The 52,932-nt window shown below is 68.3% G+C and carries 44 protein-coding genes, 8 tRNA genes and 3 pseudogenes (1 of these 55 running past the window's edge); 21 read left to right on the top strand and 34 right to left on the bottom strand.

Annotated elements, in window-relative coordinates; genetic code table 11:
* Positions 1 to 127 precede the first annotated feature (127 nt).
* The 3 genes and pseudogenes from HUA78_RS17340 to HUA78_RS17330 all read right to left on the bottom strand — a co-directional run.
* Positions 128 to 628 (bottom strand): annotated as a pseudogene (locus HUA78_RS17340) (AT hook motif domain protein); the annotation flags it as partial.
* 400 nt (positions 629 to 1,028) lie between these two features.
* Positions 1,029 to 2,279: a hypothetical protein gene (locus HUA78_RS17335; RefSeq protein WP_174466139.1), complete on the bottom strand. Its 1,251-nt coding sequence runs from the start codon at positions 2,277 to 2,279 to the stop codon at positions 1,029 to 1,031.
* 1,135 nt (positions 2,280 to 3,414) lie between these two features.
* Positions 3,415 to 3,500, bottom strand: a tRNA-Phe gene (locus HUA78_RS17330).
* Positions 3,501 to 3,764: 264 nt separating this feature from the next.
* Between HUA78_RS17330 and HUA78_RS17325 the strand changes: the two genes are divergently transcribed.
* The 6 genes and pseudogenes from HUA78_RS17325 to HUA78_RS17300 all read left to right on the top strand — a co-directional run bounded on the left by HUA78_RS17325 (position 3,765) and on the right by HUA78_RS17300 (position 8,901).
* Positions 3,765 to 5,003: a hypothetical protein gene (locus HUA78_RS17325; protein WP_174476744.1), complete on the top strand. Its 1,239-nt coding sequence runs from the start codon at positions 3,765 to 3,767 to the stop codon at positions 5,001 to 5,003.
* Between the two features lie 445 nt (positions 5,004 to 5,448).
* On the top strand, positions 5,449 to 6,024 hold the full coding sequence (locus tag HUA78_RS17320; RefSeq protein ID WP_254623750.1) for a transposase: 576 nt from the start codon (positions 5,449 to 5,451) through the stop codon (positions 6,022 to 6,024).
* Positions 6,025 to 6,194: 170 nt separating this feature from the next.
* Positions 6,195 to 6,584 carry a hypothetical protein gene (locus HUA78_RS17315; protein WP_174462871.1) on the top strand — a complete coding sequence of 130 codons (390 nt, stop codon included), beginning with the start codon at positions 6,195 to 6,197 and terminating at the stop codon, positions 6,582 to 6,584.
* Positions 6,585 to 6,708: 124 nt separating this feature from the next.
* Positions 6,709 to 7,032, top strand: coding sequence for a hypothetical protein (locus HUA78_RS17310; RefSeq protein WP_174466141.1), 324 nt, complete (start codon positions 6,709 to 6,711; stop codon positions 7,030 to 7,032).
* Positions 7,032 to 7,346: pseudogene (tnpB, locus tag HUA78_RS46455) on the top strand (IS66 family insertion sequence element accessory protein TnpB); the annotation flags it as partial. The gene HUA78_RS17310 and the pseudogene tnpB, both read left to right, overlap by 1 nt.
* An 83-nt stretch (positions 7,347 to 7,429) precedes the next feature.
* Positions 7,430 to 8,901, top strand: a pseudogene (locus HUA78_RS17300) (IS66 family transposase).
* A 393-nt stretch (positions 8,902 to 9,294) separates the two neighbouring features.
* On the opposite strand, the gene HUA78_RS17295 reads toward HUA78_RS17300, so the two are convergent.
* The 17 genes from HUA78_RS17295 to HUA78_RS17215 form a co-directional block, all read right to left on the bottom strand.
* The gene (locus HUA78_RS17295) at positions 9,295 to 10,152 is read right to left on the bottom strand and encodes an SMI1/KNR4 family protein (RefSeq protein ID WP_174468728.1); all 858 of its coding nucleotides are present in this window, start codon (positions 10,150 to 10,152) and stop codon (positions 9,295 to 9,297) included.
* A gap of 109 nt (positions 10,153 to 10,261) precedes the next feature.
* Positions 10,262 to 10,459, bottom strand: coding sequence for a two pore domain potassium channel family protein (locus HUA78_RS17290; protein WP_174462848.1), 198 nt, complete (start codon positions 10,457 to 10,459; stop codon positions 10,262 to 10,264).
* A 466-nt stretch (positions 10,460 to 10,925) separates the two neighbouring features.
* Positions 10,926 to 10,997, bottom strand: a tRNA-Asn gene (locus HUA78_RS17285).
* 19 nt (positions 10,998 to 11,016) lie between these two features.
* A tRNA-Gln gene (locus tag HUA78_RS17280) sits at positions 11,017 to 11,089 on the bottom strand.
* A gap of 19 nt (positions 11,090 to 11,108) precedes the next feature.
* Positions 11,109 to 11,179 (bottom strand) — tRNA-Gly (locus tag HUA78_RS17275).
* Positions 11,180 to 11,199: 20 nt separating this feature from the next.
* Positions 11,200 to 11,270 (bottom strand) — tRNA-Lys (locus HUA78_RS17270).
* Positions 11,271 to 11,349: 79 nt separating this feature from the next.
* Positions 11,350 to 11,420 (bottom strand) — tRNA-His (locus HUA78_RS17265).
* A 7-nt stretch (positions 11,421 to 11,427) separates the two neighbouring features.
* A tRNA-Ile gene (locus HUA78_RS17260) sits at positions 11,428 to 11,498 on the bottom strand.
* A 47-nt stretch (positions 11,499 to 11,545) separates the two neighbouring features.
* A tRNA-Tyr gene (locus HUA78_RS17255) sits at positions 11,546 to 11,631 on the bottom strand.
* A gap of 95 nt (positions 11,632 to 11,726) precedes the next feature.
* Positions 11,727 to 11,885, bottom strand: coding sequence for a hypothetical protein (locus HUA78_RS17250; protein ID WP_174468872.1), 159 nt, complete (start codon positions 11,883 to 11,885; stop codon positions 11,727 to 11,729).
* Between the two features lie 41 nt (positions 11,886 to 11,926).
* Positions 11,927 to 12,820 (bottom strand): nucleoside hydrolase, encoded by an 894-nt coding sequence (locus tag HUA78_RS17245; protein ID WP_254623749.1) that lies wholly within the window; start codon positions 12,818 to 12,820, stop codon positions 11,927 to 11,929.
* A 71-nt stretch (positions 12,821 to 12,891) separates the two neighbouring features.
* Positions 12,892 to 13,473: a ThiF family adenylyltransferase gene (locus HUA78_RS17240; protein WP_141642247.1), complete on the bottom strand. Its 582-nt coding sequence runs from the start codon at positions 13,471 to 13,473 to the stop codon at positions 12,892 to 12,894.
* A gap of 9 nt (positions 13,474 to 13,482) precedes the next feature.
* Positions 13,483 to 13,731 carry a hypothetical protein gene (locus tag HUA78_RS17235; protein WP_141642248.1) on the bottom strand — a complete coding sequence of 83 codons (249 nt, stop codon included), beginning with the start codon at positions 13,729 to 13,731 and terminating at the stop codon, positions 13,483 to 13,485.
* A gap of 196 nt (positions 13,732 to 13,927) precedes the next feature.
* A complete protein-coding gene (locus HUA78_RS17230) occupies positions 13,928 to 15,229 on the bottom strand; it encodes a S8 family peptidase (protein WP_174476741.1) in 1,302 nt (433 codons plus the stop codon).
* A gap of 140 nt (positions 15,230 to 15,369) precedes the next feature.
* On the bottom strand, positions 15,370 to 16,497 hold the full coding sequence (locus tag HUA78_RS17225; RefSeq protein ID WP_174476740.1) for a hypothetical protein: 1,128 nt from the start codon (positions 16,495 to 16,497) through the stop codon (positions 15,370 to 15,372).
* 105 nt (positions 16,498 to 16,602) lie between these two features.
* Positions 16,603 to 17,910 (bottom strand): hypothetical protein, encoded by a 1,308-nt coding sequence (locus HUA78_RS17220; protein WP_254614577.1) that lies wholly within the window; start codon positions 17,908 to 17,910, stop codon positions 16,603 to 16,605.
* A gap of 80 nt (positions 17,911 to 17,990) precedes the next feature.
* Entirely contained in the window at positions 17,991 to 19,022 is a 1,032-nt protein-coding gene (locus tag HUA78_RS17215) for a hypothetical protein (protein ID WP_141642251.1), read from the bottom strand.
* A 299-nt stretch (positions 19,023 to 19,321) separates the two neighbouring features.
* Between HUA78_RS17215 and nfi the strand changes: the two genes are divergently transcribed.
* From nfi to HUA78_RS17200, 3 genes are all read left to right on the top strand, one after another.
* Positions 19,322 to 20,023 (top strand): deoxyribonuclease V, encoded by a 702-nt coding sequence (gene nfi / locus HUA78_RS17210; RefSeq protein ID WP_174462842.1) that lies wholly within the window; start codon positions 19,322 to 19,324, stop codon positions 20,021 to 20,023.
* 194 nt (positions 20,024 to 20,217) lie between these two features.
* Positions 20,218 to 22,560 carry a GMC family oxidoreductase N-terminal domain-containing protein gene (locus HUA78_RS17205; protein ID WP_174462841.1) on the top strand — a complete coding sequence of 781 codons (2,343 nt, stop codon included), beginning with the start codon at positions 20,218 to 20,220 and terminating at the stop codon, positions 22,558 to 22,560.
* Positions 22,561 to 22,664: 104 nt separating this feature from the next.
* Positions 22,665 to 23,162 (top strand): DUF2267 domain-containing protein, encoded by a 498-nt coding sequence (locus HUA78_RS17200; protein ID WP_174456550.1) that lies wholly within the window; start codon positions 22,665 to 22,667, stop codon positions 23,160 to 23,162.
* A 7-nt stretch (positions 23,163 to 23,169) separates the two neighbouring features.
* On the opposite strand, the gene HUA78_RS17195 is transcribed toward HUA78_RS17200, so the two are convergent.
* The 4 genes from HUA78_RS17195 to HUA78_RS17180 all read right to left on the bottom strand — a co-directional run bounded on the left by HUA78_RS17195 (position 23,170) and on the right by HUA78_RS17180 (position 27,424).
* Positions 23,170 to 23,541, bottom strand: a complete 372-nt coding sequence (locus HUA78_RS17195; protein ID WP_141642255.1) for a hypothetical protein — start codon at positions 23,539 to 23,541, stop codon at positions 23,170 to 23,172.
* A gap of 21 nt (positions 23,542 to 23,562) precedes the next feature.
* Positions 23,563 to 24,582, bottom strand: coding sequence for a hypothetical protein (locus HUA78_RS17190; protein ID WP_174476739.1), 1,020 nt, complete (start codon positions 24,580 to 24,582; stop codon positions 23,563 to 23,565).
* 29 nt (positions 24,583 to 24,611) lie between these two features.
* Positions 24,612 to 26,378: a VWA domain-containing protein gene (locus HUA78_RS17185; protein ID WP_174476738.1), complete on the bottom strand. Its 1,767-nt coding sequence runs from the start codon at positions 26,376 to 26,378 to the stop codon at positions 24,612 to 24,614.
* Between the two features lie 338 nt (positions 26,379 to 26,716).
* Positions 26,717 to 27,424 (bottom strand): metallophosphoesterase, encoded by a 708-nt coding sequence (locus HUA78_RS17180; RefSeq protein ID WP_174456546.1) that lies wholly within the window; start codon positions 27,422 to 27,424, stop codon positions 26,717 to 26,719.
* Positions 27,425 to 27,852: 428 nt separating this feature from the next.
* Here HUA78_RS17180 and HUA78_RS17175 point away from each other — a divergent pair, with 428 nt between their 5' ends.
* Complete coding sequence (locus HUA78_RS17175) at positions 27,853 to 28,524, top strand: RNA polymerase sigma factor (RefSeq protein WP_141642259.1); 672 nt, start codon at positions 27,853 to 27,855, stop codon at positions 28,522 to 28,524.
* Between the two features lie 46 nt (positions 28,525 to 28,570).
* Entirely contained in the window at positions 28,571 to 29,758 is a 1,188-nt protein-coding gene (locus HUA78_RS17170) for a hypothetical protein (protein ID WP_174456545.1), read from the top strand.
* Between the two features lie 54 nt (positions 29,759 to 29,812).
* Here HUA78_RS17170 and HUA78_RS17165 read toward each other — a convergent pair whose 3' ends face one another.
* The 4 genes from HUA78_RS17165 to HUA78_RS17150 form a co-directional block, all read right to left on the bottom strand.
* Positions 29,813 to 30,979 (bottom strand): AraC family transcriptional regulator, encoded by a 1,167-nt coding sequence (locus HUA78_RS17165; RefSeq protein ID WP_174456544.1) that lies wholly within the window; start codon positions 30,977 to 30,979, stop codon positions 29,813 to 29,815.
* Between the two features lie 11 nt (positions 30,980 to 30,990).
* On the bottom strand, positions 30,991 to 31,548 hold the full coding sequence (locus HUA78_RS17160; RefSeq protein ID WP_174476737.1) for a zf-HC2 domain-containing protein: 558 nt from the start codon (positions 31,546 to 31,548) through the stop codon (positions 30,991 to 30,993).
* Positions 31,541 to 32,185 (bottom strand): RNA polymerase sigma factor, encoded by a 645-nt coding sequence (locus tag HUA78_RS17155; RefSeq protein WP_246137134.1) that lies wholly within the window; start codon positions 32,183 to 32,185, stop codon positions 31,541 to 31,543. Before HUA78_RS17155 ends, HUA78_RS17160 begins: the two co-directional genes overlap by 8 nt.
* Positions 32,186 to 32,308: 123 nt before the next feature.
* On the bottom strand, positions 32,309 to 32,794 hold the full coding sequence (locus tag HUA78_RS17150; RefSeq protein WP_174456542.1) for a PaaI family thioesterase: 486 nt from the start codon (positions 32,792 to 32,794) through the stop codon (positions 32,309 to 32,311).
* 114 nt (positions 32,795 to 32,908) lie between these two features.
* On the opposite strand from HUA78_RS17150, the gene HUA78_RS17145 reads away from it, so the two are divergent.
* Positions 32,909 to 35,230, top strand: a complete 2,322-nt coding sequence (locus tag HUA78_RS17145) for an ATP-dependent helicase (protein ID WP_141642265.1) — start codon at positions 32,909 to 32,911, stop codon at positions 35,228 to 35,230.
* A 221-nt stretch (positions 35,231 to 35,451) separates the two neighbouring features.
* Here HUA78_RS17145 and HUA78_RS17140 read toward each other — a convergent pair whose 3' ends face one another.
* Positions 35,452 to 36,561: a PQQ-binding-like beta-propeller repeat protein gene (locus HUA78_RS17140; RefSeq protein ID WP_174476736.1), complete on the bottom strand. Its 1,110-nt coding sequence runs from the start codon at positions 36,559 to 36,561 to the stop codon at positions 35,452 to 35,454.
* Positions 36,562 to 36,596: 35 nt separating this feature from the next.
* On the opposite strand from HUA78_RS17140, the gene add reads away from it, so the two are divergent.
* The 4 genes from add (at position 36,597) to HUA78_RS17120 (ending at position 40,939) form a co-directional block, all read left to right on the top strand.
* Positions 36,597 to 37,760 (top strand): adenosine deaminase, encoded by a 1,164-nt coding sequence (add, locus tag HUA78_RS17135; protein ID WP_141642267.1) that lies wholly within the window; start codon positions 36,597 to 36,599, stop codon positions 37,758 to 37,760.
* A 104-nt stretch (positions 37,761 to 37,864) separates the two neighbouring features.
* A complete protein-coding gene (locus HUA78_RS17130; protein WP_141642268.1) occupies positions 37,865 to 38,644 on the top strand; it encodes an SDR family NAD(P)-dependent oxidoreductase in 780 nt (259 codons plus the stop codon).
* Positions 38,645 to 38,922: 278 nt separating this feature from the next.
* Positions 38,923 to 40,347 carry an RtcB family protein gene (locus tag HUA78_RS17125; RefSeq protein ID WP_174456540.1) on the top strand — a complete coding sequence of 475 codons (1,425 nt, stop codon included), beginning with the start codon at positions 38,923 to 38,925 and terminating at the stop codon, positions 40,345 to 40,347.
* A gap of 124 nt (positions 40,348 to 40,471) precedes the next feature.
* Complete coding sequence (locus HUA78_RS17120) at positions 40,472 to 40,939, top strand: hypothetical protein (RefSeq protein WP_141642270.1); 468 nt, start codon at positions 40,472 to 40,474, stop codon at positions 40,937 to 40,939.
* Here HUA78_RS17120 and HUA78_RS17115 read toward each other — a convergent pair.
* Positions 40,932 to 41,465 carry a GNAT family N-acetyltransferase gene (locus HUA78_RS17115; RefSeq protein WP_141642271.1) on the bottom strand — a complete coding sequence of 178 codons (534 nt, stop codon included), beginning with the start codon at positions 41,463 to 41,465 and terminating at the stop codon, positions 40,932 to 40,934. The genes HUA78_RS17120 and HUA78_RS17115 overlap by 8 nt on opposite strands.
* 7 nt (positions 41,466 to 41,472) lie before the next feature.
* A complete protein-coding gene (gene glgC / locus HUA78_RS17110) occupies positions 41,473 to 42,702 on the bottom strand; it encodes a glucose-1-phosphate adenylyltransferase (protein WP_141642272.1) in 1,230 nt (409 codons plus the stop codon).
* A 227-nt stretch (positions 42,703 to 42,929) separates the two neighbouring features.
* Here glgC and HUA78_RS17105 point away from each other — a divergent pair, with 227 nt between their 5' ends.
* The 5 genes from HUA78_RS17105 (at position 42,930) to HUA78_RS17085 (ending at position 47,017) form a co-directional block, all read left to right on the top strand.
* Complete coding sequence (locus HUA78_RS17105; protein ID WP_141642273.1) at positions 42,930 to 43,808, top strand: GGDEF domain-containing protein; 879 nt, start codon at positions 42,930 to 42,932, stop codon at positions 43,806 to 43,808.
* Between the two features lie 2 nt (positions 43,809 to 43,810).
* Entirely contained in the window at positions 43,811 to 43,969 is a 159-nt protein-coding gene (locus HUA78_RS17100) for a hypothetical protein (RefSeq protein ID WP_174462834.1), read from the top strand.
* A gap of 36 nt (positions 43,970 to 44,005) precedes the next feature.
* Positions 44,006 to 44,578 carry an IS630 family transposase gene (locus HUA78_RS17095; RefSeq protein ID WP_306663490.1) on the top strand — a complete coding sequence of 191 codons (573 nt, stop codon included), beginning with the start codon at positions 44,006 to 44,008 and terminating at the stop codon, positions 44,576 to 44,578.
* Positions 44,476 to 45,072, top strand: a complete 597-nt coding sequence (locus tag HUA78_RS17090) for a transposase (RefSeq protein WP_254623748.1) — start codon at positions 44,476 to 44,478, stop codon at positions 45,070 to 45,072. Before HUA78_RS17095 ends, HUA78_RS17090 begins: the two co-directional genes overlap by 103 nt.
* Positions 45,073 to 45,430: 358 nt before the next feature.
* Positions 45,431 to 47,017, top strand: a complete 1,587-nt coding sequence (locus HUA78_RS17085; RefSeq protein WP_217440421.1) for an MFS transporter — start codon at positions 45,431 to 45,433, stop codon at positions 47,015 to 47,017.
* A 48-nt stretch (positions 47,018 to 47,065) separates the two neighbouring features.
* Here the strand turns inward: HUA78_RS17085 and HUA78_RS17080 are convergent, their stop codons facing one another.
* The 3 genes in view from HUA78_RS17080 to HUA78_RS17070 are tightly spaced (at most 8 nt apart) and all read right to left on the bottom strand, a layout consistent with a single transcriptional unit that may run on beyond the window.
* Complete coding sequence (locus HUA78_RS17080; RefSeq protein ID WP_174456537.1) at positions 47,066 to 48,094, bottom strand: NAD-dependent epimerase/dehydratase family protein; 1,029 nt, start codon at positions 48,092 to 48,094, stop codon at positions 47,066 to 47,068.
* On the bottom strand, positions 48,091 to 52,503 hold the full coding sequence (locus tag HUA78_RS17075; RefSeq protein WP_174456536.1) for an AMP-binding protein: 4,413 nt from the start codon (positions 52,501 to 52,503) through the stop codon (positions 48,091 to 48,093). Before HUA78_RS17075 ends, HUA78_RS17080 begins: the two co-directional genes overlap by 4 nt.
* Positions 52,504 to 52,511: 8 nt before the next feature.
* Positions 52,512 to 52,932: the 3' portion of a lactate racemase domain-containing protein gene (locus HUA78_RS17070; RefSeq protein ID WP_174456535.1), read on the bottom strand. 1,190 nt of this gene lie beyond the right edge of the window; 421 of the gene's 1,611 nt are visible here — the last part of the coding sequence; its start codon lies beyond the right edge, outside the window; it ends in the stop codon at positions 52,512 to 52,514.

The following is a 52,932-nucleotide window of genomic DNA, read 5'->3' as shown; positions in this document are numbered from 1 at the left end:
ACACTCGCAACTGGACGCCAGCAGGCCCCGTCCGTCTCGGCCCCTCTCCGAACCTCACCCCGGCCGTGCAGGAGTTGAAGCGCATCGGCTGAACCCTCTCACGCGACATCTACCTTGACGCTCACCGGTTGTGCTCCTTCGCGTAGTTGGCGACGAGTGAGGTCGCGACACCGAAGCGCTCGGCCAGCTCGCGGTACGAGGCGTAGCTCGTCATGGTGGAGCCGTCGGGGAGCGTCTTCACGTCGCCGAAGACGAGGGCGCGGTCCAGCTCCTGGCGCGGGAGAGCGGGCTCCTCGGACTTCCGGGGGCGGCCCGTCTTGCGCTTCGGAGGTGGGGGCGGTGGTGCTTCGGTCGGCGCGGGCGTCTCGGCTGGCTGCTGGCCCGCGAGGAGGCGCTTGCGGCGGCCGAGGCAGTCGTGCTGCTGGGCGTACTTGGCGACGGCGCTGTGGGCGACACCGAAGCGCTCAGCCAGCTCGCGCAGGGAGGGGAAACGTCTCTTCACACGGCCCCGCGTGGTGGGCACCTCCTCGCCTTCCACGAGGAGTCTGTCCACCTCGTCATGGGGAAGCCGAGGGCCTTCGGCCTTGGTGGGGCGCCCCAGCTTCTTCGGGGGCTTCTTCTGGGCCATGCCTTCCCTCATGGACTGGTACAACACCGAGCACCGACATTCGGCCATCCGCTTCGCCACTCCCGACGACAGGCACTTTGGTCGTGATACGGCACTGCTGGCTCGACGCCACGGAGTGTACCAGCGTGCCCGAGCCCGTCACCCCGAGCGCTGGAGTCGCGGCACGCGCGATGGGACGCCGGCGGGCCCCGTGCGCCTCAACCCGGCTCCCAGCCTCTCTCTCTGCTTCTGCAGGAAGTGCGGGGCGCAGGCTGAGCCCTTTCACGCGACAACTCCCTTGCCGCTCACCGAGACCCTCAAGCCTGTCTCCATGCCTACTTGAGGGAGCAGCCACGCCCGCCGGGGCCCGTTCAGCCGGCCCTGGCGGTGGGCTTCGACTCTTCAGAGACGGGAGGCGGACTTACGGGGCGTGGTCCGGATCCCCGGGGAGGCAGGGTTCCATCTTCTCGGGGGGAACGAGGAAGCGCTCCTCGCGGTCCAGATGCCGGGACATGCCCGGCGTGCCGAAGCCAATCTGGCCGCCGTCATAGATCAGAACCGCCCAGTCGTTCTGCGACACGGGGTACACATCCGTCGCGACGCCGTTGCGGTTGAAGTCCAACGCAATGGTGTTGAAGTCGTATTGGCGGTTGTTGTTGAAGTCGACGAAGTCGGCTGCGGAGAACATCGCCACCTGGGCGTTGTTGAAGCGCAGCCCGTAGTACCTAGCCAGTTCCGACCCGGTGGACGGGGCGACGGCCGCGAACGCGGTGAGCTCATTGACGGCCGCCTCGTTGATGGAATCCACGTGCACACGCGAGTAGTCGAGCGCGCCGAACGTGCCGCCCAGTTCGAATCCATAGAACTGGTATTCGTAGTTCATGATGCTCAGGTAGTTGGGCTTGTAGTTGGCCTCGTCATTGCCACCGTGGCGCAGGCCCAGGTTGTGCCCCAGTTCGTGCATGAAGGTGCCGGCCTGCTGTTGCTCGGTGCCGTTGAAAGAGCCCAACGTCATCAGGAAGTCCTGCGCGGGGAGGCCGCGCGAGATACCGCTGGAGAAGTTCCCGTCGTACTGGTGCGCGAACACCGCGTAGTGAAAGTAGGGCGCGCGGGCGGCGGCGAAGTACTTATTCTTGATGACGTCGAATTCCGTCCACACGGGGCTCAGGTTCATGTCCGCGTCCGCGGCGGCGATCTGCTGATCCAGCAACAGGTGGAGCGTGATGCCTGTAGACCCATCCGGATTGCTCACCGGCGCGCTGGCGAAAGCCGTGATGACCTTGTCCAGCGTGGCCTGGCTGGGTCTGAGGTTGGGGTAATAGTCCACCTCCACGAAGATGTCCTTCTTGCGCGCGTTGGCGCCGAGGGCACTCAAATCCAAGCCGCCGAAGCCGAACGTCTCTACGTAGTCGCTGAGGCCATCCCCATCCGTGTCAGCCTTGTTGGGATCGGTTCTCAACACAGCCTCCACGATGTCACAGATGCCGTCACCGTCTGCATCCAGTGAGGTCAGGAGGCAGCCGACAGGGAGCGGGAGAGGCACTGCCGCTGCCACCACCTCAGCCTGGCGGGTGCTGCTCTGTTCCAGGGCCGGAGGGGCCGCTTCGCCACAGGCACTCAAACCAAGGAAAGCCAGAGCGGCTGTCAGCAGACGCTTATGAAGGTGCGGCATTGTCGTCCTTTGTGTCAAGGATTGGCGTTGCGCCAGTCGCCGACATTGTCGCTGGATGCGCATGGAATTGGAACTGGCGTTGTTAGTATTGAGCGGCTTCCGCGGGGCTGCTCGTGTCTGGCCAGAAGTACTGGAAAAAGACATGTGGGCCGTCACGCTTTGTGTAGCGCTTTCGTTCCAGACTCCGACATCAGTCGAGGGACGTCCGCGCTCCAGGCACGAGCCACGTCATGCTCGTGTCCTGGCCCGCACGAAGTGGTGGTAGGCGCTGGCCACGCTGGCGCCGCTCGCCTTGCGGATGCCCTTGATGGTCGTCGCCGCCCACCTCACCCTTCACGGATTGCGAATCGCGGGCCTTGGGCATGGGAGGCCAGAGTCGCAGAGGACCCCGCTGGCAGTGGTTGTTCCCGGGGCTGAGCGAGGATCGGTGGCGCTGCGAGAGTTGGGGCCGCCGGGGAGGCAGGGCAGGAGCGCGCTGGTCGGCCCTCCGTAGGGGCCGTTCACGCTTCGCGCCTTCCCTGCGGAAGCCTGCAAAGCATGTAAGAGACGAAACCGGAAAGCAGAGAGAGCGGCCGTCCTGGAAGCCCTAGAGCGGAGAAGTGAGACTCTCAGGGAATTGTGTTAACCGGTGCCCCAACGGTTAACAGCACCTGTTAACCGCTCTCGGTTGTTCTCTCCCCAGATCGGGCGAAAGAGAGCCCCAGAAAGCCCAATCCGCGGCCGAATGGATGGGCAATCGCGTTCTGCGTCGCAGCGCGTAGAGAGTGTCCTCTGAATCGTCGTGGGGTGAAAACTCTTGTAATTCAGGGGCTTAAGCGCGAGTGTCTGGCGCAATCCATCGCGCGACTCGTGTTAACCGAAAAGGCCCTGCCAGTTTGCAGGGCCTTTCAATCAGCTCCCCAAGAGAAACTCTGCGCGAACTTGTTCTCGGCGTCTCTCTAAAGAGTGCGACGGGAAACATGAGAGACATCCTGGGGTTGGATGAAGTCAGGAAAATTCGGGGTCCGATGGGTGGGCCGCGAACTTCTGTAGACAGGCTTTGCTCCTGCTCCTTCTGAGCCAGGTCTTGCTGGTCTCATTGTGCGATGGCTCGTGATGCGATGTGGCAGCGAGCACCAAGCTACGTGCTTGAGTATGGGGACGCAGGGAGTTGAACCCAGAAGGCCCTGTCGGGCCCGGGCTCTTCAGACCCGCGCGTCTTCCCTGGCGCTCTGCGTCCCCTGAGGGGCAGGCGCCCTGAAAGCCGAGGGGCCAGGTCCCCCGGATGGGAGCCCGGCCGATGCATGGCTTGGCGCGCTTGGTGGCGGCATCCTTTCGAGCTTCAGGTGGTCCGAAAATCCCAGAGCATGTCAGCTGGGCGAGCATGGTGTCCCACCCTCCGCCACCGACCCCTCGCACGCAAATTCCTTTAGTTTCAGTGACGCATGACGCGTTCGCCTTGGGACTTGACCCCACCACAGCCAGCACGCACACAATCTCGCTTCGATGTCACTGAACGATCTACTTACCGCGCTTCGTGGTCCCTCGGGCCTCGGCCCGCCGCCGGGAGTCGCGCTCGCGGCGGTGGCCGGCTGTGAGTACCTCCCGCCGAAGAAGGTCGCGCGTGCCGATCTGCAGGCGCTGCGCGACCTTCTGCCCGCGCTGCCCGACGACCTGCGCGACGGCCTCGTCGCCGTCAATCGCATGCGACTGCGCTGGCCCGGCGGTCAGATTCAGCTCCAGGCGATCAAGGCGCTGGTGGACGCGCTGGTCCGGCACGTCGCGCACCCGACGCAGGACCCGCTGCTTCGCGAAGGACTGCTCCCGCTCGCGTGCACCTCGCATCGTGGGCACTATGTGCACACGTGCGCGCGATTCGTGGAGGGCAGCTATGAGCTCGTGCTCGCGCTGGACACGAAGCGCTGGACGCTGCCGTTTCGGCTGGAGGAGTACCTCGCGCTGGCGATTCGTTGCGCCGGGGCGCCGTTATGGCCGCTACTCGTCGCCGAGGACGCTCGCCGCGAGCTCGGACTGACCGGATCATTCGAAGCGCTCGAGCGAGAGGTCGCCGGGCTCCTGGTGGCGACCTCGCCGGGGGTCGACTGGCACGCCGAACTCGCACAGGCCGTGGCCGGCCGAGCATGGATGCGACCGGAAAGGCCCGGGAAGGGGCGGCTGCTCGTGGATGGCGGCGCGCCGATGTCGAGCGAGATGATCGCTGCGCACCTGATTCTCGGTCATCCCGTACCGGCGGGTGTGCTGAACTTCTATCGGCAGCTCGACGGGACCGTCCTCTCGTGGCGCAGAGACGGCCTGTTCGCGGACTCACGCATCTCCGGCTATATGGACCTGTTCTGGCGCAAGGAGTCTCTCGTCGCCAAATACCTCGGAGACAGTCGGCTGAACGGGCGCCCCGAGGGAAAGTACCGGGTGCTCGTCTACGGCGAATACCCAATCTTCATCGATATGGCGGCCCTGGACCTCTATCCGCTGTATCACTGGAACTACTCCGAACGGTCGCTTCATCGCATACGCCTGACCTTCGATGAATACATGCTCAGGTTCATGCGCTGTGGCGCCGTCCAGCGCTGGGAGCGGCTGTTTGCGGACGGCTTCGCGGCGGACACCCCTGTGCAACAGGACATACTGCGTGCCGTTCGAACGGTCTGCCTCGACCAGGAGCTCGAGAGCTTCCTGGCCCCCACGGCGCGAGCGGACCGCCGGGCCGTCGCTGCGGCGCTGTGACAGAGGCTCCGGCGGATGCCGGGCCCAGCACCATCGCCCGCGCCGCACCACCGGGACAGGCGAATCCGAGAGCACGCCTCCGAGCGTGCGATGGGTGTGCCTACCCCAAATTCGGTCGCTGCGTCATGAGTGCGTCAAAATGTGCGTCATGACGTGAGCGATGCGCATGACGAGCCGCTGGGTCCTCTTTTCCCTTTGATAGAGGTCGGAATTGCGCCCGGCTCAGACGCCTCAATACCTCTCTGGGTCGTGTCCCTATAAGTGTGTAGATGTCGAGCAGGGGCGAGCGGAAAAGAGGGAAGCTCCTCGGTGAAACCAACCGAGACGGTCCTCCTTTGGCGAGGAGGCCGAGAAGTTCCCCGCCGTGGACGATACAGACTTTGCCGCGCCCTCGCACGAGGAGGTGCGCACCGACGTGCGAGCCCTCTTCCTGGGAGCCATCCGCATGACGCTGGAGATGCTGCTGGAGGAGGAGATTCGAGGCCTGGTGGGCGCGGGGCGCTGGCAACAGGTGGCGGGGCGCAAGGACCAACGCAACGGCAGCTACCTGCGAGGCCTGCTGACGTCCATGGGGCACCTTGAAGTGGCTGTGCTGGAGGCGACCTTCAAGAAGCGCGGGTCTTCGATCCACCCGAGCGCGGAGAAGCGCGGGATTGGAGGGCCGCGCATCAACGCTCGAGGTGCCGAAAACTGGCGGCAGGGGAGCCTTGAGCCACGCTGGGCGGCAGAAGTGGACGAGATGAGCGACCTGGAGGAAGGCCAGGCCGCCGGACAAATGGAGTCGCCACCTCTCCGCGACAGACAGCAACAAGAGGCGCCCGTGTCACGAAAGCGTCCACCCGGAGGCCCGGGTGCACGAGCTTCGAGAGCGAGAGTGCTGTCATTGCGGGGAATTGTTCTGGCTCTGTCGAAGGTGCGACAGGGGCCAAGCCTACTGTCACGACAGGTGCCGCACGCTGGCCCGCAGAGCGCAGTGGCGCAATGCGAGCCGTGCCTATCGGGCGAGCCTCAACCCTTCTGAGGTGCGCCGTGATGCGGCGGCCCGCAAAGCAGCACAACGCGCACGGCAGCGAGTGCGGAAAGTCACACATCCAGGTTCAAGCCAAACGGAGGCGGGCGTAACAAAAGCCGCACGTGTGCCCCGCGAGCCGGATGCGCCGGCCGCCAGGCGCCGTCTGGAGGTGGCTCTCTATGTCTTCACCGCCGCTGTGGCTGACGCTCGAGGCGCATACCCCATACACCCAAATCCTTCTCTCCGTGCCCAAGCGGGGCACCGTCCTCAAGGCCCGCCTGCCACCCGTACCAGCGATGACTCCAGCCGTGTCCCTGCTGGTGGAGTCTCTCAGTGCCTGGTACGGCATGCCCCTCTACGCTGTCGTCGATGCCGACGCGCAGGAGGCCCGCCTCCAGCCTGGGTTGTGGGCGAAGCTGTTGGGAGACCTGGCCTTCAACCCCAACATCGCCGTCGAGTGGACGTCTCTGCAGTGCCCACCCCCGCCCCGTGACAGGTTTCTCGAGTGGGAAGGCTTTGCGTCGGCCCGGCGGTTGCTCACCCGCGCGGCGACGGGGCAGCAGCGATGATTTCGCCTGAGATTGGCGCTGAAATGAGACGCCTTGTAACCGACCGACGGCGGGCGTCCTGAGTTGAGCGCGCCTTGCGGGTTCTTGGGGCATGCGACGACCCAATCCGGATGAGTGGCCGAAGTTGGTGGAGGAATTCGAGACGAGTGGGCTGCAGCAGAAGGAATTCGTGGCCAAGCACGACCTGCCCTTGGGCACGCTGCAGTACTGGCTCTACAAGAAGCGCAAGAAGCGGGGCCTCCGGGCGTCAGAATTGGCTGCCGAATCGGTCGCCGCCTTTCTCCCTCTGGAGGTTGTAGCGTCGCCCGCGCCGCAGGCGCAGGAGAGCTTCTTTGAAGTCGCCACCGTGGGCGGCCTCGTGCTGCGCTTCCTGGTGGGCGCGGACACGGCCTACGTCGCGCGGCTCCTCGCAACCCTCGCGAGTGCGGGCACGGCGGCGAGCACCTGATGTTGCTACGGCTTCCTCGGACGGTGCGCATCCTGCTGGCGCGAGAGCCCGTCGACATGCGCAAGAGCATCGATGGCTTGGCGGCCGTCGTGCGCATGGCGTGGCAGGAGGACCTCTATGCGGGCCACCTCTTCGTCTTCGTGTCGCGCCGAGGAGACAGGGTGAAAGTCCTCAGCTGGGACGCGGGCGGCTTCGTGCTGACGTACACGCGACTGGAGAAGGGCCGCTTCAAGGTGCCAACCATCGGCGAGGAGTTGCTCGGCGCCCAGCTCGATGCCACCCAGCTGTCGATGCTGCTGGACGGCCTGGACGTCACGCACGTCCGCAGGCCAGCCAGGTGGGCGCCTCCAGAGAGCGTCGAGAAGGTCTCCACCGGGCAGCTTGTTTCCCCGGAGCGATGGCAGAAGAGCCCCAGGAGGCGCACCGGTGCGACTGGCGAGAGAGCGCCGAGCGGCTCGAGGCTCAGAACGCCCACCTCCGGGAGCGTGTCGCCCGACTCGAAGCCCAGCTTGCTCAGCTCCAGCGTGCCCTTTTCGGCAAGCGGAGCGAGAAGATGGCGAGCATCCAGGACGAGCTCCGGCTCGCGTCAGGTGACTGCGCCGGGGCGCGGGCCGCGACGCTGAAGCTGCGCGAGCAGCGGCGCCAGGCGCGCGCCTCCCTTCCCGCGCGCATCGTCCACCATCGAGTCCCTGCCGCCGAGCGTCGCTGCCCGGCGTGTGGCGGCACGGACTTCAGGCGCCTGGGCCCCGGCAAGCGGACGGGCGTCCTCGAGTACGTCCCGGCGCGCCTCGAGCGACAGGTGCACGTGCAGGAGACGCTCGTATGCCGGTGTGGGCAGGGCATTGTCACGGCCATGGCGCCCAAGGCCCTCGAGCAGGGCCACTACGGCCCCGGGCTGCTGGCCCACCTGGTGACTGCGAAGGTGTGCGACGCGATTCCCCTCTACCGCCAGGCGAAGGCGCTCGCACGCGCGGGTGCCCCTATTGCGCGCACGACGCTGTGTGACCTCTTTCATGCCGTTGCAGCTGCCACCGCGCCGCTGTCGGCGCGACTGCTCGCCCTGGTGCGCCAGGCCCCCTTGGTGCGCGCGGACGAGACGCCGCAGCGCGTGCTCGATGAGGGCAAGACGCGCCGGGCTTACGTCTGGACCTTCCGGACCGAGCGCCTCATCGCCTACGTGCACAGTCCCAGTCGCAGCGGTGCGACGCCCCAGGCCGTCCTGGGCGGCACGCGCGGCTACCTGCTCGTCGACGGCTACACGGGTTACAACCGCGTCACCCTGCCCGAGGGCCGCACGCGCGTGGCGTGCTGGGCGCACGTGCGCCGCAAATTCTTCGACGCGCAAGCCACCGCGCCCGAGGCCAGGCACGCGCTCGACTTCATCCTGGCCCTCTACCGCGTCGAGCACGAGGCCATGCAGCGCGGCGTGCTGGGAGGGCCCGAGCACCTGGCGCTGCGTCGTGAGCGCAGTGCGCTGGTACTCGAAGCCTTCGCCGCGTGGCTCGCGGAGCAACTGCCCCGGCACCCGCCGCGGGGGCCAATGGGGCTCGCACTGCGCTACACCCAAGGCCAGTGGGCGGCCCTCTCACGCTTCCTCGAGGACGCCTCGCTGCCGCTCGACAACAACGCCTCCGCGCGGGCCCTGCGGGCGATGGCCTTGGGCCGCAAGAACTACCTCTTCGTCGGCAGCGACGAGGCTGGCCAGCACCTCGCGGGGCTCGCGTCTCTCGTCGCCACGTGCGAGGCCAACGGCGTCAACCCCGAGGCGTACCTGGCTGATGTGCTGCTGCGGCTCGGCTCGCATCCAGCTTCCTCCTGGACGAACTGCTTCCGCACCGCTGGTCACCGGCGCCAGCCGACTCATCCTGAATGGCCGCCTGCGTCTGGTGCTCGCAGACATCGCTCAAGTCGGCGCGGCGACCAGGGCCATGGGCCACCGCGAGGGGCGGTGGTGTGCCCCCAGAACGCCCGCCGTCGGTCGGTTACCGCCGTTCTCAGCACTGCTGGGCAAAATCCCTTGGAGTTCAGGGGCTTAAGCACGAAGGCCCCGGGATGTCATCGCGAGGCCCGTGCTAAACAAAAAAGGCCCTACCGGTTGGTAGGGCCTTTCAAGTAGCTCCCGCGACCGGCTCGCACGCGAGGCCGCAGAACGGGCACGCGGTGGACGCGCATCGGATGTGACGTTGGCAACCAGCACAGGTGCGAAGGCCCATGGACCGAGGCTACCGGTGAACCGTGGTGGTTGTCATCGAGCCGCCGACGTCAGGCGCGAACGACGCGGCCTCGGTACACGCCCAGCATGCTCAAGTCGTCGGGGGCGCGCGGCGGGCGGTCCTCGAGCGTCCATGCGTTGTCGAGCAAGAGGCCGTCCACGCTGGATGCGACGGTGCTCGTGTCTTTCAGCGGGCCGCCGATGGCCCGCGAGGCCACCGCGAGCGCCTCCGGCTCCCAATCTTCTGCTCCTGAGAATCCCCACACCCACCGATTGGCGTCGACCTGAACATAGAGGTTCCAGAATGGGCGCATCGCCGCGCCGAGGGTGCACACGACGATGGCGTCGCCGACCCCCAGCGCCCCCACGTGGACCGCGCACTCTCGGCTCCACCCGCCGATCCGCATCAGCGCCCCCTGCTGTCGAACCGGCTTGCTCTCCCAGGTGCGCAGTGCGCGGGCCACGAGTGCCGCGAGCGAGGGCGCCCAAATGGGGCGCGAGGCGTCGTCGTGTCGGTACTCGACCAGCGGGCCGGCCTCGGTTCCCGACAGCACATACGCGACGTGGTCGCCGTTGCCCTTCGTGAGCACGGGAACCCAATGTTCGGAGAACCGCGCACCGTCACTGTCGGGCCCGAGGAGAAACCGACGGGTCGAGATCGCCTCGACGCAGCCCATCATCGAGTAAACGCTCGAGCCATCGAACGACACCCGCGCGGTCCCATCGTGCCAGCTGAACAGGGCGCGAAGGTCGCCTGGCAGCGCCGTCCCGATCTCGGCCTCGAGCCCGGCCAGCTGCTCGGGCGCAGCCGGCGGTAGGAACGAGGCGTGCCCCCCGGGGTCGGCGCGGCGGATGGCCACATCGAGGCGTTCGAGAGCGCGGGCGAGATCCTCGGGAGGCTGCGGCATCGAACGACGTCACCACCGGAGGGACGCCGCGTCAACGATCTCCGCGAACCAGACGCGAAAGCCCGCGGCGACCTCTCGATCACCGCGGGCCTTCGGGTGTGCAGGCGGCTCAGCGCTCGGGGTCGTCGAGCGCTCTGGCCGCCATCGCGGGGCCGAGCGCCATGAGCGCGGCGGCGATCCGCTTGCCCGTGGGCGTCACCGGGAACGTCCGGTCGTAGCCGACCGAGAGACACGTCGAGCAGAAGACGAGGGCGTCGTCGAGGGTCTCGACCTTCTCGTTGTGGCCCTTCTCCGCCGCGTAGAACAACGCGGCGGAGGCGGCTGGATCAGAAGCCTCCTTAAGACGCCCTCACTTCGAGTATGGGTCTGGAGGGTCCCTGCTGGCCTTGCGTCACCCTCTCGGGGACCAGCAAAACAGGTAAGAGATGAAACCTGAAAGCAGAGAGACGCCTTCCCAGAAACCTGAAAGCGGAAGGAGAGGATCTCCAGGAGAATGTTGTTAACCGCATCCCCAATGGTTAACAGCACCTGTTAACCACTCTCGGCCTCTCTCTCCCCAAAACGGGTGAAAGAGCGCTCCAGAGAGCCCAATCGGCGGCTGAGGAGCGCGGGTATCTCGCTCTGCGGGGTAGAGGGCCGAGAGCGCCCGCTTCAGACCCGCGAGGAAAAATCCCTTGGGATTCAGGGGCTTAAACACGAAGACCCCACGATGTCATCGCGAGGCCCGTGTTAAACAAAAAAGGCCCTGCCGGTTTGCAGGGCCTTTCAATCAGCTCCCCAGGAGGGACTCGAACCCTCAACTTCGCGGTTAACAGCCGCGCGCTCTGCCATTGAGCTACCGGGGAATGTGCTGCGTGAAGAGAGAACCGGAGGCAGGAATTGCACCTGCACCTGCGGAGTCAGAATCCGCCATCCTCGCTCATTAGACGACTCCGGTATGAAAGTGACACATGTGAAGCGGGCGACGGGATTCGAACCCGTGTCGACGGTATGGGAAACCGCCATCCTGCCGCTGGACGACACCCGCGTTGCTACCGCTGCTTCGAGTACCTCCGGAGGGATTCGAACCCTCGCCGTCCGCTTAAGAGGCGGATGCTCTTCCAATGAGCTACGGAGGCATATTGCCGCCACCCCCATGCGAGCAGGCGGCGTGCACTCACCACGACGATTCAGTTGTCAGGGAGCTGGAACTGTCAGGTTGACCGGAGGGATTCGAACCCTCTTCCCCGGGGTCACATCCCGGTGGCTCACCATTCGCCTTCGGCCAACATGGAGTCGGGGTACCCGGAGTCGAACCGGGATCACCCGCTTATCAAGCGAGTGCTCTGCCTTTGAGCTATACCCCTGAAAGATGTCTGGGTTTGGGTGAGGCGGACCCTGCTCGTGTGGAGCATGGGGACGCTGGGAGTTGAACCCAGCAGGCCCTGTCGGGCTCGGGCTCTACAGGCCCGCGCGTCTGCCGTAACGCTCTACGTCCCCTGGAGGAGCGGAGGCCCGAAAGCCGAAAGGCCGGGTCCCCTGGATGGGAGCCCGGCCTCTGCGTGGCTTGGCGCGTCGATGACGAAGCGCGAGCGTCAGCAGGGTACGGGCGGATGGCCGTGAAGGTGGCCGAATCCCACGTTGCGAATCGAGCCGGTGCTCGAGAAGGAGCAGGAGGCGGCGTCGAACTGGGGCCAGAGGTTGTTTCGATAGCTGTGCTTCGCCTTGCTCGACTGCATCGTCACCGTCTTCATGGTCACCGCTCCTTTCTGGCGGAATCTACGGCGGTTGATTTTCAGCCCTGACAAGCGCCGCGATTGTTTTTTGTCGCGGCGCCGATTCCCACGAGCGTCTGGAAGAAGCGCTCGGAGTCCAGGGCCACCGAGATGAACGTATGGGTACCCTGCGCAAGCTCGGCTCCCCACTCTCCGCGCTGGCGCACCATCTCCACTTCCGCCCAGGTGATGATTTCGGGGTCGATGGCCGCGCATGCGGCGATGGGGTCGTGCAGGAGTTTGCCTTCGGGGCGCTGCGCCAGGTAGCGCTCCATGGCCTCGAAGATGAGCCCGAGCCCCGGCGTCGTCGAGGCATAAGGCCGCATGCGCTCGTGAAAGGGGCCGTCGTAGGCCAGGCCGTGGGTGACGTTCTTGGACACCAGCTCGCGTCGGCCCACGCGGTCCGAGGACAGGGCCAGCAGTGCGCCCTTGGGGTCTCCGTTGAAGTTGAAGGTCGGACAGGTTCGCCGGCCCTCGAACTTGGGCAACCGGTGCTCGGGTGGCACCACGTTGTCGCCAGCGAAGCCGCCCTGCGCCACCCACCGGTGCAGCTTGATGTCCGGGTGAAGCTCCAGCAGCAGTCGCAGATTCTGGAGTGGCGCACCGGTGACCAGTGTCGCCTCGGGGAACCGCCCGAGCACGAGCGCCAGCACCTCGTGCGCCAGGGCATCCGGAGCGGAGGGAGGTAGTTGCCCCAGCCATTGGGTGTGGAAGGCCGAAAGGCTCTCTTTCTCTGCCGCCGGATTGCGCGCGCCCACGGGCACATCACTCCTGCCGGCACGTGCGAGCAGGTGCCGCACCATTCCCACCTGTGCCAGCGTGCCGGGTGTCACGGTCACCGCGCGCAGCGCGACGGCGGGATGGGTGGCCAACAGGCAGAGTGTGAGAGCGTCGTCCGGATCGCTCGTTTCCATGTCGAAGAGAATGTCCTGGGCCATTGGCGTCCCTGAGTAGAGAGAGGCGGGGTGTCCCCGTCAAATTGGGGTCAGTGGTGGGTGGTGGGGACGACGGAGGAGAGATTCACCAACGCGTCCCGCTTCACCCCCTGCTTGATGAAGTCCTGCACGGAGCGGGCGAGCGTGGCGGCCAGCAATCCCAGGAGGGGCAGGTGCGCGCCCCCCTCGCAGGTGGCCTGGCCCGCGGTGTCCTCCGCGTCCGGGACGAAGCGCTCGTCCCAGCGGACCAGACCGAACGTCCCGTCAGCGCTCACCGCGCCGTGCACCAGGGGCTTGCCTGCTCCTCGGGCGAAGTCGCTGAGGAGCCGACGACTGTCCTGGTTGTCGAAGCAGTCCACCAGCAGGTCCGCGCCACCACACAACGCCGCCACGTTGTCGCGGGTGACGCGCACGCCGAAGGACTCCGTCTTCACGCCGTGCAGGTTGAGGAGCTGGAGCTTGAGGGCCTCGGCCTTGTTCTTTCCCACGGAGGGCTTCACGTGGGCCTGGGCGAGCAGGTTCTTGGACTCCACGCGGTCGAAGTCGACGAAGACCAGGGTGGCCTCCAGGTTGCGGCACAGGAGGGCCGCCTGGGAGCCGATGGCGCCCACGCCGCAGAAGAGGATGCGCATGGCGGCTCCTCAGCGGGCCCCGAAGGGCACCTTGGGGCGCAGGTAGATGCGCTCGTCGCCGCGCGCACCCCGGAACCTGTCCACAACGAAGTGCTGGAACGCGTCGTCGCGCAGGTGGGCCAGATGGAGGCCCGGCACTCCGCCCGCGCGAATCAGCTCCGCGGCGATGCGGCGCACGTCGGAGTCCGACACCGGCCGGTCCAGCTCCACCGGCACATCCGCGGACATGCCGTCATAGGTGATGTTCAGGGTCGCCATGGTCGTCTCGCGCCTCCTCGCGCGTGCCAGGGGCCGCGAAAAGGGCGGCCGGCCAGGCACCTCGCGGGACGGAGGCGCGCCAGGCGTCCTGACTCGGGACAGGCGCTGCGTGAAAAGACGAGGGCCGGGCTCCGTCGTGATGACGGAGTCCGGCCCTCGGGGGCCGCGAGGGGGAGGGGTCCTCGCGGCCGGACGCTTACTTCGAGGTTTCGCCGCTCACGGGTGCCGGCGTCGTCGCGGGCTCCGTGCTCACGGTGGGCAGCACCGGCACGGCGCCGATGAAGCCCGAGTAGGCCATGCGGTTGGGCGTGCACTCGCCGGGGCTGTGCACCTTGTCGAGCGTGGCGTTGTCGAACAGCGCGCTGGCGACGGTATCGGGCGTGGCATTGGGGTTCAGCTCCAGCCAGAGCGCGGCCACCCCCGTCACGTGGGGTGCGGACATGGAGGTGCCGCTCATCTCTCGCGACTCCCTGTCGCCGTAGTGCCAGGCGGAGGTGATTTTGTTGCCGGGGGCGAAGACGTCCACGCAGTCGCCGTAGTTGGAGAAGGACGTGCGCTTGTCGCTGGTGTCGGTGGCGGCGACGGTGATGGCCTCCGCCGTCCGCGCCGGGGAGTGCTTGCAGGCATCGCCGGACTCATTGCCCGCGGCGAGCACGTAGGTGACGCCCGAGGCGATGGAGCGGCGGACCGCTTCGTCGATGGCCGGGTCCGAGTCTCCGCCCAGGCTCATGTTCGCCACGGCCGGGGCCTGGTGGTTCTTCGTCACCCAGTCAATGCCCGCGATGACCTGGGCCGTGGAGCCCGAGCCGTTGCACGCGAGCACCCGGACGGAGTGCACGGTGGCGTTCTTGGCGAGCCCATACGTGCTGCCCGCCGCCGTGCCCGCTACGTGGGTTCCGTGGCCATGACAATCATTGCCCTTCATGCTGTCGCCAATGGCATCGAACCCGACAGACGCCCTGCCACCGAACTCGCGGTGCGAGAACCGCACGCCCGTGTCGAGGATGTACACGTGCACCCCCAGCCCCGTGGCGTTGTACATGTAGAGCTTGTCCAGCGGCAGCGTGCGCTGGTCCACGCGGTCGATGCCCCAGGTGGGGCTCGGCTGGCTCTCCCGGATGGACAGCACCCCGTTCTCCTGGACGTAGGCGACCGAGGGGTCCTCGGCGAGGGCGCGCGCCTGGTCCTCGCTCATCCGGCTGGCGAAGCCGCGCAGCGCGTGCTCGTACACCGCGAAAGCGGTGCCGCCGTACTTCTGCGTGAGGTTCAGAGTGGCCTGGGTGACGGCGAGCGCCTGCAGTCCCGGCTCGGGCGCCTTGAGCACCACCACGTACTCACCCGGCACGTTCTTGCGAACCGTGAGGAACTTCTCTGTCGGTGGCGCGAGGAGCGCGGCGGTGGCCGACGGGTCCTTGCATGCCGGCCGGCTGCTCGAGCAGGCGCCCAGCAGCGCCAGTCCACCCATGGCCAGGGTCAGCTTCGTCATCCGTCGATTCATGTCTCATCCCCCTGCAATGGGTTACGCGGAATGATACGGATGGACTTTAAATTCGGCTTAATCCTGATTTAGCCCTCTGGGATGAGACAGCGGTTCGTCATTGAACGTCCTGGGTGTTCGCCGACATGCGGGCGCATTGCCTACCAGGGACGAGCGTTGGCTCCCCACCAATACAGCGCCGTCTCCAGCGGGTGTTTGTGTGGCTTTTCGAGCATGGGTCGGATGCCCATTTCTCGCGCGGTATTGATCAGGTCCTGGTGCCAGGCGCGGTGTTCCGGGGAGAGGCGGGTGGCGGCGATGGCCAGGGCGCTGGCGCCCACGGAGTAGCCGCCGTGCAGGAGCGGGCCGCTCGCGGCGTCCTCGCGGCCCTTCACGCCCCGGGGCCATTCCCGGCAGGCGGCGAAGGGGAGCAGGTCTCCTCCGGGACGGTCGCAGTAGCCCTTCACCAGGGTGGTGGTGAATGTGGACGCGGCGGGGTGTGAGCCCATGGCAAGGAAGGCGCCCGTCCATGCCAGCGTGGTGCCGCGCGGCGTGGACTCGACGAGCTTCCCCTTGGCGTTCACCCGGGGGGGAAACCCCGAGGGCAGGGCGGCGAGCTCCACCAGTCGGGCCGTGAGCCGCTCGCCCATGGCGAGAGACGCGGCGTTGCCGCGCAGTCGCCCATGCAGCAACAGGCCCGCGGCGGCGGGGGCGCTGTCACAAGGCCAGATGGACTTGCCGAACGAGGGCAGCAGGAGCTGCCGCGAGAGTGCCTCCACGAGCTTTTCGGCCAGGGTGTCGAAGAGTGCCGTCGACGCCGGGTCGGCCAGCCCCGCGCGCTCCATTCCCGCGAGCATCAATAGCACATAACCTCGGTAGAGCACGCTGTGGGGCAGGAGGTGTTCCTCCACGCGTGCGCTGCCGTCGGAAAGGAAGGGCCCACGTCCTTTCGTCAGGGCATCGTCGAGCAGGGCCTTCACGCGTCGAGGTGTCTCTGGCAGGGGGGCGCCATCCAGCGACAGCTGGACGAGGATGAAGGACAGGTGCGCGGCACACAGGAGCTGGGCCTCGGAGAAGCGGCGGTTCGCATCGCCCAACAGCTTGGGCTCGCAGCCGAGCCCGAGGATTCGCTGCTCGAGGACTTCGAGTGCCTGGACCGAGGGGACGTCCAGGTCAGTCGAGGAAGGCGTCGTCGTGGCCGGTGGCGCGGCGGCGGAGTTGAGGGTGCCGGTGCTCCACATCAGCAGGACCAGCAGCGGAGACAGGGTGCGGAGGAGGGCGCGAGGCATGGGCCTGGAAGGACATCACGCCCTCCAGGCCCGGGCCCCCGCGTGGCGCTCAGTGGTCGCCAGCCAGGCGGAAGTGGTCGCTCCCGCCCGGTGGATGGAGCGTGCTCACGGTGTGTCGCGTTGGACCTTGAGGTCCTTGAAGCGTCCCTCTCGCTCCAGTCGCCAGAGGTCCTCGTCGGTGACGAAGGGCTGGCCGAGCAGCTCCCGTGCCCGCTTCACCTTCGCCAGCAGCAGCGGGTCCGTCACCGGGGTGCTGTTCTCCCGGGTGGGGCGGGGAGGGGGACGCATCACGGAGAAGGTTCCGCGCGCGGGGTGCCCGTCCGCGGTGGTGCCCTCCAGCAGGTAGGTGACTTGCGTCACGCCCGACTCGGACCGCGTGTCCAGGGAGACGGGGATGTCCACGCCCCGCCCTTCAGGGAGGGTGTCCACATCCAGATTCACCTCCTCGGTGTCCTCGGGCAGGGGCGGGGCATCGGGCTCCGGTGTGCGCGCGCGCAGCGCGGTGACGCGCTCCAGTCGCACGGGTCCCTTCCAGCGGTGGGACAGGCGGAAGCTCTGTCGGACCACGCCGTCCGCATCCTCCACGGGGAATCGTGGGGTCCCCACCGCCAGGATTGTGACGACGCCCTTCTTGTCGAAGTTCTCGAAGGTGCTGTCGAGGAGCTGAAGCGACGAGCGGCCCGTCACCTTCTTGCCCGTGGCATCGAACACGTCCACCCGGACGAGGTGCTGGATGTACATGGCGCGGGGACGCGTGACGTCGGGGCTCAACGTCTGGGTCACCATGGGCGTGCTCGTCGTCACCGTGTGTTGGTCGTCGAAGGTCCAGACGAACCGCACGGGCGTGAAAGAAGCCCGTGCGGCCTTGTCCCTTCGCGGTGGTTCGAGGATGCGCGCGAGGAACTCGAAGTCCTCCTCGGTGTTGGGGGCGCGCCGGGAGAAGACCTCGACCAGTCGCTCGGGCTCGCAGTCCTTCACGGTGTATCGGGGCACCTGCACGGTGGTGGCGACGTTGTCCTTGCCGAACACCGTCACGGTGGGCAGCTCGTACGTCCCATCCGGCTCGCGCCAGACACGCAGGGGAACGCGCATGCCAATGCCCGCGCCAATGGTGGTGTGGAGATAGGCGTCATTGCCGTCCGGCGAGTGCGCCCGGACGTTGATGAGGTTGTCCTCGCCGGAGCAGACCTCCTGCTTCTCCACCGTCACGCTGTCGATGATGGGGGCGGGCGCGGGTTTCGGTGCGGGGCGGACCACGGGTTCCACTTTCGTGGGCAGCACCGGAGCGGCGCTGGTGGGCGTGGGTGGAGGACGGTGGTCCGCCGCGGCGACAGGCGTGGCATCTGGCGGAGCGGGTGGCTCCAGGGAGAGCAACCCGCCGGCCACCAGCGCCGCGATTCCGAGACCGAGCATGAAAGTGAGTCTTCGGCGCCACCAGGGCGGTTCCGAGGGATTCATCCGGGGGCTCCTGTCGATTCAGTGGGGAAGAGCGCTTACTGCCAGCAGCCGTAGACGTTGCCGCCGGAGTTCCACTGGAGCTGGTGGGAGTAGTCGGAGGCCCACAGCGTGGTGGAGACGGGATGCACGCTCCAGCCGCCGATGCGGTCCGGGCTGATGGAGGTGGCGGTGGCGTTGGGGTCGTCGCGCACGCCCTTCCAGATGACGCTGCTGCTCGTGTCGCAGCGATTGGCGGACATGCAGTTGGCCACCTGGTTGCCGGCGTTGGTGCACACGTTCCAGAAGACGGGGCAGATGACGGTCAGCGCGGCGTTCTCGAACCAGCCGAGCGACTCCTTGCACTGGCCATGCACGCCCCAGTGGATGGTATTGGACGCGTTGGCGATGACCTCGTGCGGATAGGTGTGCGTGGTGACGAGGCCCCTGCCCGCGTAGTTGTGGGCGTAGGCGAGAAAACTCGAGCACATCATTCCGTTGTTGGCCGCGCCGCCGGGAATCTGGTGCGCCGACTCCACGTCCCTGTACTGGAACAACGAATACGGCACGCGCGCCCCGTTCCACAGGGGCCGGTCGATGAGCTGGCTGCCGTCGACGCGGGACACATCGCTGGCATACGGGTGGTTGAACCAGAGACTGTCCGCGATGCGCGCCGCGCCCGTTGCGTCTCCAAGTTGCCACGCGGTCCAGTCGGGGCCATGGCCATTCGCGTCGTACAGGTAATGGTAGATGCCGCCCTGGTTGATCTGCTCCAGCCCGGGGTAGCCGTCCCGGAGTTGGTTGATGTTGAGCGGTGTTCCGCAGACGGTGGGCCATGAGTTCTGGTCGGGGTCCCTCATGGTGGCGTGAGTCACGCCTCCCGTGGCGCCATGCGAGAGCATGGAGTGCGTGCGGAACTCGCCAATGGCATCAATCACATTGCGGATGGGACCTTCATCACTGCGACTGAACACCACCGCTCCGTTGGGGGCATTCCAGCCCGCCGCGGTGTAGCCGCACTCAGACGCGGCGGCGGGGAAGGTGGTTCCCAGCGCGGATACGGCCAGACAGCCTGCGAGGACTCGACGCATCAGATACTCCCGGACATGCGACGCTCCCGTGGGCCGGCCCCTCTGGCGACCCAGGCGTGACTCGGGGAGAGGTCCATGGGAGCGGGCTTCACCGATGCCTGGGAGCGAGCAGGGTACGCACGGTGTCTCGGCATTCCAGGCCGGACCCGGAGGGCAGTGTGACAGGGGACACGTGGTCAGCCCGCCGGGGCCGTGTGGACGTTGGATGGTTCACGCCGGAGGTGCTCGCGAGTGCCGTGGCGGGTTGCCGGAGCGGTGCGGGTTCGCAGACTTGGGGCACACGAGGAGGCGGACCCCGCATGGAGCTTCAGCCGGAGATGCATCGTTGGGATGTCACGCCGACGGAGGCGGTGGCGCTTCAGCGTCAGCTCAAGGAGCGCGTGGTGCTCCATCCGCCCGCGGGACTTCGGGTGGAGCGCATCGCGGGCGCCGATGTGTCCACGGAGAAGGGGAATGACACGGGGTTCGGCGGCATCGTGGTGCTGGACGCGGCCACGCTCTCTCCGGTGGCGCAGGCTGGCTCCGCGGTGACCCTCGGGTTTCCGTACGTGCCGGGCCTGTTGTCCTTCCGCGAGCTGCCCGTGGTGGCGGTCGCCTGGGAGCGGCTTACGGTGAAGCCCGACGTGCTCATCTTCGACGGGCACGGCATCGCGCATCCGCGCAGGCTGGGCATCGCGAGCCATGGCGGGTTGCTGTTCGGGATTCCCTCCATCGGCTGTGGCAAGTCCCTGCTGGTGGGGACGCACGGCAAGCTGGGGGAGGCGCGAGGTGCCACGTCACCCATCACCCACAAGGGCGAGGTCGTGGGGATGGCGGTCCGCACGCGCAAGGCGGTGCAGCCCGTCTATGTGTCACCGGGTCACCTGATGGACCTGCCCACGGCAGTGGAGCTGGTGCTGCGGGCCAGCCCGAAGTACCGCGAGCCGGAGACCACGCGCCAGGCACATCGGCTGGTGAATGCGCTGAGGCGCGCGGACGGTGAGGCCGCGGAGCTGGAGTGAGGCGACTCCCATTGATTTGACCGCCGGCCCATCCCCCTCTATGTCCGGAGTCCTCATGACGGGGTCGTGGTCCTGGCGCTGGGCTGCCCGGGCGGACGTCACCCCGGCCGCCTTCGCGGGAAGGAGTGCCAGGGCATTGGCACCGTACCCCGGAGGTGGTGAAGCGAGGGCGGGGGTCGCCATTGGGAGTGTCGATGCGGAGGCTGTCGTCACGGTGGAGTGAGCTGGAGTCCCATTACTCCGTGGTGGTCGTGGGGTCGGGCTATGGGGGTGCCATCACCGCCAGCCGGCTCGCACGCGCAGGTCGCCAGGTGTGTGTGCTGGAGCGCGGGCGCGAACTGCAGCCGGGCGACTACCCGCGCACGGAGGCGGACTTCGCCAAGGAATTCCAAGTCCACCTCGAGGCGGAGAGCGGCGTCGACCTGGGTCGCTCCACGGCCCTGTTCGAGCTGCACCGGGGTGGGGACGTGGCCGTCGTGACGGGCTGCGGTCTGGGCGGCACGTCGCTCATCAACGCCGGAGTCACGCTGCGGCCAGACCCTCGCGTGTTCCAGGATGCGCGCTGGCCCGAGGCGCTTCGCGCGGATGTGCCCGGCCGCCTCGAGGACGGCTTCACCTGGGCCGAGCGCATGTTGCGTCCCACGCCCTATCCCGAGTCCTCGCCGCCCCTGGCCTCGCTGGAGGCCATGGAGCGGGCCGCGCGCCACCTGGGGGGCACCTTCCGGCGTCCACCGCTGGCGGTCTCCTTCGAGGGCGGAGTGAATGAAGCGGGCGTGCGACAGGGCGCCTGCACGCTGTGCGGGGATTGCCTCACCGGGTGCAACCAGGGCTCGAAGAACTCCGTGCTGATGAACTACCTGCCGGATGCGCACCGCCACGGTGCGAAGCTCTTCACCGAGGTAGGGGTGCGCTACCTGGCGCGCGACGGCGGACGCTGGCGCATCTACTACCGGCCGATGAACAGCGGCCGTGAGCGCTTCGAGGCGCCGGACCCGTGGGTGACAGCGGACATGGTCGTGCTCGCCGCGGGGACCATGGGCACAGCGGAAATCCTGCTGCGCTCCCGAGCACTGGGCCTGCCGTTGTCGGGGATGCTGGGCCAACGCTTCAGCGCCAATGGCGATGTGATGGCCTTTGGCTACAACACGGACGTCCCCATCAATGGCGTGGGCCACGGGACGCATCCGGCGGAAGGTCGCGAGCCCGTGGGGCCGACCATCAGCGGCATCATCGACGCGCGTGCGACCTCCCGACAGGAGGACGGCATGGTCATCGAGAATGGCGCCATGCCGGGGGCGTTCGGAAGGCCGATGCTGGGGCTGCTCGCCGCCGCTGCCGCGGTGGGCGGGGAAGACACGGACGAGGGGCTGAAGGACAAGCTGGAGGAGCTTGCGCGCGTGGCGGAGAGCGCGGTGCGCGGGCCGTACCATGGGGCCATGCGGCACACGCAGACCTTCCTCGTCATGTCTCACGACGCGGGTATCGGTGAGCTGCGGCTGGAGGGCGACCGGGTTCGGGTGAACTGGCCGGACGTGGGCACGCAGCCGGAGCTTGCGCGGGTGGACAGTCGACTGCGCGAAGCCACGGCGGCCCTTGGCGGGACGTTCGTGCGCAACCCGCTGTGGAATCGACTCACCGGACATGAGGTCCTCTGCACGCATCCGCTCGGTGGCTGTGTCATGGCCGAGGACGCCAGCGCGGGTGTCGTGGATCATGAAGGGCGTGTCTTCTCCCACGAGGAAGGCACCGAGGTTCATGACGGGCTCTATGTCAGTGACGGCTCGGTGATTCCGAGGCCGCTGGGGACCAACCCCCTCTTCACCCTCTCCGCCGTGGCCGAGCGTTGCGCCGCGCTGATGGCGAAGCGGTACGGGTGGACCATCGACTACACGCCCGCGACGGAGGAGCCGGACGTGGGAGCGCGGGTGCCAGTGGGCGTGCGCTTCACCGAGACGATGTACGGCTCCATCTCGGGCGCGGTGGAGGAGAACTCGCTCGTCGCCGGAGACCCGAAGCGCATCGACGCGACCCAGCTGCGCTTCATCGTCACGGTGGAGACGCAGGACCTGGAGCGGACGCTGGAAGACCCGCTGCATCCCCTGGGACTCTCTGGCGTGGTGGAGGCCTTGTCGTTGTCTCCTCGGCCCCTGACGGTGGAGCGAGGCGAGCTGCATCTGATGACGAGGGAGGCGGCGCGACCGGGCGGGCGGCGGATGCACTACCAGCTTCCTCTGGTGGCAGAGTCGGGCGAGCGCTTCTTCCTCGACGGCTATAAGGACGTCCACGACGACGCGGGCTTCGACCTCTGGGTGGACACCACACGGCTGCTCGTGTCGGTACACCGGGGGAATGACGCCTCGGGGCCCTGCATCGCGCGGGGGCTCTTGCGGTTGAACGCAAAGGACTTCGCCGTGCAGCTCTCCACGCTGCGCGTGCCGAGTGCCCGAGACACCTCGCGTCGGCTGTCGACGCTGCTGCGCTTCGGGCGGTTCTTCTTCGGCGCGCTCTACGACACCTACGTGCGTAAAGCCGCGTAGCGGGCAGGGAGGCGGCGGCCCGCCTTCCATGCAGGTCGAGTGATGCTCCTCCGGTGGGCCGTGGGCAACCTGATGCCCACGAAGGCACATCGGGAGGACAGGTCATGGCGGACAAGCGGGAGCAAGAGGGCCGGCGGGCTTCACGAGAAGGCGCGCGCGGCGAGCTGCCCATCGAGGCCCGTCGTGCCCGGCGAAGCGCCGCGCACGCGAGCCAGACCTACCGGGCCTTCATCAAGCACCTGTGCGAGCGCGGCGGCATGTCGCCCGCGGTGGCGGAGCAGGCCGCGGTGTCCGTGCTCTGCGCGGTGGAGCAGCGCATCAACAGCGAAGAGACAGAGGACCTGGAGGCGCAACTCCCCAGCAAGCTGGCGGAGCTGTTGCACCGGTGCGAGCGCCACGAGGACGAGTTGCCGGGGGGCTTCGGGCGTGAGGCGCTGCTCAAGCGCGTAGGGGAGGACCTGGCGCTCAACCCGGACGCGGTGGTGCCCGTGGTGCGCGCGGTCCTCAACGCCGTGAGAGATCAGATCAGCGAAGGGGAAGCCGAGGACGTCATGGACCAGCTCCCCGAGGACCTCAAGGAGCTGTGGCGCCGCCCGAGCTGAGCGGGCCTCACGCGCGTGCCATGGGCGCGTGAGTCATGCCCGAGACTTCGCGCAGGGGCTCGGCCCACCAGGGCTCGTCGGAGACCCAGACATCGCGGCCCTCGACGCGGGCGACCATGCCGCCGGGGGCCACGACGGAGAAGCGCGGTGCGCGCCCGAGCGCCTCCGTCAGCGCGGTCATCGTCGTCTCATCCTCGGAGGAGAAGCCGAGCGGCCCCTCGGGATGACTGTGCGCCACCTCCACCAGTTCGTGACGCCAGTACCAGATGGCCTCCCACCGCGTGCGGGAGTCCGGCAGCAGGACGGGACTGTCGGAGGTCTCGCACCACAGCACCTCCTCGTCCTGGCCGATGAGCAGACAGACCTCTTGCGTCGACATGACTCTCCTCCTCTCCGCACGTCACGCGTGCCGGGTGATGACCAGGACATCCGTGTCGATGGCCTCGCGGATGACCGAGGGAAGGCTCTCCAGCGTCACCTCGCTGTCCGCTCCCGCCAGACACACGCCCGCGTCGACCACCTGGAGCGTGTTCGCGTCGACGACGGAGATGAAGCGCTCCCCCATGAAGGCAAACGTCACTTCCAGTTGATGTCCCCCCATCCGTCGATGGTTCAGCAACCGCGCCCCCGCGCCCTGGAGCGCGACCTCCGCGCGCGAGTGGTCGCCCACCGGCGCGCCTCGCCCGTGTCGAGCCCCCGTGAACTCGACCTGCCGCCGAGCCCGCTCCGCCAGCTCCACGGCCCGCGCCCGCGCTGCCTCCGCTGTCTGTGCCGCCTGTGCTTGCACGCTCGCCGTGAGCCCCCGTGCCGCGAGCGCGCGCCGATGAGCCTCTCGCTCCGCGACGAGGGCCCGCAGACAGGACTCCGCCTCGACCCGGCCCTGCTCGGCCACCCTCAGTACCCGGCCGCGCGTCTCCGCTGGCGCGAAGCGGATGTCGAGCGTCCGCGACGCCGACTCCAGCAGCGCATAGCCATAGGCCGCCCGCAGCGGCGCGCTCACGCCCTTCACGGTGGAGAGCGGCTGGCCCTCCTCCAGGGCTCGACGTGCCTGGTCCTCCGCCTCGCCCTCGAAGTCCACGCCGTCGAACAGCAGCGAACCGTCATGCCAGCGCCGGGCACTCACGGGCGCGAGCACGGCGGGCTCTTCCTCCGGCATCAACTCCAGGGGCTCGGCCACCGCGCCCTCGCGCACCAGCCGAGCGCCCCACATGTGGCCTCGCACGCGCGGCAGCCTGTCCAGACCTTCGGGGCTGGCAGGCTCACGCGCCGTGGCCTCCCGCCCCTTCACTTCGAAGCGCCACCACCCCGGCGCCACGGGGGAGGTGACACGGAGGCGGCGCGAAGCGGTGTCCACGGTGCCGCCGCCCAGATAGGGCAGCACCGCCGACTCCACCTTCCCGAGGAACTTCCGGTAGTCCACGCCGCCTCCTTGTCACCACGACTTCGGGTTCACGCCACCTTCAACAGCGGCGTGCGCATCACCCGCTCCACCCAGCCGGACTGGCTGGCACCAGGCTGCGTCGGCGCATCCAGCAGCGCCTTGAGCACCCGGGGGACCTGGTAGGGGTCCGCGAACTGGTCCACGTTCACCTCGCTGAAGGGCACCTTCATGAAGCTCGCGCACGTGCGAACCGTGTTGCCACGGCCCCCCGCCACGCTCACCAGCAACGCCAGCGCCGCCACCGTGTAGCCGCAGTCCCGGAACGCCCGGGCGAACTGGTCTCCCGCCTCGCCCGCCTCGTCGCCCACGACGATGACCACCAACTTCGCCCCCTCCGGCACCTTCACGCCGTCGCGGTGCAGGGCATGCACCCCGGCCGCGTGAGTCGTGCCGCCCGACGCCTTGAGCCGCTCGAGCATGTGCTGCACCGCCGTGCGGTTGGACGCCTTCGGCTTGAGGACGGTGCCCATCGTGTCGAACGCCGCGATGTGCAACTTCTCCATCGGGAAGCCCGCGAGGATGCGCGCCAGCGCCTCCTTCGAGTTCTCGATGGCGCCCTCCATGGAGCCCGACTTGTCGATGAGGAACATCACCCTCACGTCGGTCTCCGCCGTCGCCTCCGCCACCGCCTGTCGTGCCGCGTTGTCGCTCGCCTCCTCCAGCTTCTGGCGCAGCACCTCGCTGCGCACGTTCTTCGCGATGTTCAGCGCGCGCTGGTCCGTCGCCGTCTGGACGGCCTGCTCCCAGCGCCCGCGCACGGAGGGCTCCGCCAGCAGCCCCAGCTCCTCGAGCGTCGGCGTCATCAGCCGCAAGTCCCTGTCCGACAACGAGGGCAGCAGCGCCGCCATGATGGCCGGAGTCATGCCCAGGTCCTTCGGCAGCCGGCCCACCACCTCCTTGTAGGAGAGGCGCTCCAGCTCGATCCACTCGCAGATCTCCGCCTCCGACAACCCGTCGAAGCGCTGGCTCTTCACGAGCGTCAGCCCGTTCAGACCCACCGTGCGGTGCCCGCCCTCGGACTGCTTCTGCTTCCAGCCGAGCACCTCGAAGAAGCCCTGCGCGCGCGGCTTGTACCCCGCCTTGCGCGCCAGCTTCTTCAGCGTCTCCTTGTAGCCCGCCTTCACCAGGCCCTGGAGCATGGGCAGGTTGGCCTCACGCGCCGCCAGCCACCGGGACGCCACGCGCTTCCAGCGGCCCATGGGCGCCTTGCGGGACGCAGGGTCTCCGAAGCCCGCCTCGCGGTTGAGGTGCGCGATGTCCGGCAGCTCGAGCAGCTCCGCCACCCGCAGCACCGCCTTGGGCGTGAGCATGCGCGTGGACTTGCGCTCGTAGTGCAGCACCATGGCCTCGCCAATGGCGCGCCAGTCGTCGTCGTGGAACGCCACCTTCCCGTCCTCGCCGACCACGGGCTGACCCGCGTGCTCCTGCACCAGCATGAGCGCGCACGTGGCCACCTTCAGGTCACGCCAGTCCGTCTGCGTCAGCGCGTACGACGCGAAGTGCGCCATCAGCTCCGAGTTGAGTCGGTGGATGTCCAGGAGCTGCCGGTAGAGCCGCACGGCCGCGGGCACGAAGAGGCCCGGCTTCACGGGCTTGCCGAGCGTGCGCTGCGCCGGAGTGGCGTGCGCCGCGGCCACCCACGTGCCATTCACGTCCAGCCCCGGCCGGTTGTGCCACAGGTGCGCGGAGCCGCTGAGCACCAGGTCCAGCAGGCGCTCAGCGGGGCCACGCTGCGTCTCGGGCAGCAGCGGGCTGTTCTGGTTCGCGGTCGTCATGGGGTGCCACCTTTCGGGACGTGCGGCGGGTCAGGCGCGGGGCGGACCCCAGGCGCAAAAAAGCGTGAGGGGAGTGCACCGCGCGTGGAACGCACGGGGGCCTTTCGTGCACCAGGCACGGCCACCCGCGCGAAGCTGGGATGAGAGGGAGAGAGGGTGCGCCCGAGTGACGAGGCCTGTGTTGCTGGATTGAGTACCCAGTGTTCTGCCAGTTGAACTACGAGGCCTGACGGCCTCGGCGGGACTCGAACCCGCATCTCTCAGGCGTGTCTGGCCCCGTCGGCCGGGCGCGAAGCTGTATGCGCAACCGCCACCGGGTGGCGGTCAGGCGCGGGTGCTCAGGAGTAGACGCACACGTCGCCGTGGATGGGGAACCGCGCGACGTCCTTGCCACCCTTGTAGCTTCTCCGGGCAGGCACCGAGACGAGCTCCCACGTGGGCAACACCACCGCCGTCAGTGAGCGGCCATACACGCAGCCGGTGTCGATACCCACCGCGTGCTCGGTGACGAGCGGCTGGTCGAACACGGTGTGTCCGAAGATGACCCGCTCTGGCCCCGTCCAGTGATGGGTCCAGAACTTCCAGCCCGCCGGTGCCTTGGACGGCCAGCAACTCTTCTTGCCGGGCGGCTGGATGCACTGGGCGTGGAGCAGGTGGTAGGGGTCCTGCTTCTCGACGGGCAGGTGGGGCAGCATGCCGGCGTGCACGACGATGGCGTTGTGCTCGGGCAACCGGAGGTAGTGGGGCAGCCCCGCCATCCAGTCGAAGTGCTCGGTGTCGAGCGCCTGGCGCGTCGCCAGGTGGTCTGGCAGCAGCCGGTCATCCTCGCGGTGGCGCTGCTGGAGATGCTTCTCCTCGTGGTTGCCGAGGATGGCCTCGTGCCGCATCGCCAGCTCCACGCACTCGCGGGGCTTGGGGCCCCGGTCCACCAGGTCCCCGGCGAAGATGACCCGGTCGCTGGACGTGGCCCCCACCTTGGCGAGCAGCTCCAGGGCCTCGTCGTGGCAGCCGTGGAGATCTCCGATGACGATGGTGCGGGGGGACATGACACGGTTCCTTGAAAGAAGAGTGAGCGCCCGAGTCGAGAGGCCGGTGGGCTGAGTTTGGAGTTCAGTGCCGGACCGCCGGCGTCACCCACCGGGTGGCGGGTGCGTGGAGTCGAACCACTGCGTGTAGGGCCTCTCGGGCCGGGCGCTCGAAAGCGTTGCGGCCAGGGACGCGGCCTTTCCGGGTTCCTGACGAGGAAATTCCCGCTCCCCCACCCGCATTCTCTTGGGGGATATTTGTCAGGAAACCGGCGCCCCGCGGGTCGGGCCTCCCTGGGTGCTCCGTCTGTCCGGTCGTCCGGGTGGCCGGGGTCCTCTGCTCCACTCGGAGGCTGCCTGCGGATGCCAACGTGGTACCTTGCCGCGCCACATCCCTGTAACCCCATCTCCCGGGGCGGTTCTCCGGGCACAGCCCTCAGGTCCTTCCGGTGTTCGAGCAGCTCACGGATGACGAATTGTTCGCGGAGGTGGTCCGCCGCCGCGCCACGGGCGAGCCCATTGGAGGCCCGCTCGGTACGTTGGTTCAGCGATGGAACCGGCCTGCCCGGTACGTCATCAGCAAGATTCAGGCGAGCTACGGCCGTGGGTCCCCAGCGGACTCGGACGAGCTCTTCCAGGACGCGGTCGGCAAGTTCCTCGACCGCGGGTTGGATCAGTTCCGTGGCATCTCCCAGCAGATGCCGGGCCGGAGCGCGTCTCCCAAGACGTTCTTCCTGCGCATCGTCAAGCACGTGGCCATCGACTTCTACCGGAGGCACCGCGAGGAGCTCGCGGCGCCTTCGTCGGACCCCGATGACGCCATGGAAGAGTCTCCGTCCGAGCGGTCTCGTGCCGTGGAGATGGGCAGGAGGACCGAGGAGCGGGCGGACGCCCAGGAGCTGTATTGGGCCGCGTTCGCACGACTCCAGCAGGAGCACCCCAAGGAAGCCTCGGCATGGGAGCTGTATCACCACGAGGACGTGGAGGATCACGAGGAATGCGCGCGTCGCTTGAACATCACCGTGGTCAATTCCTACAAGCGCGTCAGTCGCGCCCAGGCCTACTTGAAGCTCTACCTGCTGGATCTCCAGCGCGAGTCGCCACGAGGGGAGGAAGCGTGAGCCTCCTTCCCGGTCACACCCCGGGGTATTCAGGAGGAATGAAGTCATGAAGACCGATGCCATGTCTCGCTACGCCGCCCGTCGTTCTGTTCTCACCGCCGGGTCCACCTCACCAGGAGTCGTCCTCGAAGCCGCGGGGGACTTGTTGAGGAGGGCGACCCGGCTGGGGACAGAAGGTGTGGAGGCCGCCCTTCGCGGCCTCGGTCGACCGGGGGTGGAGACCTGGCTCCAAGCGCAGAAACCGCAGGCGCTCCAGCCCGTGCTGTTGAGGGCCGCGGAAGAAGCGATGGAAGTGGCGCTGGACGGCGGGGACGAGGCGGAAGTGTGGCGGGCCTCGGCGCTGGAGGGACTTGCCGCTCGGGACAGGGCCGCCTCCGCCGCATTTGCGCTGGCCGCCTGGGAGGCCCTCCACGGTTCCTTGGACGGTGAGGGCGCTCGAAATCGAGACCGCTATCTGGAGTCGCTCGGGAGCCTGGATTCGTCGCTTCGTCCCAGAGCGCGTTGGTTCATTCCCCTCAACCCGCAGCGTCGGCAGGAGTTCGAACTCCTCGACTCGGCGGAGCAGGACAAGGCCTGGTGGTTCGCTTCCCGGGCCGGCTGCGATGACCTGGTGGCCACCTGGACAGGCGCGCCCCAATCGCCCACCCCCCACATCCAGGGCTGTGCCGAGTGCCGCGCGGACATCGCGGATGCGGCGCCCGTGGATGCGCCCCCGCGTCGCCATCTCACGCAAGATGACCTCTGGCGCTTCGACATGGGGATGATGTCCTCGGACGAGCGCGAGCGGATGGATGCGCACACCGCGCGCTGTGGCGAGTGCGCCCAGGCGGTGCTGGCCTTGGGCGAGGGTGACGACGCGATTGAGGAAGCCCTGGAGATGGAGGAGGGGGACGGGACGATGGCCCGCTCCGCGCGCTCCTCTCGCGAGCCGGTGTCGCAGCGCCCCTCTGCGGCGCGCCACCCGGAGCACCGTGAGATTCTGGAAGAGCGGCGGGAGTTCCGCGTGGTGCTGGTTCGCGAGCGTCAGCGCGTCAAGCTGCTCGTGCAGCCCCTGGCGGGCCGGACGGTGACGGCGGCGGTGTTCCTCAGTCCCGGCCGTCCCTCGCTCAAGCCCACGTCCGGGCCGGAGGGTCTGGCCTTCGACCTGTCCACGGCGTCTTCCACCGGCGCGCGCTCCGCCCACCTCACGGTGCAGGCTGGCGGCGAGACGCTGGAGCGCGACTTCGCCTTCTGACTTCGCGGGACGGGGCCCTCGCGGTGAGCGCGGGGCCCCACTGTTCCCGGGTTGCTACTGATTCGGAGTGCCGGTGCGCTGCGTGTCGAGCGCCTCCCGGCTGAGCACGGGCGGCTGCGGAATGGGGAAGTTGCGAGCCGGCGTGGAGCGGCGGAAGCCGTTGGCCAGGAATGCCGTGACGAGCTGGGCCGGCGGAGGCCGGGTGCCCAGCGCCGCGCCGCACACGTCGATCTGGTCCATGATGCGCGGCCCTTCGTTGACCTGGTAGCGGTTGCAGGTGCTGTCCACCGCGGCATTCTTGTCCCGCTGCAGCTCGCGCGTCAGCCGGCCCCACTTCATGGTGAGGGTGTCCGGAGAGAGCATGATGCTGACGGGCTCTCCGCCCCACGTGCCGTCGATGAGCGTCTTCGAGGTGCCGGCCCGTACCTTCAGGTCGAGCTGACGCTGGCCGAAGGTGCCCGTCACCTCGATGCCGTGCTCGTAGATCTCCTCTGAAAGGATGCTCACCCAGACGCCATCCGTGCGCCGGGTGTACGGCTTGTCCGCCGCGACGCGGCCATGGTTGAACCAGACGTCGCCCACGCGGCCCAGGGGGACCTGGTCGTTCTTCGCCACGGGCGCGACTTCGTCCAGCCCAGCGGGGCCGGTGGATGCGACCACCGGGCGCGCGGCGAGCAGGTCCGTCACGGGCACCGTGTTGTCCACGATGTCGAAGCGCACGCCGTCCAGCCACGCCTGCCCCGTGCCGCTCATGATGAGGCCGGCCATGATGGTGGTGGCCTCCTTGGGGACGTCCAGCACCACCTCGTAGCGCTTGCAGCCACGGGTGCCGACCAGCGCGCGCGACTGCATGTTGTCGAAGGCGAGGGGCTGCTTCGGGTCCGGCCCCTCCACGCGCATCCACAGGCCGGCCCAGCCGTCCACGTCCTTCACGCGCGCGGCGGCGGAGAAGCGCAGCCGCTTGCCGCGGAAGTCCTGCGCGCCAAAGGCCTGCATGAAGGTGCCGTAGCCCGCCTCGTCGAGCGATAGCGAGCGCAGGTACGCGCTGCGAGCGCCCTCGCAGGGCGCGCTGTTGTCCACGCCGGCCTCGTAGCGCTTGGGTGCGCTCTCCGTGACGTACCAGCCGACTGGCAGCTTCGGGGCGCCGCCCGACGGCTGCGCCAGGGCCACCGGAGCGGCCAGGGCGAGCAGCAGGGCGACGAGTTTCTTCCGGAAGTCCATGGCGGGCGTCCTCACAGCGACACGGGCTGGCGCGCGCTCAGCGCGCCTTCGGGGAGGCCGGTGCGGGCCTCGTAGCGGGGGACCTCGGCGGTGCCCCCGGGATTCATGACCAGCAGGCCGCGCTCAGCGGCCTTGCGCGTGCAGAAGTCCTGCGTGGCCAGGTCCGGACATGCGACGACGTTCGTCTTCGTCGGGGAGTCGCCGTCATCCAGGTCCACCGCCACCATGGGCGGCCGTGAATCCAGGCTGTCGGGCAGCGACGGATGGGGCGCCTTGTCGCCGGTCAGCAGCACCAGCGCGAGCGAGGCGGCGGCCGCCAGGGCCGCGATGGCCGCACCCGTCACCGCGCGTCGCGCGTGCCACGCCGCGGGACGGATGACGCGCTCTTCCTGGGGGAAGGTGCTGGCCGCCTCGGTGAGCTGCTCGGACAGGAGGGCCTCTTCCTGCAGCAGCACGGCGCAAGGCTCACACTCCAACGTGTGGGCCTCCAACGCCGCCGCCTTCTCCGGGGCCAACGCGCCCAGGATGTATTGCTCCGCGGAGTCGCGGGTCAGGTGGGGCTTAAGCATGGGTCTCCTCCTCGAGCGCGGTCCGCAGCTTCTTGCGGACCTCGCACAGGATCTGCCGCACGCGCTGGACGGAGAGACCGACCTTCGCGGCGACTTCGGCGTGGGGAAGCTCCTGGCCGTCACAGGCCAGGAGAAACACGCTCCGCGCGCTCGGCGACACCTGGGCGAGCGCGGCATGGGCGCGGGACAGCTGCTCTTCGGAAAGCAGGCGACGCTCGGCGGACACGGAGGGGTCCACCGGGTGCTGGCGCTCGGGCAATTCCTCCACCGCCCCGGAGATGGACTCTCGCCGGACGCGGCGGGCATCGTCCGCGGCCAGGAAGGCCGCCTGGGTGAGGGCGAGGTTGGGCAGGCGCAGCTCCGTCAGCAGCCCTCGCTGCTGTTGTTGGATGAGCCGGGCCCACGTCTCCTGGGCCAGCTCGTGCGCCCGGTCCACCCGGACGCCTCGGGCCAGGAGCGATACCACGACGCGGCGGTGGTGGCGCGCAACCAGTGCGTCCCACGCGCCCCTGTCCCCGGCGAGGGCCTTGCGCGACAGGGACTCCTCGTCCGTCCCGCGCGACGCCTCCATCGGCTCCTCGGCTTCCCTCGGTAGTCGAACCGTCGTCATCCGCAGGCCCTGCACGGCTGCACTCATGCCGTCTTCCCGTCGCTCTGAAGCGTCTCCGGGACGTGGCCGCTCCCCGGTGCCCGGGTAACGTGTGTCCGAGGCGGACATATCGTCGGAAGCCGGGAGGGTGTGCGGAGGGGTAGTCAAGGGTCAGTTGATGGCGGGGCTTTCCCCTGAGGACCAGGGGAGGTTGGAGAGGCGGACGACGCCCTGGCACCGCCCACACATCCGCCCCTGTTCGTCGTACACGCGGGCGGTGGCGAAGAGGAGGGTGAGGCCCTGGCTGTCGATTTCGGCCTCCACGCGAATGTGGTCGCCGGTGACGGGCCGCTCGAAGCTCATGGAGAGCTGCACGGTGGCGCAGCGGCGGCTGGGGTCCACCAGCGCGCCACAGGTACCGATGGCCAGGTCGAAGAGCGCGGCGAGGATGCCGCCGTTGACGGCGGCGGCGCTGCCCACGCCCCCTCGGTGCTCTGGCCGCAGCTCAAGTAGGGAGACGACGACCTTGCGGCCTTCGGGGAAGGACACGATGGCGCCGAAGTGACGCATCGTCAGGCTCTGGTTGAAGAGCTCTGCGTAGCGGTCCAGCGCGGCCTGGGTGGGCCGCGACGGAGGACCTGAGGGGGAGTCGGACATGGTGTTTCGCCCTTTATACCCGAGGGCGAAAAGCCAGGGGACCGGCCGGGCGTCCGGGTGTGGTGGAAGGCCGCCCACCGGACGGAGAAAGACGTTAGAAGCACAGGCCCCCTCTTGAGTCCCACCGTGAACGCCCACGAATCCGCCCTCCTCGAAGACCTGAACCCTCCCCAGCGCGAGGCCGTGCTCCACCAGACGGGCCCGCTCCTCGTCCTGTCGGGCGCCGGCAGTGGCAAGACGCGCGTCATCACCCGCCGGGTGGCGCACCTGGTGAAGGTTCAAGAGGTCTTCCCGTGGCGCATCCTCGCCGTCACCTTCACCAACAAGGCGGCGCGGGAGATGCGCGAGCGCCTGGTGCAGTTGCTGGGGCGTCAGGCGAACGACCTGGTGGTGAGCACGTTCCACTCGGCCGCGGCGATGATTCTGCGGCGCGAGGCGGAGCACGTGGGGCTCACCCGCTCGTTCGTCATCTACGACGATGGGGATCAGCTCAACGTCGTGAAGCGGGCCATGCGGGAGGCGGGGCTGGAGCAGTCCATGCAACCGCGCGAAATCCTGAGCCGCATCGACCAGGAGAAGAACGCGGCCCGGCTGCCCGAGGACATGGAGGTGGCGCCCGGTGACGAGCGCGGCCAGCTGGTCCACAAGGTGTACCGCGCCTATCAGGACCGCCTGCGCGCGGCCAACGCCGTGGACTTCGGCGACCTGCTGCTCCTGCTGGTGACGCTGTTCCGCAAGCGGCCGGAGGTGCTGGAGAACTACCGGCGCCGCTTCCACCACGTGCTGGTGGACGAGTTCCAGGACACCAACCCCGTGCAGTACGCGCTCCTGCAGCAGTTGGCGCCGCCGCCGTCGGCGAACCTGGTGGTGGTGGGGGACGACGACCAGTCCATCTACCGCTGGCGCGGCGCGGACGTGGACAACATCCTCAACTTCCCCCGCGAGTACCCGGGCGCGAAGGTGGTGAAGCTGGAGCAGAACTACCGCTCGGACCGGAACATCCTGGACGCGGCCTACGAGGTCATCCGGAAGAACACGCGACGGATGGAGAAGAAGCTGTGGTCCGACCGGCCCGCGGGCCAGACGCTCCAGCTCATGCTCAACCGCGACGAGCGGATGGAAGCGCAGGAGGTCGCTCGCCAGATTCTGGCGCTCCAGCGCGAGGGCTTCATCAAGTACTCCAGCATGGCGGTCTTCTACCGCGTCAATGCGCAGAGCCGCGTGCTGGAAGAGGGACTGCGCCTGGCGCGCGTGCCGTACACGCTGGTGAGCGGACGCAGCTTCTATGACCGCGCGGAAGTGCGGGACGCCTCCGCGTATCTGCGGTTGATGGTGAACCCGCGCTCGGACGCGGACCTGCTGCGCATCATCAACACCCCGGCGCGCGGAATCGGTGACACCACGGTCGAACGGGTGACGGACCACGCCAACACCCAGGGGCAGAGCCTCTTCGAGGTCCTCGCCGAGCCGGAGCGCATCCCCGCGCTGAACTCCACGGCGGTGAAGCGGTTGCGCACGTTCCACGCGCTGCTGAAGTCGCTGAACGTCTATGCGCAGGGAACCACGGACGCGGCGAGCGCCGTGGACGAGATGCTGCGCGAGACGAAGCTGGTGGAGACGCTCGTCGCGGAGGGCAGCGACGAGGCGACGACACGCGCGGAGAACCTTCGCGAGTTCCTGGGCGCCGCGCAGGAGTTCGACCTGAACCGCGCGGCTGCCGCCGTGGCCGCCGCGGCCCATCCTCCTCCAGAGGTGCCGCCCGAGGTGGATGCCGCGCCCCTGTCGGCGGACACTCCGCCGCTCCAGGCGTTCCTCGAGCAGATTTCGCTGGTGGGTGACGCGGACGCGGAGGTCGGCGAGGGCCGGGTGGCGCTGATGACGCTGCACGCGGCGAAGGGCCTGGAGTTCGACGCGGTGTTCCTCACGGGTCTGGAAGACGGCGTCTTCCCGCACTCACGCGCGCTGAAGGGTGAGGACCCGGACAACGGGGAGGAGATGGCCGAGGAACGGCGCCTCTGCTACGTGGGTTTCACCCGAGCGCGCAAGCGGCTCTTCGTGAGCCTGGCGCAGTGCCGCTCGCTGTTCGGTGAGCTGCGCTACAACCCGCCCAGCCGCTTCCTGCGAGACGTGCCGCCCAAGTTGTTCGGCATCAGCGAGCAGGATGTGCCGGAGCCGCCTCGGCCCGCTCCCGTGGCCCCGCGCAAGCGGAGCTGGGACGAGGACGACGGGCCGCGCATCGACCGTTCCTATTCGCAGGCGTCGGACATGGACGCGGTGAGCGGAGACGTGCGCGGCATGCGCGTGCGACACGAGCAGTTCGGCGTGGGCCGCATCGTCGCCACGGATGGCTCGGGGCCGAACGCCAAGGTGACGGTGGAGTTCGGTGGCGCCGTGGGGCTCAAGCGCGTCATCGCCCGCTTCCTGATGCCAGGCTAGCGAGGGACGCGCGGGGTTTCTTCCGCGCCCGAGTGAGGAAGCCGTGAGGATGAACCGCCAGATGGAAATCTGGTGCCTTTGACCGCTTGGCTATCCCTCCTGTGACGGAGGGAGCTGGATTCGAACCAGCGAAGTCCGAGAGCGTGTAGGGCCTCTTCTGCCGGGCGCGGGAAGAGGACGCCCGTCCGCGGGGCCTCCTGACAACGTCGCGTCGGGAAGCTTCATGGCCGGCGCTCAGGCTCCGGTGGGCGCAGCTTCCACGACAGCACCCGCCCATCCTGGCCGAGTACGAAGACCTGCTCACCCAGGACCACCGGCCGCGAGCGCAGCGCGGTGTCCGTGCGGAGGGAGAACGCGCGCTCCCACGTGGGTTGCTTCAAGGCCAGGAGCCGTCCCTGTCTTCCGTGCGTGGGCACCAGCAGCACGTCGCCAGGGGCCTCCGCTACGTGGGTGGTGAGCACATCCGGCAGTCCCACCCGCGCCACTTCCTTCCCGTCCTCGGGCGACAGCCCCACCAGCACCGGTGCGTCCTCGACGCGCGCCCCCACCCACAGCAGGCCCAGGGCCAGGGAGGGAGGGCTGGTGAGGTCCTTCGCGGGGCTCTGCTCCCATAGCGGCGCGCCGTTCTGGGTCCGCAAGGCCCAGACGCGCTTGTCTCGCGTGCTGGCGAAGAGGGCCTCCCCCCTGACTTCCAGTCCCAAAACGCCCCGGACCTCCTGTCGCCAGACCCGGGCTCCATCCGCGGTGGACAGGGCCACCAGCCCCACGTCGCCAAGCGCCACCACGAGCCGCCCGTCCACGAGAACGGGGGAGGGGAGCCCGCGACCGGCGTCCAGGTGGGCCTCGTCGGGCTTGGGGGCGGGGGTCTTCCACCGGACCTTCCCGGTGTCCACCGCGAGGGAACGCACCGCGCCATCCGGGGCCACCACGTAGACCGACGCCCCGTCAGGGGCGGGGACCAGGGGGGTGAGGACCGGGGGCTCGCCGGTGAGGCGCCAGCGCTCCGCCCCGTCCGCGAGCGCCAGACGCACCAGGTCTCCAGCGACCGTTCCGACAATGACGCTGTCTCCGGCCACGACGGGCCGCGTCGCCACTTCCCGTCCGAGCGCCACCCTCCAGACCAGCGCCCCCGTCCTGTCCAACCGCACCACGGCGCCGGCCTCGTTCCCGGTGAGGACCCCGTCCGGAAGGGGCGTCAGCCCGGCGCGGGAGGATGCATCCGTCGAGTACCGGAAGACCGTTTCCGCGGGCTCCCGGCACCCCATGGCCGTCACCAGTGTCAGGGTGAGGGCGAGGGCGAGGTGCCTGCATGGACACGCGCGGGGCGACATGGTTTGGAGGATGGCGTAAGGAAGGAAATTCGACCATGCCTACGATTCGTGACGACGAGATTCCCAGCGCCACCGGCATCCCTTCTGGAGCCCGGCGGACGGACTTCGTCCCGCCCCCCACGCTGGCGGTGACCGAAGAGCTGCTGCACGCTTTGCCGAAGACGGACCTGCACTGCCACCTGGATGGCTCGATGCGGGTGAAGACCATTCTCGAGCTCGCCGAGCAGCAGAAGGTCAAGCTGCCCTCGGACACCGTGGACGGACTGGCCAAGGCCATCCACATGGGTGAGGTCTGCGAGAGCCTGGAGGAGTACCTCGTCGCGTTCGACGTGACGCTCTCCGTGCTCCAAACGGCGGATGCCCTCTACCGCGCGGCCTATGAGCTGGCGGTGGACGCGGCGGCGGAGAACGTGCGGTGGCTGGAGGTGCGCTATTCGCCCGCGCTGCACCTGCAGAAGGGCCTGAAGATGACCACCGTCATCGACTCGGTGCTCGAGGGCCTGAGGGTGGCCAAGCGCGAGACGGGCATCAAGTGCGGCGTCATCGTCTGCGGCATCCGCCACATCAATCCGCAGACGTCCATGCGGCTGGCGGAGCTGTCGGTGGCCTACAAGAACCGGGGCGTCATCGGCTTCGACCTCGCGGGCGCCGAGGCCAGCTTCCCGGCCAAGGACCACAAGGACGCCTTCCAGCTCATCCTGAAGAACAACGTCAACTGCACCGCCCACGCCGGCGAGGCGTACGGCCCCGAGTCCATCTCCCAGGCCATCCACAACCTGGGTTCGCACCGCATTGGCCACGGCACGCGGCTGCGCGAGGACGGGGACCTGCTCAACTACGTCAACGACCACCGGATTCCACTGGAGGTCTGTCCGACGTCGAACGTGCAGACGGGCGCGGTGTCGAGCCTCGCCGCGCACCCGTTGAAGTTCTACTTCGACTACGGCCTGCGGGTGACCATCAACACCGACAACCGCCTCATCACCGACACAACGGTGACGAAGGAGCTGTGGGTGGCGCACAAGGAACTCGGGCTGTCGCTCGATGACCTGGCCACCATCATCGTCTCCGGCTTCAAGAGCGCCTTCCTCCCGTTCCGCGAGAAGCAGGACATGCTGCGGTTGGTGAACGAGGAAATCGCCACCACGCTGGCCGCCTTCGACAAGAAGCGGCATGTGCCCGTGAAGCAGCCCGCGTGATGGCGTAGCCTCCGCTGTGTGCGCGGCGTCATCGGTCGCGCGCCGGTGTCCATGCCGGAGGCTCTCGCGAGCCTCCGGTGCCGTGGACCGCGAAGGAGGCGCACATGGACCTGGAGCTGGGTGGCAAGGTGGTGTTGGTGACGGGCGGCTCGGACGGGCTGGGGGCGGCGGTGGCCCGACGGCTCGTCCGGGAAGGGGCGCGAGTGGCCTTGTGTGCCCGGGGCGCGGAGCGACTGGAGGCCACGGCCACGGCCCTGCGCGCGGAGGGCGGTGACGTCCTCGCGGTGCAGGCGGACGTGTCCAAGGCGTGGGAGGTCGAGCACTTCGTGGACGCGGCCCATGCGCGGTGGGGGCGGGTGGACGCGCTGGTGAACAACGCCGGCACTGCCTCGGCCCGTCCGTTCTCCTCGGTGACGGACGCGGAGTGGGAAACGGACCTCCAGCTCAAGTTGTTCGCGGCGGTGCGGGCGTCGCGGCACGTGCTGCCTCACCTGAGCGAGTCCGGGGGAGGGTCCATCGTCAACGTGCTTTCGATTGGCGCGAAGTCTCCGGGGGCGCAGTCCACGCCGTCCTCGGTTTCGCGCGCGGCGGGCATGGCGCTCACGAAGGCGCTGTCGAAGGAGCTGGGGGCGAAGAACATCCGCGTGAACGCGGTACTCGTGGGCATCATCGAGAGTGGCCAGTGGGTGCGCCGGGCGCAGGAGCTGGGCAAGTCGGTGGAGTCGTTCCAGGCGGAGATGGCGCGCAACGCGGGCATTCCCCTGGGGCGGGTGGGCCGCGCGGAGGAGTTCGCGGACGTCGTCGCCTTCCTGCTGTCGCCTCGGGGCGGCTACATCAGTGGCGCGGCCATCAACGTCGACGGTGGCCTGTCCGGGGCGGTGTAGTCCCGACGGAGTGACGGCGACGTGCTGCTCGCGGCCGCATGGCTCTTCGTCGAGCGGGCAAAGCCGTCCTGTGTATAGAGCCGTGACCTTGGACGAGGTGTGGCCGCTCCGGTGGACTGTTTCGTCAGTCCCCGGGGCGCCCTGCGTCCCTGCGCGGTGAGGATGGCTTTCGAGCCGTCCGGCGACCGCGGCTGCTGACCCAAGGTCCACCATCTCTCTTCGCCACGTCTCCCCGAGCCGCTCGCACGCGAGCACCGGGGCATTCCCTGAGTTGGGTCATGCAGCCGAAACTGAATCGGCTCCTGCGGGCGCTTGCCCGCGAGGGGCTCGAGGTGACCTATGACGGTCACCTCTACACCGTGCGCCTCCACGGTGACGCGAACGCGCCACCCGCCGAGGTGCTTCTTCCCCCGGACCTGCCCGTCGAGGGCAAGGCCTTCCAACAACTCGCACAGCTCGCGGCCCTGAAGCACCCGGGCGGTGGCGAGGTGCTGCGCGTGCGCGCCACTCCTGATTTCCACCCGGGCGACTCCGGTGTGGCCATCGGCTCGGTGCTGCACACGCGGGGTCTCGTCGTCCCGGGCGCCGTGGGCACCGACATCAACTGCGGCATGCGCTTGCACGTCGCGGACCTCTCCGTGGAGGACTTCCTGGCTCGACGCGACGACTTCGTCGAGCGCATGAAGGGCCACTACTTCTTCGGCACGAGGGACGTGGCGATGTCCTCGCGTGCGTCCACGGCCCTGCTGCGCGACGGCATCCCAGGCTGGCTCCTGGAGACGCTGGACGCACCGTTGGGCTGCGCGCGAACGGCGGACCTGGGGCAGCTCGACGCGGAGGTGGGCCGCATCCATCTGGGCGGCGCGCTGAGAGGAAACCCGAGCTGGGCACCGGACGCACTCACCCGTGAGGGCGTGGTGCGCGACGCGGGCCTGGGCACCATTGGCGGAGGCAACCACTTCGTCGAGGTGCAGCGCGTGGAGGCCGTCGAGGACCGGGCCCGAGCCTGGGAGTGGGGCGTGCGAGAGGGGCAGCTCGCGTTCATGATTCACACCGGCAGCCGCGACGTGGGCAAACACGTCGGGGTCGCCTGGCGTGAGCGCACCCGCAAGGCGTGGCCACAAGGGGCTCCCTTTCCGGAGAGCGGCATCCTCCCCCTGGCCGACGAGGCGCTCGTCTCCGGCTACCTGGAGGCGGAGGCCACGGCCGCCAACTACGCCTTCCTCAACCGCCTGCTGCTCGCGGAGCTTCTGCGACAGACGCTGCGCGAGCTGTTCGGAGACGTGGAGGCACCGCTCGTCTACGACGTTCCGCACAACCTCACCCTCCCGTACGAGGGGGGCTGGTTGGCGCGCAAGGGGGCCTGCCCCGCGGGCGCCGAACAGCCCGTCATCATTCCCGGCTCCATGGGCGCCACGTCCTTCCTCATGGTGGGGTGTGGCGATGCGCGGGCGCTGGAGTCCGCGTCACATGGGGCGGGGCGGGCGCGCTCGCGCTTCTCCCTGTCTCGCGGCGGGGCGGACCAGAGCGAGGCGGCGCTGGGGCTCAAGGGCGTGGACTGCATCACCCTGCGCTCGGAGCGGCGGGTGGAGGAGGCCCCGGCCGCCTACAAGCCCATCCGTCCGGTGGTGGACTCGCAGGTGAAGGCGGGCATCGTCCGCGAGGTGGCGCGGCTGGCGCCCCTGCTCACCTTCAAGGCGTGAGCATGACGACTGGGGGACGGTGCGGCGCCATTTCGCTTGGTGCCCGCACCGCCTCCTGGTTGGAATGCGCGCCGTCCCGGGCCGTGGGCCCGCGCACCCTTCACGTGTCATGGGAGCTGGAAACATGGAGAACGTATACGGAGCCCCCGCGGGAGACGGCTTCCCTGGCACGAACCCGAAAGAGGCCGTGTCCCTGCCGGCCATCCTCCTGATGGTCACCTCCGCGGTGACGTTCCTGTGGGCGCTCACCAACATGGCGACGCCCGTGGGCCCGGAGCAACTGGACCAGATCTACAACGACCCGAACCTGGCGCGTTACCGGGACGCGATTGATCAGAACAGGGAGACCATTGAATGGTTCGTCTCCATGGGCGGCAGGTTGGCGACGTTCGGCCCCGTCGTCCTCCTCAATGCGCTCACCTTCTTCGGTGCGTTCAAGATGCGGCAGCTCCAGAGCCGTGGACTGGCCATGGCGGGTGCCATCGCGTCGCTCGTGCCATGCTGTGGCACCTGCGGCTGTCTCGCCCTGCCCATCAGCATCTGGGCGCTGGTGGTGCTGGCCAAGCCCGAGGTCAAGGCCGCCTTCAGGTAGACGTCATCGCCCCGGCGCTTGGCTCGCGTCGCGAGGAGAGCATGGGCCTGCGCTTCTGCATCCGCACGCAGGCCAGCTGCACCCGTTGCGTCAACGGCCGTTTGGCCGGGTGCAGAGATACGTAGCCGCGGTGCCTGTAGAAGTCCTCCGCGTTGAGGCTGGCATCCAGGCCCAACAGCGGCGTGCCGCCCCCCCAGGCCACCGACTCCAGCGCGGCGAGCAGACGGGAGCCGACGCCGTGGCCCACCTCGTCTGGCACCACGTAGAGGGCCTCCAACTCTCCGGCGCGGGAATCGAGCTGGCCAAAGCCCACCAGCCGTCGGCCTCGCTCCGCCACCAGCACCGTGCGAGGCCGGTCCGGCCGGAGGTAACCCTCTGGCCGCAGCAGGCTCACCCAGGTATTCAGCTCATCGGGGGCATAGACACCCTGGCACAGCGTCTCCACCGCCTCGGTGTGGACACGCCACAGCGCGCGACGGTCCGAGTCGCGCGCTGGCCGCAGGTGAAGGCCCCCCGATGAGCCCATGGTCGCCTCACACCACTTTCATGCCCTTGGGAATCACGACGACGCCATCCGGTGTGACGTGGAAGCGCCGCTTGTCCTCCACCGGGTCGTAGCCAATGGTCGTCCCCGGCGGAATCTCCACGTTCTTGTCGATGATGGCCTTCCGGATGCGGCTGCGGCGGCCGATGGTGACGTTCTCGAAGAGGATGGACGCCTCCACTTCCGAGTACGAGTTGACGCGCACCTTCGGGGACAGCACGGAGCGATTCACGTGCCCGCCGGAGATGATGCAGCCCTCGGCCACCAGCGAGTCCGTGGCGTGGCCGACCCGCTGGTTGTCCTTGTCCGCGAAGACGAACTTGGCCGGCGGGTAGTTGTTGGACTGCGTGTGGATGGGCCAGCGGTCGTTGTACAGGTTGAAGACGGGGTCCACCTCCACCAGCTCCATGTTGGACTGGTAGTACACGTCGATGTTCCCCACGTCCCGCCAGTAGCCGCGCTCCTTGCCCTCCTGCCCGGCGATCTCGTTCTGCGCGAAGTCGTACACGTACACCGGCGCCGTCTTGTACATCTGGCTGATGATGGACTTGCCGAAGTCGTGAGCGCTGGTCTCGTTGGCCGCGTCGCGCACCACCTCCTGCACCAGCACCTCGGTGGTGAAGAGGTAGTTGCCCATGGAGGCCAGGCACATCTTCGGGTTGCCCGGCATGGGCGGCGGGTCCTTGGGCTTCTCCAGGAACGCGCGCATGCGCCCGTCGGGGCCCACGTCGATGATGCCGAACTCGCGCCCCTGCTCAATCGGGACGGGGATGGCCGCCACGGTGCACGCGGCCCGCTTGGACATGTGGAAGTCGAGCATCTGCCGCGTGTCCATCCGGTACACGTGGTCCGCGCCGAAGACGAAGATGAAGTCCGGCTCCTCGTCGGTGATGATGTTGAGGTTCTGGTAGATGGCGTCGGCGCTGCCTTTGTACCAGTCCACGCCGGTGCGCATCTGCGCGGGCACCGCCTCCACGTAGTGGCCCAGGAAGGCGGACATCCGCCAGGCGCGGGACAGGTGGTTGTTGAGCGAATCGCTCTTGTATTGGGTGAGCACCTTGACCCGGTAGACACCCGAGTTGGTGAAGTTGGAGAGGGCGAAATCGATGATGCGGTAGCGTCCCCCGAAGGGGACGGCGGGCTTGGCCCGCTCACGGGTGAGGGGCTCCAGACGCGTACCCGCGCCGCCCGCCAGAATCATCGCCAGGACTTTGGACATAGTTGGGCCGGACGTTAGTCCGCCCCCCTCGGGCGACAAGGCCGCCGAGGCCTGCTCGGTTGCCTTCGTTGAGTGCCCAACCGCCCGCCCACGTCCTCCACTCCGGGCCGGACTCCCCAGATGTGGGACATGGTCGCCGTCGGGGTCTTCCTGGGAGCGACGGGAAGCACGGTTCCCGCAGGGGTTACTTGGCTTCCGAAAAGGGGGTCGTGATAGCCTTGGCGGCGATGTCAGGCGACGAAACGCGCGTCACCAAGATTTCCTCCCTGGATCTGCGCTCTGAGCGCAGCACCGAGTGCTGCCTCGTCCAGATTCACGGCCCGGAGCTCGGCAAGAAGTACCTTGTCGACTCCGAGCTGACCATTGGCAGGGACCAGCACAACCACATCGTGGTGGACCTGGACAACGTCTCCCGTCGGCACGCCCGCGTGCTGGGGCGGGGCGGGAAGATGCTGGTGGAGGATTTGGGTTCCACCAACGGCACCTACCTGAACGACCAGGAAGTGCTCCAGGCCCAGCCGCTTCGCAGCGGCGACCTCATCAAGGTAGGGGGCTCCATCTTCAAGTTCCTCGATGGCGACAACATCGAGACCCAGTACCACGAGACCATCTACACGCTGACCATCGCCGACGGCCTCACCGGCGTGAACAACAAGCGCTTCTTCCTGGAGTACCTCGAGCGGGAGATGGGCCGCTCCAGCAGGTACCAGCGCACGTTGTCGCTGATGATGTTCGACATCGACCACTTCAAGCAGATCAACGACGTCCACGGGCACCTGGCCGGGGACTACGTGCTGCGGGAGTTGGCTCAGTCCGTCAAGCGGCTGGTGCGCCGTGAGCAGTGCTTCGCGCGCTACGGCGGCGAGGAGTTCGCCGTGGTCATGCCCGAGGACGGGCCGGACAAGGCGCTCCTGTTCGCGGAGAAGATTCGCAAGCTCATCGCGGAGAAGTCCTTCGTCTACGACGAGAAGGAGATTCCGGTGACCATCTCCATCGGCGTGGCGGAGATGGCGGTGGACATGACGGAGCCCACCCACTTCATCAAGGTGGCGGACGCCAACCTGTACAAGGCCAAGAAGACGGGCCGCAACCGGGTGGTGGGCTAGTCATGGCGCAGGGCGAACAGGGGCCTTCCAAGCTGGCGCGGCTGGTGCTCGTGCTGCTCGGGCTGAGCTTCCTGGGCGCCGCGTGGGTGTGGAGTCACCGCTCGGAGCCCTGGGCGGGGAAGATGGTGGACCGTGCCCGCGCGTCGGTGGGTCGGCGCTAAACCCCTTCAGGGAAGTCGGGTTAGGGGCTGAGGGTTATGCCATGGAGGGGGGCGTCCATGGCGTGGCAGCCAAAGCACTGGACAGTGCAGCAGCTTGAGGAGCGGCGGCTTGCGGCCGGGAAACTCCTGCGGCGGGGGCACCTATCGCAGGCGGAGGTTGCACGCCGTGTGGGTGTCAGCGAGGCCTCGGTCAGTCGCTGGGCGCGGCGACTGCACGAGGCGGGCGGCAGCACACGCGGGTTGAAGGCGAGGCCGCGCACGGGCCGGCCGTCGAAGTTGAGTTTGGGGGAATGGCAGCAGGTCTCGGAGTTGGTAAGGGCAGGGGCGCGTACGTGTGGCTTCCCTACCGAGCGCTGGACGCTCACGCGAGTGGCGCACCTCATCCAGCGTACGTTCGGAGTGCACTACCACCCCAATTACCTGGCCGAGTGCCTTCACCGGTTGGGTTTAAGTCCACAGCAGCCCCGCACGCGAGCCAAGGAGCGTGACGATGCGTTGGTGGAAGCATGGCTGAAGCGCGACTGGCCCCGCATCAAAAGGGGGCTCGAAGAAGCGGGCGGGCCATTGCCTTCGTGGACGAGACAGGTAGTTCGTTTCGGGCCCGCGTAGCGTCTACCTGGGCGCCCGTCGGGCATCCGCCCATCCTGCGCCGTCGTGACAAGCGGCGCGAAGTCTCCAGCATCGTCGCCCTCGTTGCCCCGTACGGCCACAGGCCGGCGCGCCTGTATTCGCGCCACCGGGAGGGCAGCTTCACCAGCCGGGACGTCATCACTGCCCTGCGCTACTTCCGCAGGAAGGTGGGTCGTTCGCTCACTATCGTGTGGGACGGTCTCAACCAGCACCACAGTGCCGAGACGCTCGACTTCGTCGCACGCCACCCCGAGGACTTCCGCCTTGAACGGCTACCAGGCTATGCGCCAGACCTCAATCCCGAGGAGGGCTGCAACGGCATGGTGAAGGCCGAGCTGCGCAATGCCACGCCCGACTCTGTCGCCGAGCTGCGCGCCCAGGCACGCGCTTCATTCGTGCGCCTGGGCCACCGCCACGATGTTCTCGCCGCCTTCTTCCTTCACGCGGGTCTGCGCCTTACCGGACTTTCCTGAAGAGGGTTAGGTCCACCTCGAGCGGGCGACGCGGCTTCGGTTGCTCCGGATTTCCTGCTGACTGCTCGGAGCCCCGGCCGCTGTGCGAGGCTTGGAGTGTGCCCTGGCTCGCCGTCACGGCGTGCTCGGGCCCGTCCAGGTGTCAGGCGCGCTAGAGAGCGCTGAGGTCGAGACGGCACTCCAGTGGACGTGACGTGCAGTGGCCGGTGCGTCACGCAGGCGTGCGCCTTGTGCGCGGCGACGCTCCAGGCAGACAGCCCCCTGTGCCTGGCAGGCCACCCTGGTGTCATGGACGCACGTTCATGGCGTCTGGGCTCCACGCGTTGGAATCGACGATGGGGAAGCGTGAGTCCCCTGGATGGAAGCACTGAAAGTGGGAGAGGGTGACGTGATGATGAAGTCCCAGGATGCGGTGGGCGGAGCGCCTCCCCTGGCGGGACGCAAGGAGTGGATTGGCCTGGTGGTGCTCGCGCTCCCCACGCTGCTCATCTCCGTGGATGTCAGCGTGCTCTATCTGGCGTTGCCGCACCTGAGCGCGGAGCTGGGGGCGAGCAGCGTGCAGCAGCTGTGGATCATGGACATCTACGGCTTCATGCTCTCCGGCCTGCTCGTGACGATGGGCACGCTGGGGGACCGCATCGGCCGGCGCAAGCTGCTGCTGATAGGAGCCTCGGCCTTCTGTCTCGCGTCGGTGGCGGCGGCGTACTCCCGCACTCCGGAGATGCTCATCGCCTCGCGTGCCGCGCTGGGCATGGCTGGCGCGACGCTGATGCCCTCCACGCTGGCGCTCATCAGCAACATGTTCCAGGTGCCACGGCAGCGCTCGCTGGCCATCGCCGTGTGGCTCAACTGCTTCCTCCTGGGCATGGTCGTCGCGCCGCTGCTCGGCGGGCTGCTGTTGCAACACTTCTGGTGGGGCGCCGCGTTCCTGATGGGCGTCCCGGTGATGGGGGTGTTGCTGGTGGCGGCGCCGCTGTTGCTCCCCGAGTACAAGGACCCCGCGGGAGGCCGCGTGGAGCTGACCAGCGTGGTGTTGTCGCTGGCCGCGATTCTCCCCACCGTCTATGGCCTCAAGCAGCTGGCCCGATATGGCTGGCATCCGCTGCCCGCCGCGGTGCTGCTGGGAGGACTCGCCCTGGGCGTGGTGTTCGTCCGGCGTCAGGGGCGGCTGGCCCATCCCCTGTTGGACCCCCGGCTGTTCGCGAACCGTGCGTTCAGCGCGACGCTGGTCATCATGCTGTTCATGGCCATCTGCTCGGGCGGGATGGCCTTGCTCGTTCCCATGTACTTCCAGTTGGTGGCGGGGCTGTCGCCCCTGGACGCCGGGCTGCGGATGGTGCCGCAGATGGTGGGGATGATGGCGAGCTCACTGCTGGGGCCCTTCATCATCCGGCGGATGCGCCCGGGCTTCATCATGGCCGCGGGGCTGATGTTGTCGAGCCTGGGCTATGCGGTGATGACCCAGGCGGACAGCGTGGGTGGAGGCCTGTTGCTGGTGGTCGGCACCGTCGTGGCGGCCATCGGCTTCGCGCCCATGGCCGTCCTGGGCACGGACCTGGTGGTGGGCTCGGCGCCCCCGGAGAAGGCAGGCTCCGCGGCCTCGGCCTCGGAGACCGCCAATGAGCTGGGCTTCGCCCTGGGCGTCGCGCTGATGGGCAGCCTGGGCACCTTCATCTACCGGAAGCGGATGGACACGGTGGTGATGCCCGACATCCCGATGGAGGTCGCCGACCGAGTCCGAGAGAGCCTCATCGGCACGGCGGCCGTGGTGCCCTCGCTCCCACCGTTGCTCCAGGCTTCCCTGCTGGGGGCCGCGCGGGAGTCCTTCACCGTGGGACTCAACACCGCCGCGGCGATTGGCGCGGGGGTCTTCCTCGCGCTCTCGGTGCTCGCGGCCGTGACGTTGCGGAACGTCCGTCCGGGGCACCACACCGGAGATGGGTGAAGCGCCGCCCTTCGTGTGGGGCGGCGCTCCTCACCGTGCACGAAACGCTCAGGTGCCTTCGCGCAGGTCGCCGAGCCGGCCCTTGGTGCCGGGCAGGCTCCCGGGCGGCAGCTTCCCGTAGATGTGCTTCACGGTGTCGACCAGCGTCTCCTGCACGTCGCGCGCGCGGAAGCCCAGCTCGGCCTCCGCCTTGCCGGCGTCCAGCCAGAAGTAGTGCTCGCCAATCTCCACTTCCTGCGGATCCAACGGCGCGGGCGTGCCGCGCAGCTTCGCCCAGCGCTCCAGCAACTGGCCGCCCAGGATGTTCATCTGCGCGGGCAGCCGCAGCCGGGGCGCGGGCACGCCGGTGAGGCGCTCCAGCCGCTGGAAGAACTCCCGGGTCGTCATGTTCACGCCCATCAGGTGGCGGCTGTACAGCTCGCCCCGGGTGAGCGCCTGGTGGAACGCCTCCGCGGCGTCGCGCACGTCCACGAAGGAGATGCCGCCACCCGGCATCGCCGGAATCTCCCGGTTGAGGAACTTCACCACCGTCCACGTCGACGACAGCCGGTCATCCCCCGGCCCCATCAACAGGCTGGGGTTGAGCACCACGAGCGGAATGGCGTGCTTGCGGCAGTACTCCAGCGCCAGCTTCTCCTCGTAGATTTTGGAGATGTAGTACGGCCACCGCGCTACCACGGTAATCGGATAGTCAGCGGACTCGTCGAAGACCGCCTCTTCCTTCGAGACCGCCGTGGTGCCGGACGTGGACGCGAGGACGACGCGCTTCACGCCCGCCTCGCGCACGTCGCGCAAGAGCTCTCGCGTGCTGTCCACGTGCAGCTCGAACATCTTCCGAGCGTCCTTCGGCTGGAAGGAGACGAGCCCGGCGAGGTGATAGACGCCCTCCACGCCGTCCAGCGCGCGGCGCACCGCGTCCCGGTCCTTCAAGTCACCCGCGACGTACTCCGTGCCCGCATACGCCGGCCCCGTCGGACGCGAGCGCCCGATGAGGCGCACCGTGTGGCCCGCCGCCACCAGCTTGGGCACCAGATGCGTGCCCAGGAATCCCGTGCCTCCAGTGACGAGCAGCTTCACGAGTTCTTCCCTCCCGAGGGGAGCGCGGGCAGGACGTCCACGTCCGTCGAGGGCGGTCCGCCCAGGTTGAGGACGCGTCCGTCACGCAGCTCGCGCACCGCGTCCTCGGCGATGCGGGTGGCGTAGCGGTAGCTCTCCGAGCGCGCCATGCCCTGCGTGCGAGCACGCAGCGCCTCGTGTCCCAGCGCGGGGCCGATGCTCACCTTGAGGTCCTTGGACTTGGGGAAGACGCTCCCCTTGGGCAGTGCGTCGAAGGCGCCGTGGATGTAGAGCGGCAGCACGTCCACCCGGTACGTCAACGCCAGATAGCCCAGCGTGGACTTGAACTCCTGCAGCTCTCCGGTGGGCGAGCGGGTGCCCTCCGGGAAGATGAGGACGTTGAAGCCCTGACGCAGCGCCTCGCCCGCCTGACGCAGCGACTGGCGCAGCGAGCCGTGCCGTTCGATGGGGACCAGGTTGGTGAAGTTCTCGAACCACGCGCGCTTGAGCGGCGTGTCGAAGAAGTAGTCGCGCGCGGCCAGCGAGACGAGCCGGTCTCCCTGCTCCGCCAGCACCACGCGCACCAGCCCCGCGTCCAGGTGGCTGGCGTGGTTGGCGATGACCAGGAAGTTGCGGTTCATCGGGATGAAGGGACGGCCCGTCACCTTCACGTCGAAGACGCCGCCGTAGAGGACCTTCTGCCCGAAGGACAGCAGCTGCCGGCCCACGTCCGCGACGACGTCCGGCACCGGAATCTCCACCTCTTCCGCCTTCGCGTTCTCCTTGGAGATCTCCTTCGCCCGGGTCTCCGCGGACGGCCTGCGACCCGACGCCACCACCACCTTGCGCAGGTCCTCCACCGTCTGCACCTGCGTCAAATCCTCAATCGCCGGCAGCGGCACACCCGCGCCTTCCAGCGCGGAGGACAGCTCCGTGAGCATCAGCGAGTCGAAGCCCAAATCCCCCGTGAGGTGCGTCTCCGGACGCACGTCCGTGAGCGGCTTGTGACAGACCTCGGCGATGAGCGGGTAGAGCCACTCGGACGCGCCGCCGGTGCCCGCCACCGTGGCGGCGACCTTCTCGCGCGCCTTGGTGGCGCTGGCCGCCACGCGCTCCAGCCGCTGCAGCTCCTCCACCACCTGCTTGCGCTTCACCTTGCGCGTGGAGGTGCGCGGCAGCTCGCCGTCCCAGAAGCGCAGCACCTTCATGCGCCGGTAGAAGGGCATGCCCGCGCCCACCTTGCGGAAGTGCTCCTCCAGGTCGCGGCGCACCTCCTCGCGGGGGCGGTCGCCGTAGTCCGGCACGCACAGACACGCCACCTTCTCGCCACCCGCGTCGTCCGGCAGCCCGACGATGGACAGCTCCTTGACGTGCGGGTGCTCCTGGTAAAGCTCCTCCAACTCGTCCGGGTAGATGTTCTTCCCGTTGTGGTCGATGATGACGTCCTTGGCTCGACCCACCAGGTACAGCCGACCCTCCGCGTCCACGCGGCCCAGGTCGCCGGTGTGCAGCCAGCCTTCCTTCAGCACCGCCTCCGTCGCCTCGCGGTCTCCGAAGTAGCCCGCCATGACGTTGGGGCCCTTGGCCAGCACCTCGCCAATGCCGTCGTTGTCCGGATGGAGGATGCGCACTTCGATGCCCGTGAGCGGCTTGCCCACCGAGCCGGGCGTGCGCTTGTTGCCAGGCGACGCGACGGCGAGCACCGGCGCGGCCTCCGTCAGGCCGTAGCCCTCCGTGATGTTGAAGCCCAGCTCGTGGAAGGCCTTGTGCACTTCCTCGGGCAGCGCCGAGCCACCGGACACCAGCACCTTGATGCGCCCGCCGAACTTGCGGTGCACGGGCCAGAACAGCAGCTTGCCCAGGTTGACGTTGGCGCGGTTTCGCAGCTCGCCGTGCGTGGCCATCATCGCCTTGATGGCCTGCTCCACCAGCGGCGGACGGCTGGCGAACTCCTGCGTCATCTTCCGGTGCAGCAACTGCCACAGCGCCGGCACACCAATCATCGCGGTGATGCGGCCCGTCTCGAAGACCTCGCCCAGCCGGTCCGACGTCAGCTCGTCGATGTACGTGATTTCAGCGCCCCGTGAGAACGGGGTGAGGAAACCCGCGGAGAACTCGAACGTGTGGTGCAGGGGCAGCACGGACAACACGCCGTCGCCCACGCCCACGTTGAACACGCCGGCCAGCTTCGCCACCAGCGAGGAGAAGTTGCGGTGGGTGAGCATCACGCCCTTGGGCGTGCCCGTCGTGCCCGACGTGAAGATGAGGCTCGCCAGGTCATCCGCCGACGCGGACTTGCGCACCGGCCCGATGCGGTCCTCCGGGTACGCCGGGTCGCCCGTCATCGCCTCCGCGAGGCTGGCGATGATGACGTTGTCACCCAGCGCGCCGAGCAGGCCGGAGAAGTCCCGCGTCGCGTCCTCGGACATCAGGCAGACCTTCGCCTCCGCCCGCTTCGCGATGTTGATGACCTCCGCCTCGCTCAGCCCCGGGTCCACCGGCACCATCGTCGCGCCCGCGCGCAGGATGCCGAAGAAACACGTGCCCCACTCGGGCCGGTTCTCCGACACCAGCAGCACCCGGTCTCCAGGCTTCACGCCCGAGCGCACCAGGAAGCTGCCCACGCGCGCGGCATAGCGGTGCACCTCGCCGAAGGTGAAGCGCTCCTCCTTCTCGCCCGCCACCATCCGGAAGGCCACCCGGTGCCGGTACGCATGCACTGTCGCCTCGAACAGCTCCAGCAAGTCTCTGTGCGCGGGGATGACGGTGCGCTTCTCGCGCTCCTCCTCCAGGCCAGGGAACACCCACTTCTCCAGGCCCGGCAGGTGCGTCTCCATGAAGTACGCGCGCCAGTCGATGTGCTCCGGGTCCCACGGAATCTTCAGCCGGTCCGAGTGCACCATGCGCGTGTAGACCGAGCGCGTGTTGTCACAGCGGAAGACGTACCGGTTCTCGTAGAGGAAGGGGAGGAACAGGTCCGTCATCGCGATGAGGCCCGCGTTGCTCGTCTCCACTTCCTCGAGCGAGACCTTGGCCTTGTCCAGCATCGCCTGCACGGCGGGCGCGCCCCACGCGGGCCGCACCTCGTCGATGGCCTTCCTCAGGAACTTGGCGCCCCGGACGAGCATGGGCGCGCTCATCCACTCGAACTCGAGCTTGCTGACCGGCTGCGGCTCCAGCCGCGAGCGCAGCGAGTTGAGCACCTTGTTGCCCGACTCCTTGTTCCGGTAGTAGCGCCGCCGGTACAGGCCCACCAGCTCCACGGAGCGGCTGGCGTAGAACGGATTCACGTCGCCGGAGGCGAGCTGGTAGACGCGCCGCTCCTCCACGTCGATGGACTGCGCGGTGATGCCAATCGTCGCGCCCGCCACCTGGTCCACCGGGATGATGTCCAGGATGGTGTTCTCGCCCGCGGGGATGCCACCCGGGCCCTTGATGCCGGCGAACGCCAGCGGGGCGGACGTGGTGAAGCCCTCGTTCCAACCCGGGAACGGGAAGTGCCGCGCGCTCTCCACAATCGAGGGCCGCACAATCGCGTAGCGCAGCCCCGGCGTGCCGGCGATGACCTGCTCGCCCAGGGATTTCGTGTACGTGTACGTGTTGGGCCAGCCCCAGTGCGCCGCGCGCTCCATGCCCGCGCGCACCAATTCGCCGCTCAGCCACAGCTTGCGCTCACGGCCGACCGCCAGCCGCAGCGTCTTCTCGTCGTTGACGTCGCGGCCTTCCTCGGCCAGCCGGTCCAACGCCTTCTTGCGGAAGGTGGACGTCAGCGCCCGGTCATCGGCCTGCTCGCGCAGCCGCGCCACGATGCGCTCCGCGTCCTTCAGCTCCTGCTCCAGGCTGAAGTCGCGCCCGTCCAGCTCCTCCTTCTTCGGGAAGTAGCCTCGGACCTCCTCGTCCTCGAACACGAGCCCGCTGCGGTTGCCCGCGACGAAGGACGTGGACATGTGGATGAGGGGCACCGCCCAGCGCAGCGCCAGCTCCACCGCGTACTTCACGCCGTGGGTGTTGACGTTGAGGCCCACTTCCAGCGACGGGTTGAAGGACACCAGGCCCGCGCAGTTGACGAAGGCGTGCACCTTGCCCGTCAGCTCCGCCACCTGGGCTTCTTCCAGGCCCACCCACGGGTCGGTGATATCGCCGTCGAGGACGTGGCACTTCTTGCGCAGGAACTCGAGCGCGCCTTCTTCCCCATACGTGTCGCGCAGGGGCTGGAAGGGCTCGCTGGTGGCGACCTTGTCGAAGAAGCGACGCTCGGCGGAGGCCGCGCTGCCCTTGCGGACGAGCACGTACACCCGCTCCAGCTCCTGCCCGTAGCGGTGCAGCAGCATGGACAGCGTCACCTTGCCCACGAAGCCCGTGGCGCCCGCGAACAAGAGGCGCTTGCCGGTGAAGACCTGGGAGACGTTCAGCTCGGGTTGCGGTGACATGTCCGGCCTCACTTCACGTCCACCATCACCGTGGGGGCAATGCGCAACAGGCTGATGGTGGCCGAGCGGCCCATGAAGCCGCGCGCTTCCTCGATGGCCTCGGTGAGCGTGTCGGTGCGGTCCCACCCGAGCAGCGCGGGGACGTGGTTGTTCTCCGCGCCCGCGACGATGACCTTGCCCACGTGCTGGCGACCGTTCTCGCCCCAGTACCACATGTAGAAGGGGTGCACGCCGTGGTAGGCGTTGTTCTTCCGGTACAGGTGCACGTAGCTGGGGTTCTCCGCGAACTCCTTCTCGTACTTGTGCTCCAGCTTCATGGAGTCACGCGTTTCGGGAAGCAGCCGGTGGAAGAACTCGATGTAGCTGGGGTGGTGCTCCGGGTCGAACTCGTCGTAGGCCGGGTGCAGCAGGATGAGCACGCCGCCCTTC

The organism is Myxococcus sp. CA033 (genome assembly GCF_013336625.1).
GTDB classification, from domain to species: Bacteria; Myxococcota; Myxococcia; order Myxococcales; family Myxococcaceae; genus Myxococcus; species Myxococcus llanfairpwllgwyngyllgogerychwyrndrobwllllantysiliogogogochensis.
This window is presented reverse-complemented; position numbering and strand designations above follow the sequence as displayed.

Bases quoted from the DNA above. Each gene is read 5' to 3' on its own strand.
- HUA78_RS17335 (WP_174466139.1), bottom strand. From the start codon at position 2,279: ATGCCGCACCTTCATAAGCGTCTGCTGACAGCCGCTCTGGCTTTCCTT.
- HUA78_RS17325 (WP_174476744.1), top strand. From the start codon at position 3,765: ATGTCACTGAACGATCTACTTACCGCGCTTCGTGGTCCCTCGGGCCTC.
- HUA78_RS17320 (WP_254623750.1), top strand. From the start codon at position 5,449: ATGACGCTGGAGATGCTGCTGGAGGAGGAGATTCGAGGCCTGGTGGGC.
- HUA78_RS17315 (WP_174462871.1), top strand. From the start codon at position 6,195: ATGTCTTCACCGCCGCTGTGGCTGACGCTCGAGGCGCATACCCCATAC.
- HUA78_RS17295 (WP_174468728.1), bottom strand. From the start codon at position 10,152: ATGCCGCAGCCTCCCGAGGATCTCGCCCGCGCTCTCGAACGCCTCGAT.
- HUA78_RS17250 (WP_174468872.1), bottom strand. From the start codon at position 11,885: ATGAAGACGGTGACGATGCAGTCGAGCAAGGCGAAGCACAGCTATCGA.
- HUA78_RS17245 (WP_254623749.1), bottom strand. From the start codon at position 12,820: ATGGAAACGAGCGATCCGGACGACGCTCTCACACTCTGCCTGTTGGCC.
- HUA78_RS17240 (WP_141642247.1), bottom strand. From the start codon at position 13,473: ATGCGCATCCTCTTCTGCGGCGTGGGCGCCATCGGCTCCCAGGCGGCC.
- HUA78_RS17235 (WP_141642248.1), bottom strand. From the start codon at position 13,731: ATGGCGACCCTGAACATCACCTATGACGGCATGTCCGCGGATGTGCCG.
- HUA78_RS17230 (WP_174476741.1), bottom strand. From the start codon at position 15,229: ATGAATCGACGGATGACGAAGCTGACCCTGGCCATGGGTGGACTGGCG.
- HUA78_RS17225 (WP_174476740.1), bottom strand. From the start codon at position 16,497: ATGCCTCGCGCCCTCCTCCGCACCCTGTCTCCGCTGCTGGTCCTGCTG.
- HUA78_RS17220 (WP_254614577.1), bottom strand. From the start codon at position 17,910: ATGCTCGGTCTCGGAATCGCGGCGCTGGTGGCCGGCGGGTTGCTCTCC.
- HUA78_RS17215 (WP_141642251.1), bottom strand. From the start codon at position 19,022: ATGCGTCGAGTCCTCGCAGGCTGTCTGGCCGTATCCGCGCTGGGAACC.
- nfi (WP_174462842.1), top strand. From the start codon at position 19,322: ATGGAGCTTCAGCCGGAGATGCATCGTTGGGATGTCACGCCGACGGAG.
- HUA78_RS17205 (WP_174462841.1), top strand. From the start codon at position 20,218: ATGCGGAGGCTGTCGTCACGGTGGAGTGAGCTGGAGTCCCATTACTCC.
- HUA78_RS17200 (WP_174456550.1), top strand. From the start codon at position 22,665: ATGGCGGACAAGCGGGAGCAAGAGGGCCGGCGGGCTTCACGAGAAGGC.
- HUA78_RS17195 (WP_141642255.1), bottom strand. From the start codon at position 23,541: ATGTCGACGCAAGAGGTCTGTCTGCTCATCGGCCAGGACGAGGAGGTG.
- HUA78_RS17185 (WP_174476738.1), bottom strand. From the start codon at position 26,378: ATGACGACCGCGAACCAGAACAGCCCGCTGCTGCCCGAGACGCAGCGT.
- HUA78_RS17180 (WP_174456546.1), bottom strand. From the start codon at position 27,424: ATGTCCCCCCGCACCATCGTCATCGGAGATCTCCACGGCTGCCACGAC.
- HUA78_RS17170 (WP_174456545.1), top strand. From the start codon at position 28,571: ATGAAGACCGATGCCATGTCTCGCTACGCCGCCCGTCGTTCTGTTCTC.
- HUA78_RS17165 (WP_174456544.1), bottom strand. From the start codon at position 30,979: ATGGACTTCCGGAAGAAACTCGTCGCCCTGCTGCTCGCCCTGGCCGCT.
- HUA78_RS17160 (WP_174476737.1), bottom strand. From the start codon at position 31,548: ATGCTTAAGCCCCACCTGACCCGCGACTCCGCGGAGCAATACATCCTG.
- HUA78_RS17155 (WP_246137134.1), bottom strand. From the start codon at position 32,185: ATGAGTGCAGCCGTGCAGGGCCTGCGGATGACGACGGTTCGACTACCG.
- HUA78_RS17150 (WP_174456542.1), bottom strand. From the start codon at position 32,794: ATGTCCGACTCCCCCTCAGGTCCTCCGTCGCGGCCCACCCAGGCCGCG.
- HUA78_RS17140 (WP_174476736.1), bottom strand. From the start codon at position 36,561: ATGTCGCCCCGCGCGTGTCCATGCAGGCACCTCGCCCTCGCCCTCACC.
- add (WP_141642267.1), top strand. From the start codon at position 36,597: ATGCCTACGATTCGTGACGACGAGATTCCCAGCGCCACCGGCATCCCT.
- HUA78_RS17130 (WP_141642268.1), top strand. From the start codon at position 37,865: ATGGACCTGGAGCTGGGTGGCAAGGTGGTGTTGGTGACGGGCGGCTCG.
- HUA78_RS17125 (WP_174456540.1), top strand. From the start codon at position 38,923: ATGCAGCCGAAACTGAATCGGCTCCTGCGGGCGCTTGCCCGCGAGGGG.
- HUA78_RS17120 (WP_141642270.1), top strand. From the start codon at position 40,472: ATGGAGAACGTATACGGAGCCCCCGCGGGAGACGGCTTCCCTGGCACG.
- HUA78_RS17115 (WP_141642271.1), bottom strand. From the start codon at position 41,465: ATGGGCTCATCGGGGGGCCTTCACCTGCGGCCAGCGCGCGACTCGGAC.
- glgC (WP_141642272.1), bottom strand. From the start codon at position 42,702: ATGTCCAAAGTCCTGGCGATGATTCTGGCGGGCGGCGCGGGTACGCGT.
- HUA78_RS17105 (WP_141642273.1), top strand. From the start codon at position 42,930: ATGTCAGGCGACGAAACGCGCGTCACCAAGATTTCCTCCCTGGATCTG.
- HUA78_RS17100 (WP_174462834.1), top strand. From the start codon at position 43,811: ATGGCGCAGGGCGAACAGGGGCCTTCCAAGCTGGCGCGGCTGGTGCTC.
- HUA78_RS17095 (WP_306663490.1), top strand. From the start codon at position 44,006: ATGCCATGGAGGGGGGCGTCCATGGCGTGGCAGCCAAAGCACTGGACA.
- HUA78_RS17090 (WP_254623748.1), top strand. From the start codon at position 44,476: ATGGCTGAAGCGCGACTGGCCCCGCATCAAAAGGGGGCTCGAAGAAGC.
- HUA78_RS17085 (WP_217440421.1), top strand. From the start codon at position 45,431: ATGGAAGCACTGAAAGTGGGAGAGGGTGACGTGATGATGAAGTCCCAG.
- HUA78_RS17075 (WP_174456536.1), bottom strand. From the start codon at position 52,503: ATGTCACCGCAACCCGAGCTGAACGTCTCCCAGGTCTTCACCGGCAAG.